Annotated in this window: 41 protein-coding genes, 6 tRNA genes and 2 pseudogenes; 33 read left to right on the top strand and 16 right to left on the bottom strand. The window is 68.3% G+C overall.

Annotated elements, in window-relative coordinates; all coding sequences use genetic code 11:
* The first annotated feature begins 538 nt into the window (after window positions 1–538).
* From acnB to AC1DVI_RS27935, 3 genes are all read left to right on the top strand, one after another.
* Complete coding sequence (gene acnB, locus AC1DVI_RS27945) at window positions 539–3,124, top strand: bifunctional aconitate hydratase 2/2-methylisocitrate dehydratase (RefSeq protein ID WP_476960746.1); 2,586 nt, start codon at window positions 539–541, stop codon at window positions 3,122–3,124.
* A 103-nt stretch (window positions 3,125–3,227) separates the two neighbouring features.
* Window positions 3,228–3,467, top strand: coding sequence for a hypothetical protein (locus AC1DVI_RS27940; protein WP_476960745.1), 240 nt, complete (start codon window positions 3,228–3,230; stop codon window positions 3,465–3,467).
* On the top strand, window positions 3,448–3,777 hold the full coding sequence (locus AC1DVI_RS27935) for a type II toxin-antitoxin system PemK/MazF family toxin (RefSeq protein ID WP_476960744.1): 330 nt from the start codon (window positions 3,448–3,450) through the stop codon (window positions 3,775–3,777). Before AC1DVI_RS27940 ends, AC1DVI_RS27935 begins: the two co-directional genes overlap by 20 nt.
* A gap of 75 nt (window positions 3,778–3,852) precedes the next feature.
* Here the strand turns inward: AC1DVI_RS27935 and AC1DVI_RS27930 are convergent, their stop codons facing one another.
* Entirely contained in the window at window positions 3,853–4,629 is a 777-nt protein-coding gene (locus tag AC1DVI_RS27930; protein WP_476960743.1) for an AraC family transcriptional regulator, read from the bottom strand.
* 140 nt (window positions 4,630–4,769) lie between these two features.
* Here AC1DVI_RS27930 and AC1DVI_RS27925 point away from each other — a divergent pair, with 140 nt between their 5' ends.
* The 4 genes from AC1DVI_RS27925 (at window position 4,770) to AC1DVI_RS27910 (ending at window position 7,464) form a co-directional block, all read left to right on the top strand.
* Window positions 4,770–5,975: an MFS transporter gene (locus AC1DVI_RS27925; protein WP_476960742.1), complete on the top strand. Its 1,206-nt coding sequence runs from the start codon at window positions 4,770–4,772 to the stop codon at window positions 5,973–5,975.
* Between the two features lie 182 nt (window positions 5,976–6,157).
* Complete coding sequence (gene fldA, locus AC1DVI_RS27920; protein ID WP_476960741.1) at window positions 6,158–6,640, top strand: flavodoxin FldA; 483 nt, start codon at window positions 6,158–6,160, stop codon at window positions 6,638–6,640.
* The gene (locus tag AC1DVI_RS27915; protein ID WP_476960740.1) at window positions 6,619–7,050 is read left to right on the top strand and encodes a DUF2023 family protein; all 432 of its coding nucleotides are present in this window, start codon (window positions 6,619–6,621) and stop codon (window positions 7,048–7,050) included. Before fldA ends, AC1DVI_RS27915 begins: the two co-directional genes overlap by 22 nt.
* A gap of 123 nt (window positions 7,051–7,173) precedes the next feature.
* On the top strand, window positions 7,174–7,464 hold the full coding sequence (locus AC1DVI_RS27910) for a hypothetical protein (protein WP_476960739.1): 291 nt from the start codon (window positions 7,174–7,176) through the stop codon (window positions 7,462–7,464).
* A 78-nt stretch (window positions 7,465–7,542) separates the two neighbouring features.
* Here AC1DVI_RS27910 and rraA read toward each other — a convergent pair whose 3' ends face one another.
* Window positions 7,543–8,040 (bottom strand): ribonuclease E activity regulator RraA, encoded by a 498-nt coding sequence (gene rraA / locus AC1DVI_RS27905; RefSeq protein WP_476960738.1) that lies wholly within the window; start codon window positions 8,038–8,040, stop codon window positions 7,543–7,545.
* Window positions 8,041–8,112: 72 nt separating this feature from the next.
* Complete coding sequence (locus AC1DVI_RS27900) at window positions 8,113–9,159, bottom strand: NUDIX hydrolase (RefSeq protein WP_476960737.1); 1,047 nt, start codon at window positions 9,157–9,159, stop codon at window positions 8,113–8,115.
* A gap of 238 nt (window positions 9,160–9,397) precedes the next feature.
* Between AC1DVI_RS27900 and AC1DVI_RS27895 the strand changes: the two genes are divergently transcribed.
* Window positions 9,398–10,051 carry a DUF47 domain-containing protein gene (locus AC1DVI_RS27895; protein WP_200527247.1) on the top strand — a complete coding sequence of 218 codons (654 nt, stop codon included), beginning with the start codon at window positions 9,398–9,400 and terminating at the stop codon, window positions 10,049–10,051.
* Window positions 9,996–10,859: pseudogene (locus tag AC1DVI_RS27890) on the top strand (inorganic phosphate transporter); the annotation flags it as partial. The gene AC1DVI_RS27895 and the pseudogene AC1DVI_RS27890, both read left to right, overlap by 56 nt.
* A gap of 167 nt (window positions 10,860–11,026) precedes the next feature.
* On the opposite strand, the gene AC1DVI_RS27885 reads toward AC1DVI_RS27890, so the two are convergent.
* Window positions 11,027–11,101: transfer RNA gene (locus AC1DVI_RS27885), tRNA-Gly, on the bottom strand.
* Window positions 11,102–11,477: 376 nt separating this feature from the next.
* On the opposite strand from AC1DVI_RS27885, the gene AC1DVI_RS27880 reads away from it, so the two are divergent.
* Window positions 11,478–14,531 carry an ATP-binding protein gene (locus tag AC1DVI_RS27880; protein WP_476960736.1) on the top strand — a complete coding sequence of 1,018 codons (3,054 nt, stop codon included), beginning with the start codon at window positions 11,478–11,480 and terminating at the stop codon, window positions 14,529–14,531.
* Between the two features lie 16 nt (window positions 14,532–14,547).
* Here the strand turns inward: AC1DVI_RS27880 and AC1DVI_RS27875 are convergent, their stop codons facing one another.
* Window positions 14,548–14,856: a ribbon-helix-helix domain-containing protein gene (locus tag AC1DVI_RS27875; protein ID WP_476960735.1), complete on the bottom strand. Its 309-nt coding sequence runs from the start codon at window positions 14,854–14,856 to the stop codon at window positions 14,548–14,550.
* Between the two features lie 231 nt (window positions 14,857–15,087).
* Here AC1DVI_RS27875 and AC1DVI_RS27870 point away from each other — a divergent pair, with 231 nt between their 5' ends.
* The 8 genes from AC1DVI_RS27870 (at window position 15,088) to AC1DVI_RS27835 (ending at window position 22,726) form a co-directional block, all read left to right on the top strand.
* Window positions 15,088–15,282, top strand: a complete 195-nt coding sequence (locus AC1DVI_RS27870; protein ID WP_149167556.1) for a hypothetical protein — start codon at window positions 15,088–15,090, stop codon at window positions 15,280–15,282.
* Between the two features lie 178 nt (window positions 15,283–15,460).
* Window positions 15,461–16,735, top strand: coding sequence for a YcaO-like family protein (locus tag AC1DVI_RS27865; RefSeq protein WP_476960734.1), 1,275 nt, complete (start codon window positions 15,461–15,463; stop codon window positions 16,733–16,735).
* A gap of 28 nt (window positions 16,736–16,763) precedes the next feature.
* Window positions 16,764–17,531: a TfuA-like protein gene (locus AC1DVI_RS27860; protein WP_476960733.1), complete on the top strand. Its 768-nt coding sequence runs from the start codon at window positions 16,764–16,766 to the stop codon at window positions 17,529–17,531.
* 56 nt (window positions 17,532–17,587) lie between these two features.
* A complete protein-coding gene (locus AC1DVI_RS27855) occupies window positions 17,588–18,298 on the top strand; it encodes a Crp/Fnr family transcriptional regulator (protein WP_149167559.1) in 711 nt (236 codons plus the stop codon).
* A gap of 104 nt (window positions 18,299–18,402) precedes the next feature.
* Window positions 18,403–18,789, top strand: a complete 387-nt coding sequence (locus tag AC1DVI_RS27850; RefSeq protein ID WP_476960732.1) for a ribbon-helix-helix domain-containing protein — start codon at window positions 18,403–18,405, stop codon at window positions 18,787–18,789.
* A 215-nt stretch (window positions 18,790–19,004) separates the two neighbouring features.
* Complete coding sequence (locus AC1DVI_RS27845) at window positions 19,005–21,047, top strand: MASE3 domain-containing protein (protein ID WP_476960731.1); 2,043 nt, start codon at window positions 19,005–19,007, stop codon at window positions 21,045–21,047.
* On the top strand, window positions 21,025–21,420 hold the full coding sequence (locus AC1DVI_RS27840; RefSeq protein WP_476960730.1) for a response regulator: 396 nt from the start codon (window positions 21,025–21,027) through the stop codon (window positions 21,418–21,420). Before AC1DVI_RS27845 ends, AC1DVI_RS27840 begins: the two co-directional genes overlap by 23 nt.
* Window positions 21,421–21,778: 358 nt before the next feature.
* Complete coding sequence (locus AC1DVI_RS27835; protein ID WP_476960729.1) at window positions 21,779–22,726, top strand: NAD-dependent epimerase/dehydratase family protein; 948 nt, start codon at window positions 21,779–21,781, stop codon at window positions 22,724–22,726.
* A 16-nt stretch (window positions 22,727–22,742) separates the two neighbouring features.
* Here the strand turns inward: AC1DVI_RS27835 and AC1DVI_RS27830 are convergent, their stop codons facing one another.
* Window positions 22,743–24,401 (bottom strand): Na/Pi cotransporter family protein, encoded by a 1,659-nt coding sequence (locus AC1DVI_RS27830; RefSeq protein ID WP_476960747.1) that lies wholly within the window; start codon window positions 24,399–24,401, stop codon window positions 22,743–22,745.
* 181 nt (window positions 24,402–24,582) lie between these two features.
* Entirely contained in the window at window positions 24,583–25,482 is a 900-nt protein-coding gene (locus AC1DVI_RS27825; protein ID WP_476960728.1) for a DMT family transporter, read from the bottom strand.
* Window positions 25,483–25,586: 104 nt separating this feature from the next.
* Here AC1DVI_RS27825 and AC1DVI_RS27820 point away from each other — a divergent pair, with 104 nt between their 5' ends.
* The 4 genes from AC1DVI_RS27820 to AC1DVI_RS27805 all read left to right on the top strand — a co-directional run bounded on the left by AC1DVI_RS27820 (window position 25,587) and on the right by AC1DVI_RS27805 (window position 29,614).
* Entirely contained in the window at window positions 25,587–26,462 is an 876-nt protein-coding gene (locus AC1DVI_RS27820; RefSeq protein WP_476960727.1) for a LysR substrate-binding domain-containing protein, read from the top strand.
* Window positions 26,463–26,581: 119 nt separating this feature from the next.
* Window positions 26,582–27,367, top strand: coding sequence for an HNH endonuclease family protein (locus AC1DVI_RS27815; protein ID WP_476960726.1), 786 nt, complete (start codon window positions 26,582–26,584; stop codon window positions 27,365–27,367).
* A 144-nt stretch (window positions 27,368–27,511) separates the two neighbouring features.
* Window positions 27,512–29,197, top strand: a complete 1,686-nt coding sequence (locus AC1DVI_RS27810) for a diguanylate cyclase domain-containing protein (protein WP_476960725.1) — start codon at window positions 27,512–27,514, stop codon at window positions 29,195–29,197.
* Window positions 29,198–29,353: 156 nt separating this feature from the next.
* A complete protein-coding gene (locus AC1DVI_RS27805; RefSeq protein ID WP_149167569.1) occupies window positions 29,354–29,614 on the top strand; it encodes a hypothetical protein in 261 nt (86 codons plus the stop codon).
* Window positions 29,615–29,631: 17 nt separating this feature from the next.
* Here the strand turns inward: AC1DVI_RS27805 and AC1DVI_RS27800 are convergent, their stop codons facing one another.
* The 3 genes from AC1DVI_RS27800 to AC1DVI_RS27790 all read right to left on the bottom strand — a co-directional run bounded on the left by AC1DVI_RS27800 (window position 29,632) and on the right by AC1DVI_RS27790 (window position 30,595).
* The gene (locus AC1DVI_RS27800; protein ID WP_476960724.1) at window positions 29,632–29,841 is read right to left on the bottom strand and encodes a SlyX family protein; all 210 of its coding nucleotides are present in this window, start codon (window positions 29,839–29,841) and stop codon (window positions 29,632–29,634) included.
* Window positions 29,842–29,915: 74 nt separating this feature from the next.
* Window positions 29,916–30,167: a hypothetical protein gene (locus AC1DVI_RS27795; RefSeq protein WP_149167571.1), complete on the bottom strand. Its 252-nt coding sequence runs from the start codon at window positions 30,165–30,167 to the stop codon at window positions 29,916–29,918.
* Window positions 30,167–30,595: a Fur family transcriptional regulator gene (locus AC1DVI_RS27790; protein ID WP_035677391.1), complete on the bottom strand. Its 429-nt coding sequence runs from the start codon at window positions 30,593–30,595 to the stop codon at window positions 30,167–30,169. Before AC1DVI_RS27790 ends, AC1DVI_RS27795 begins: the two co-directional genes overlap by 1 nt.
* A gap of 449 nt (window positions 30,596–31,044) precedes the next feature.
* Between AC1DVI_RS27790 and AC1DVI_RS27785 the strand changes: the two genes are divergently transcribed.
* From AC1DVI_RS27785 to AC1DVI_RS27770, 4 genes are all read left to right on the top strand, one after another.
* Entirely contained in the window at window positions 31,045–32,226 is a 1,182-nt protein-coding gene (locus tag AC1DVI_RS27785; RefSeq protein WP_476960723.1) for a GNAT family N-acetyltransferase, read from the top strand.
* Between the two features lie 47 nt (window positions 32,227–32,273).
* Window positions 32,274–33,482, top strand: a complete 1,209-nt coding sequence (locus tag AC1DVI_RS27780; RefSeq protein ID WP_476960722.1) for a carboxylate--amine ligase — start codon at window positions 32,274–32,276, stop codon at window positions 33,480–33,482.
* Between the two features lie 13 nt (window positions 33,483–33,495).
* On the top strand, window positions 33,496–34,317 hold the full coding sequence (locus tag AC1DVI_RS27775; RefSeq protein ID WP_476960721.1) for a metallophosphoesterase family protein: 822 nt from the start codon (window positions 33,496–33,498) through the stop codon (window positions 34,315–34,317).
* A gap of 336 nt (window positions 34,318–34,653) precedes the next feature.
* Window positions 34,654–36,357 (top strand): methyl-accepting chemotaxis protein, encoded by a 1,704-nt coding sequence (locus AC1DVI_RS27770; protein ID WP_476960720.1) that lies wholly within the window; start codon window positions 34,654–34,656, stop codon window positions 36,355–36,357.
* 142 nt (window positions 36,358–36,499) lie between these two features.
* On the opposite strand, the gene AC1DVI_RS27765 is transcribed toward AC1DVI_RS27770, so the two are convergent.
* Together AC1DVI_RS27765 and AC1DVI_RS27760 are read right to left on the bottom strand one after the other, a co-directional pair.
* Window positions 36,500–36,676: a YqaE/Pmp3 family membrane protein gene (locus tag AC1DVI_RS27765; protein WP_040134614.1), complete on the bottom strand. Its 177-nt coding sequence runs from the start codon at window positions 36,674–36,676 to the stop codon at window positions 36,500–36,502.
* Window positions 36,677–36,729: 53 nt separating this feature from the next.
* Window positions 36,730–39,534 (bottom strand): carbohydrate-binding domain-containing protein, encoded by a 2,805-nt coding sequence (locus AC1DVI_RS27760; protein WP_476960719.1) that lies wholly within the window; start codon window positions 39,532–39,534, stop codon window positions 36,730–36,732.
* A 236-nt stretch (window positions 39,535–39,770) separates the two neighbouring features.
* Between AC1DVI_RS27760 and AC1DVI_RS27755 the strand changes: the two genes are divergently transcribed.
* Window positions 39,771–40,244 (top strand): RT0821/Lpp0805 family surface protein, encoded by a 474-nt coding sequence (locus AC1DVI_RS27755; RefSeq protein ID WP_149167578.1) that lies wholly within the window; start codon window positions 39,771–39,773, stop codon window positions 40,242–40,244.
* Window positions 40,245–40,321: 77 nt separating this feature from the next.
* Here AC1DVI_RS27755 and AC1DVI_RS27750 read toward each other — a convergent pair whose 3' ends face one another.
* Window positions 40,322–41,419, bottom strand: coding sequence for a class I SAM-dependent methyltransferase (locus AC1DVI_RS27750; RefSeq protein WP_476960718.1), 1,098 nt, complete (start codon window positions 41,417–41,419; stop codon window positions 40,322–40,324).
* Between the two features lie 344 nt (window positions 41,420–41,763).
* Between AC1DVI_RS27750 and AC1DVI_RS27745 the strand changes: the two genes are divergently transcribed.
* From AC1DVI_RS27745 to AC1DVI_RS27720, 6 genes are all read left to right on the top strand, one after another.
* Window positions 41,764–41,838, top strand: a tRNA-Thr gene (locus AC1DVI_RS27745).
* A gap of 1 nt (window position 41,839) precedes the next feature.
* A tRNA-Ala gene (locus AC1DVI_RS27740) sits at window positions 41,840–41,915 on the top strand.
* 99 nt (window positions 41,916–42,014) lie between these two features.
* Window positions 42,015–42,091: transfer RNA gene (locus AC1DVI_RS27735), tRNA-Asp, on the top strand.
* A gap of 36 nt (window positions 42,092–42,127) precedes the next feature.
* A tRNA-Val gene (locus AC1DVI_RS27730) sits at window positions 42,128–42,202 on the top strand.
* Between the two features lies 1 nt (window position 42,203).
* Window positions 42,204–42,277: transfer RNA gene (locus AC1DVI_RS27725), tRNA-Gln, on the top strand.
* Window positions 42,278–42,552: 275 nt separating this feature from the next.
* Window positions 42,553–42,855, top strand: a complete 303-nt coding sequence (locus AC1DVI_RS27720) for a hypothetical protein (RefSeq protein WP_476960717.1) — start codon at window positions 42,553–42,555, stop codon at window positions 42,853–42,855.
* A gap of 65 nt (window positions 42,856–42,920) precedes the next feature.
* Here the strand turns inward: AC1DVI_RS27720 and AC1DVI_RS27715 are convergent, their stop codons facing one another.
* The 3 genes and pseudogenes from AC1DVI_RS27715 to AC1DVI_RS27705 all read right to left on the bottom strand — a co-directional run.
* Window positions 42,921–44,882 carry a hybrid sensor histidine kinase/response regulator gene (locus AC1DVI_RS27715; protein ID WP_476960716.1) on the bottom strand — a complete coding sequence of 654 codons (1,962 nt, stop codon included), beginning with the start codon at window positions 44,880–44,882 and terminating at the stop codon, window positions 42,921–42,923.
* Between the two features lie 287 nt (window positions 44,883–45,169).
* On the bottom strand, window positions 45,170–47,326 hold the full coding sequence (locus AC1DVI_RS27710) for an acetate--CoA ligase family protein (protein ID WP_476960715.1): 2,157 nt from the start codon (window positions 47,324–47,326) through the stop codon (window positions 45,170–45,172).
* A 149-nt stretch (window positions 47,327–47,475) separates the two neighbouring features.
* Window positions 47,476–47,661, bottom strand: a pseudogene (locus AC1DVI_RS27705) (formyl-CoA transferase); the annotation flags it as partial.

Here is a 47,661-nt window from a genome sequence, read left to right as displayed (position 1 = left end):
GCACCGCCGCGGGGGCGGCGGCGGGCAGCGGTTGCAGCGGCGCCAGCGCCAGAAGGACGCTGAGGAACCGGGCGGTGATCCGGTGTCGAAGGGACATGGAGCCTGAGGGCATGGAGCCTGCGCGGTGCCGTGGATGCCGGCCAGAACACCCTACATGCCCAATTGTTCACCATCAACCTCTTCGCCGGCGGGTTTGACATGGTGATGCGGCGGCCTGCGCAGAAACCCCACCGGGGCGTTCATTGCAAAAACCATGAGGAATTCAGGAAATCGCCACCCCTCCACAGGGCCGGCGGGAGCAAGTTGTAATACCACTTCTATGGCCGGGGCCTGAAAACGTGTCGCAGGCGGAGCGTTGACTTGACGACTCCCAAGGCGACGACGTAAGACATCTCCGTTCCGCGGAAGTTCCTTCCGGAATGGAAGGACCGGCGGCGTGGGAAGACGCCGCAAGGGCAAAAGCCGGGCCCGCGAGCGCGCCCCCCGGGGTCGGGGAATCGGACGACTGTTGAGCAACCTTGGATGAGAGGACCGCACCGTGCTTGAAGCTTACCGCCAGCATGTCGCTGAGCGTGCCGCGCTCGGAATTCCCGCCCTGCCGCTTTCGGCCAAGCAGACCGAGGAGCTGGTCGACCTTCTCCTGAACCCGCCGCAGGGCGAGGAAGCCTTCCTGGTCGATCTCATCACGCACCGCGTTCCGGCGGGCGTCGACGACGCCGCCAAGGTCAAGGCCGCCTTCCTGGCCTCGCTCGCCAAGGGCAACGAGACCTCGCCGCTGATCTCCAAGGTCAAGGCGACGGAGCTGCTGGGCACCATGCTCGGCGGCTTCAACATCAAGCCGCTGATCGACCTGCTGGGCGACGCCGAGTGCGGCGAGGCCGCCGCCGCCGGCCTGAAGACCACGCTGCTGATGTTCGACTACTTCCACGACGTCAAGGAGCTGGCCGACAAGGGCAACGCCAACGCCAAGGCGGTGATCCAGTCCTGGGCCGACGCGGAGTGGTTCACCAGCCGCCCGGCCGTCCCGGAAAGCCTGACGCTGACCATCTTCAAGGTGTCGGGCGAGACCAACACCGACGACCTGTCGCCGGCCCCGGACGCCTGGTCGCGCCCGGACATCCCGCTGCACGCCCTGGCCATGCTGAAGAACCCGCGCCCCGGCATCGTGCCGGAGGAAGCTGGCGTTCGCGGCCCGATCAAGCAGCTTGAGGATCTGAAGGCCAAGGGCAACCTGGTCGCCTATGTCGGCGACGTGGTCGGCACCGGCTCCTCGCGCAAGTCGGCCACCAACTCGGTGCTGTGGTGGACGGGCGAGGACATCCCCTACGTCCCGAACAAGCGTTTCGGCGGCGTCTGCCTGGGCTCCAAGATCGCCCCGATCTTCTACAACACGATGGAAGACGCCGGCGCCCTGCCGATCGAACTCGACGTCTCGCAGATGGAGACGGGCGACACGGTCGAGCTGCGCCCCTACGAGGGCAAGGCCCTGAAGAACGGCGCGGTGATCGCCGAGTTCACCGTCAAGTCCGACGTGATCTTCGACGAGGTCCGTGCCGGCGGCCGCATCCCGCTGATCATCGGCCGCGGCCTGACCGCCCGTGCGCGTGAGGCGCTGGGCCTCGCCCCGTCGACCCTGTTCCGTCTGCCGTCCTCCCCGGTGGACAGCGGCAAGGGCTTCACGCTCGCCCAGAAGATGGTCGGCCGCGCGGTCGGCTTGGCCGAGGGCCAGGGCGTACGTCCGGGCACCTATTGCGAACCGAAGATGACCACGGTCGGCTCGCAGGACACCACCGGCCCGATGACCCGCGACGAGCTGAAGGATCTGGCCTGCCTCGGCTTCTCCGCCGATCTGGTGATGCAGTCCTTCTGCCACACCGCGGCCTATCCGAAGCTGGTGGACGTCAAGACCCACCGCGAGCTGCCGACCTTCATCTCGACCCGCGGCGGCGTCGCCCTGCGTCCGGGCGACGGCGTGATCCATTCCTGGCTGAACCGCCTGCTGATGCCCGACACCGTCGGCACCGGCGGCGACAGCCACACCCGCTTCCCCATCGGCATCAGCTTCCCCGCCGGCTCGGGCCTCGTCGCCTTCGCCGCGGCCACCGGCGTCATGCCGCTGGACATGCCGGAATCGGTGCTGGTCCGCTTCAAGGGCACGCTGCAGCCGGGCGTCACGCTGCGTGACCTCGTCAACGCGATCCCGCTCTACGCCATCCGCCAGGGCCTGCTGACGGTGGAGAAGAAGGGCAAGAAGAACATCTTCTCCGGCCGCATCCTGGAGATCGAGGGTCTGCCCGAGTTGAAGGTGGAGCAGGCGTTCGAACTGTCCGACGCCTCGGCCGAGCGCTCCGCCGCCGCCTGCACCGTCCGGCTCAACAAGGAGCCGATCATCGAGTACATGCGCTCCAACATCACCCTGATGAAGTGGATGATCGCCAACGGGTACGAGGATGCCCGGACGCTCGGCCGCCGCATCAAGGCGATGGAGGATTGGATCGCCAACCCGTCGCTGCTGGAGCCGGACGCCGACGCAGAGTACGCAGCGGTGATCGAGATCGATCTGGCCGACATCAAGGAGCCGATCGTCGCCTGCCCGAACGACCCGGACGACGTGAAGCTGCTGTCCGAGGTTGCCGGCGACAAGATCGACGAGGTCTTCATCGGCTCCTGCATGACCAACATCGGCCACTTCCGCGCCGCCGGCAAGATCCTGGACGGGAAGACCGACATCCCGACCCGCCTGTGGATCGCCCCGCCGACCAAGATGGACGCCCAGATCCTGACCGAGGAAGGCTATTACGGCGTTCTCGGCAAGTCGGGCGCCCGCATGGAGATGCCCGGCTGTTCGCTCTGCATGGGCAACCAGGCGCAGATCCGCAAGGGCTCGACGGCCATCTCGACCTCGACCCGCAACTTCCCGAACCGCCTGGGCATCGACACCCGCGTCTATCTCGGCTCCGCCGAGCTGTCGGCCGTCGCCGCCCTGCTGGGCAAGCTGCCGACCCCGGCCGAGTATCTGGAGCAGGTGAGCGTCATCAACCAGAAGGCCGGCGACATCTACCGCTACATGAACTTCGACCAGATCAAGGAGTTCCAGGACGTGGCCGACACGGTCGCCGCCTGATTTGCCTGCACCCTTTCCCCTCCCCTCGCGCAAGCGGGGGGAGGCCGGGAGGGGATATCCACAAACGGTAGCCGGCCGGCGATCCCTGCGGTAGACTGACTCCATGAGAGCCACCATCGACCGCATTGAAGCCGGCCGCCTGCTTCCTCCGGACGACCTCAAGCGCCTCGGCCTGTCTCCGCGGCGTCTGCTGCGTGTTGTCCTTGAGACCGTCGACGATGAGGACGACATCTCGATCACCGAGATGAACGCGAAGGGCGGCGCCTTCAACTATCTTGCCGACGAACCCGACCTCTACTCCGACGCTGATCTCATTGAACGCAATGAAGATTTCGTTCGGTGACGTGCTGCTTGCACGCTTTCCTTACACCGACTTGACCGGCGACAAGCGTCGCCCGGTTCTGGTGCTCTCCGCCAACAACGACGGAGAAGACATTGTTGTCTGTGCCATCACGTCACGCCCACACGCCGGTCCCTACGACATCCCGGTTGCCCCGACCGCTGACAATGGCCTCAAAAGCCTGTCGCGCGTTCAATTCGACAAGGTTGCGACGCTCGAACGCAGCATTGTCGCCGGCCGCCTCGGCAGGCTTCCGGAAGCGTTCATGAACGACCACAAGCCCCTTTTCTTCACGCTGTTCGGCTTCCGATAAGGGTAAGCACCCTTCCGGTGCGGCATGGCCTCGGCCAAAAGCCCACTCTTTCCAAACGCAACCGCTCTTTCCCAGTCAGCCAGCCCCCGCCAGATACGCCCTCGGCGACGCCCCCAGCGTCCGCTTGAACATCGTCGTGAAGGCCGCCGGGTTGTCGTAGCCGAGGTCCAGCGCGACCGTCGTCACCGGCACCCCCGCGACCAGTCGCGGCAGGGCGGACACCAGGCAGGCCTGCTGGCGCCATTCCACGAAGCTCAGCCCCGTCTCGCGCCGGAACAGCCGCGTGAAGTTGCGGCGGCTCATGCCCAGCCCGTCGCTCCACGCCTCGATCGTCGCCTGGATCGTCGGCTCCTGCAGGAATCGCCGGCAGCGCTCCGCCAGGGCGGCGTGGGCGGGAAAGGGCAGCGACAGCGGTTCCACCGGAAGCCGCCGCATCTCGTGCAGAAGCAACGCCATCACCGCGCCGTCGTGGCTGTCCGGATCGTAGTCCACCGGCACGTCGATCGCCCGCGCGATCAAGCTGCGGAAGAAGGGCGACAGCGCCACCACCTCGCAGCGGTCCGGCATGGTGTCGGCCAGCGCGGGGGCCAGATAGAGGCTCTGCGTTTTCACCATCCCGATCATGCGGACCTCGTGCGGAACGCCCGGCGGAATCCACAGCCCGCAATGGGGCGGCATCACCCAGCGCCCCTGGGCGGTGGACAGCAGCAGCGTCCCCGTCGCCCCGGACAGCAACTGGCCACGCCGGTGCGCGTGGGGCGCCAGCCGGGTGCCGTCCGCGTGATCCTGCCCCAGAGCGATCAGCGGGCTGGGCGACTCCTCGACCGTGTCGATGCGCAGGTTCCGGACCATGGCCCAGTCTCGTAAGAAATCGGCCTGACCGCGGTGGCAGGCCGTCGCGGCTCACCATAGGCTGTTGCCCCACACCAAGCAACGCGCGGCCCGCCGGCCAAGCGCCAAACCCGGCCAAGCGCCAAAAAAGGCTTCCTTCCGTGACCGACACCACCCTGTCCCGGCCCAAGGCCGGCGGGACGGCCCTGCCCGTCCTGGGGACGATCAGCGTCTGCCATCTGCTGAACGACCTGATCCAGTCCCTGCTGCCCGCGATCTACCCGATCCTGAAGGGCGGATTCGACCTCAGCTTCGCGCAGATCGGCCTGCTCACCCTGACCTACCAGATCACCGCCTCGCTGCTTCAGCCGATCATCGGGCTCGCCACCGACCGGCGGCCGGCGCCCTATTCGCTGACCATCGGCATGGGGGCCTCGCTGGTCGGACTGGTCACGCTGGCCTTCGCGCCGAATTACGCGGCGCTGCTGGTCGGGGCGACCCTGCTGGGCTTCGGCTCCTCGGTCTTCCACCCCGAGGCGTCGCGGATCGCCCGTCTGGCGTCCGGCGGAGCGCACGGGCTGGCGCAGTCGCTGTTCCAGGTGGGCGGCAACGCCGGGTCGGCGCTGGGGCCGCTGCTGGCCGCCTACATCATCCTGCCGCGCGGGCAGGAGAGCCTGTCCTGGTTCGCGCTCGCCGCTCTGGGCGGCATGGTGCTGCTGACCGGCATCGGGCGCTGGTACGCGCGCAGCGACCACGCCCGCCCGGTCCGCCGCGGCGCCGCGGTCCGTCACCCCGGCCTGTCCCGCGGGCAGGTCAACCGGGCGCTGGCTGTGCTGATGGTGCTGATCCTGTCCAAATACGTCTATCTGGCCTGCCTGACCAGCTACTACACCTTCTTCCTGATGGAGCGCTTCGCCATGGCGCCGGACTCGGCGCAGCTCTGCCTGTTCGTGTTCCTGGCGGCGGTGGCGGCGGGAACGATCATCGGCGGGCCGGTCGGCGACCGAATCGGGCGCAAGACGGTCATCTGGATCTCGATCCTCGGCATCCTGCCCTTCACGCTGCTGCTGCCCCATGTCGGGCTGACGGCGACGGTCGCGCTCAGCGCGGTGATCGGATTGGCCCTGGCCTCGGCTTTCCCGGCCATCATCGTCTACGCGCAGGAGTTGATGCCGGGCCGCGTCGGCATGGTCTCCGGCCTGTTCTTCGGTCTGGCCTTCGGGATCGGGGGCATGGCCGCCGCCGGGCTCGGCGTCCTGGCCGACTGGAAGGGCATCGGCTTTGTCTTCCAGGCCTGCTCGGTCGTTCCCCTGCTCGGCCTGTTCGCCGCGCTGCTGCCCAACGTGTCCCCGCACAAGGACTCCTGAAGCGCCCGAGAGCCGCGCCGCCCCCACGGCGCGGCCTCCCCTTCGCGACATTCCCACAAATCCGTCATGGTCATGTTGCAAATGCGAGTCATTCTTATTATCATTCTATGCAGGCCGGACGTTCTCGTCTTTGCTTGCCGGCCCTGATCCGATTGGCCCACAGGATTGCCCAGAGAGAGACCATGAACGTCACGATCATCTATGGCTCCGACGGCGGCGCGACCAAGTCGGTCGCCTCGCGCATCGCAAAGAAGATTCAGGGAAGGACCGTCGACATCGCCCGTGCCTCCGCTGCGGATTTCGAGAATTGCGACCTGCTGATCCTCGGCGCGCCGACCTATGGCGTGGGCGATCTGCAATGCGACTGGGAGGCCAACTTCGGCACGCTGAAGGCGGCCAACCTCAACGGCAAGAAGGTCGCCCTGTTCGGCACAGGCGATCAGGTAACCTACCCGGAGTCCTTCGTGGACGCCATGGGCACGCTCTACGATCAGGTGGTGGCGCAGGGCGGGATCGTCGTCGGCTTCACCGACACCGCCGGTTACGAGCATTCGGGCTCCACCGCCGAGCGCGACGGGCGGTTCGTCGGACTGGCGCTCGATCCGGACAACCAGTCCTCCCAAACCGACAAACGGATCACCGCATGGATCAGCCAGCTGGCGTGATGCCCCATGATGGGTTGGCCCATGATGGGTTGGCCATGCCCGTCCACCTGCTCGGTCACCATCTGTACGAGTACAGCAAGGGCGTCCGGCCCATGGTCATGATGACGCTCAGCACGCGGGACGCCGACACGGTGACCCGCAAGCTGGCGGAGCGGTTCGTCGACTACCACGTCCAGACGGTGACCGAGGCCAAGGTCAACGTCTTCTTCGGCAACCCGTCCTGCGTCGCGATGGTGCGCAGCGTGGTGCGCAAGCCGCTGAACCAATTGACCCCGGAGGAGGACTTCATCCTCGGCACGCTGCTCGGCTACGACCGCGAACAGCAGTGCCGGCGCTTTCTGGCCATGGCCCAGGCCGGAAAGGTGGGGGCCGGAAGGAAGGGGGCCGGGCGGGACGGGGCGGTGTCCTGATCCATCCGTCAGGGCACCGCCTCCACCATCCGGAAAAAGGTCGTTTCGGCCTCGACAGGCCGGGCCGCCGTCGTCCAGACTGCCTCCCCAAATAGAATGGAAAACAACCAAAGGGAGGCAGGGATGGCGGCGGCTCCGTCCGGGATGGTGTTCGAGAATCCCACGAACGGCCAGCGGGAGGCGGTGACCAACCGCGAGATCCTCTGGGCCTTTCTGCTCGGCCCGGTCTATTTCGCGAAAAAGGCGGAATGGCTGCACGCCGCGATTCATGCGGCGCTGATCCTCATCTCCATCCCGTTGTGGCCGACCGGCGTTCTGATGACTTTGGGCGTCTGGGTCGGCTACGCCTGCGCGGCGCCGACGATCCTGGAATACCGGTACCAGAAGATGGGGTGGGAGAAGGTCGCGGGCTGAGGTGTGAGGGGGCGCCGTCGTTGGCACCCCCACCCAACCCTCCCCCGCGTGGCGGGGGAGGGCTTTAGAACGGCCGGGTCAGGCGGTCGCGCCGAACTCCTCGGGCGTCAGCACCAGCACGCCGTCCTCGTCGGCGAAGACCAGATCGCCGGGGTTGATGCGGATGCCGGCCAAGGTCACCGGCAGATCCTTCTGGCCCTCGCCGTTGCGGACGGTCTTGCGCGGGATCGCCGCCAGCGCCTTGATGCCCAGGTCCAGCGTGGCGAGCACGGCGGCGTCGCGGACGCAGCCGTGGATGACCACGCCCTCCCAACCGTTCTTCACCGCGTCCTTGGCGATCAGGTCGCCCATCAGGGCGGCGCGCAGGCCGCCGCCGCCGTCCACCACCAGCACCTTGCCCCGACCCGGCGTGCCCAGCGTCTCCTTGACGCGGGAATTGTCCTCGAAGCACTTTACGGTCACCGCCGCACCGCTGAATTTGCAACGCCCGCCGAAGTCGCGGAAGACAGGGTCGGCGACGCGGGCGGTCTTCTCGAACCGGTCGTAGAGGTCGCAGGTGCTGTCGAAGTCGGTCATGCGCGTTCGCTCCCCTTCATGGGCTTTGGTGGCCTTGGCTTTGACAGCAGGATACCCCCAGATCGGCGATGGTCAATCCTCCGGGGAGGCGATGGCGCCCGTGCTCGTGCGTTCCAGGATGGCGCTGCGGCGGAAGCGATAGAGTTCGGCGGGGCGCCCACCGGTCTGGCTCTCATACTGGCCGGTCGGCTCCACCAGCCCCCCGGAGATCATCAGGCGCCGGAAATTCTGCTTGTGCAGCCGCTCGCCGGACAGCGCCTCCACCACCTGCTGAAGCTGGTGCAGGGTGAAGGTCGGGGGCAACAGCTCGAACACGATGGGGCGGTATTTCAGCTTGCCACGCAGACGTTCCAGCGCCGTCGCCAGGACGCGGCGGCCGTCGCGGGCCATCGGGCGGCCCAGCGCGCGCGGCATCTCCAGCCGCACCGTCCGCTCCTCCACCCCCGCCCGGCGGGCCAAGTCGTGGTCGCGGAACGCCTCCACCACCAGCCCGGCCTCGTAGAGAAGCTCGTAGCGTTCCAGCACCCGTTCGGAATCCCAGTCTCCGCCGTCCAGGGCGAAGGCCATGCGGGCGCGCTCGCCGCGGCGGGCGCGGGCGGGCTCGTCCGGCGCCGCGGCGACCCAGCGGGCCAGCGCCGGACGGATCACCGAATCAAGCAGCGCCGGCGGCGAATCGCGCCAGTCCTCCCAGGGGAAGAACTCGTACAGGCCGCGCCATTCCGCGCCGTCGATGCGCAGCGGCGCCTCGCGCAGCAAGGCCAGATAGCCGACCACCAGCGAGCGCGGGCCGCCGAACAACTCGTGCGGGTCGCGGTAGCGGTCGCCGAAGCTGTAGAGCTGCTCCACATAGCGCAGGGTCAGCCCGGCCGCGTCCTCCGCCACCGCGCGCAGGCCGTCCTGAAGGGTGCGGAAGCGCTCGGGATCGAAGGGCGCGCCCGGCAGGGCGTCGCGGTGGGGCGGCGGCTCGTCGCCACGGCGGTGCGATTCGGGGATCTCGAAGCCGCTGCGCACGGTCACCACGCGCGGCTCGGCGCCGTTCGCCGAGGACACGCCCACCGAAACGATGGCCGCCGTCAGGCCGATCTGTGTTTCCGTGCCGATCTGCGTTTCCCCTGCCACGCGCCACCCGCCTCCCCGCTGCCGATCCGTCGGCGGCAGGATAAGCGGCCCGCCGCGGCAAATCACCGGTCTTTCCGCCGGGCACCCCCGTGAAATCTCGCCGCAAGCCGGTCCGGCATGACACTTTTGTGACTCCCCACAAGCGCCGGGGATGTTACACCAGCCGCGACGCTGAGGCTCGCGCGCGTCCGTGCGGGGTCCCCAGCGGTGCAGGCCGGCGTTAGTTGGAGAACCACGCATGCTGAATTTGTTCCGGGCCCTGATGCCGCGCGAAGAACGGTTTTTCGACCTGTTCGCCGACCATGCCCGGACCGTCGCCACGGGCGCCGAGGCGCTGCGGGCGATGATGGCCAGCGGCCAGGACCTGGAGGAGCGGTTCCAGACCATCCGCCGGGTCGAGAGCGAGGCCGACGCCATCGAGAAGGACATCCAGCTCGCCGTCCACCGCAGCTTCATCGTGCCCTTCGACCGTTCGGACATCCAGGAACTCGGCAAGCGGATGGACGACGTCCTCAACCTCATCGAGGAGACCGCGCGTCACCTCGTGGAGGCGGGCTTCACCGACTACACGCCGGAAATGCACGCCCAGGCCGATGCCATCGTGCGCTGCACCAATCGGCTGAGCGCGGGCATCCCCCTGCTCCGCGACATTCCCAAACACGTCGAGCAACTCCACGCGATGACCGCCGAGGTCTCACGGATCGAGAGCGAAGGCGACCGGCTCCTGCGCGAGGCCAATCACCGGCTGCGCGACGAGAGCGGCGGGCTCGACGCCCCCATCACCCATCGCCACGCCCTTCAACGCGAGATCATCGAGCTGCTGGAACGCGTGCTCGATGCCTGCGAGGACGTGGCCGACACCATCGACGGCATCATCGTCGAACAGGTCTGATCCCATGGAAGCCGCTACCCTCGCCCTGCCCATCCTCATCGGGCTGATCGGCGTCGCCCTCCTCTTCGATTTCCTCAACGGGCTGCACGACGCGGCCAACTCCATCGCAACGGTCGTCTCCACCCGCGTGCTGTCGCCGCGGACCGCCGTCGCCATGGCCGCCTTCTTCAACTTCATCGCCTTCCTGTTCTTCGGGCTGCATGTGGCGACCACCATCGGCACCGGCATCGTCGGGGCGGGGGTGGTGGACCCGCATGTCATCTTCGGCGCGCTGATGGGCGCCATCGTCTGGAACGTCTTCACCTGGTGGCTGGGCATCCCGTCCAGCTCCTCCCACGCGCTGATCGGCGGCCTCGTCGGGGCCGGCGTGGCGAAAGCGGGGCTGGACGCCGTGGTGGTGTCCGGTCTGGCCAAGACCGCCGCGGCCATCGTCGTCTCGCCGGTGGTCGGCTTCCTGCTGGCCAGCGTGATGATCGTGACGGTGTCCTGGCTGTTCCGGCGCACCACCCCCTTCGCGGTCGACCGGCTGTTCCGCCACCTGCAGATCGGCTCCGCCGCGCTCTACAGCCTGGGGCACGGCGGCAACGACGCGCAGAAGACCATGGGCATCATCGCCGTCCTGCTCTATTCGCAGGGCATGCTGGGGCCGACCTTCTATGTGCCCTTCTGGGTGGTCATCACCTGCCAGGCCGCGATGGGGCTGGGCACGCTGTTCGGCGGCTGGCGCATCGTCAAGACCATGGGGTCCAAGCTGACCGACCTGAAGCCGGTCCAGGGCTCCTGCGCGGAGACGGGCGGGGCGATCACCCTGTTCGTCGCGACGTGGCTCGGCGTGCCGGTCAGCACGACCCACACGATGGCCGGAACACGGCACGGCGGGCCGAACGGCCCGCCACCCGCCGGCCCGGCCGCAAACTCCGAAACGCGAAAAGGGCGGCCCGAGGCCGCCCTTTTTCGTACCCTCCGCGCTGAAAATGGAGCGGGCGAAGGGATTCGAACCCTCGACCCCAACCTTGGCAAGGTTGTGCTCTACCCCTGAGCTACGCCCGCGCCGCTCCAGCGGAGGAGCGCCCGTATACGCCCCGGCGACGGCCAAGGCAAGCCTTATTTTTCACAACCGCCTCAACCCGTGCGGCGACCCAGGGCAGGCACGGCAGGAATGCAGGCCGGGACACGCCGCCGCTTGCCGATTGCACGAGGAAACATACCAACATATGTTAGGCTGAGGCTGTCGGAGTGAAATTATCCATCTCTTGTTTTGAATGTCTGCGCATTCGAAATTGTTTCCTCTAACATGCCGATGACGCTCCGCAGGGGGGCTTCGATGGCCGGAACGGACATGGACTTGGGCGAATCGCAATCGATGCCCACGCCGTCACCTCGGGGGGCGCCTCAGGAGGCGCCTCAGGAGGCGTCGTGCCGACCCATGCCCGCCGCCGACCCACCGGATGGCGGACCGGCCCGGCGCAACAGCGCGGAACGCAAGGTCGTGAGCGTGCTGTTCGCCGACATCGTCGAATCCTCCAGCATGGTGTCGGGCCGCGACCCGGAGGAGGCCGACCAGACCCTTCTCACCATCCTGCAAATCCTGACCGATGCGGTGGAACGCTACGGCGGCACGGTGGCCCAGGTTCTGGGCGACGGCATCATGGCGGTGTTCGGCGCCCCCTCCGCTCAGGAGGACCACGCGCTGCGCGCCTGCCTCGCCGCGCAGGACATCGCCCGCTCGGCCATCGATTCGGACGAGTTCAAGATGCGGATCGGCATCAGCTCCGGCGAGGTGGTCGCCCAGATCATCGAGACCGGCGTCTGGACCGACTACCGCACGGTGGGCGAAACCGTGCATATCGCCGCCAAGCTGCAGCAACGGGCGCAACCCAACAGCGTGCTGCTGAGCCACGAGACGTTGGACCTCGTGCCGAAGGGCCTGACCGTTCGCCCGGCGGGAACGCTGCGCCTGTCCGCCACGGCGGAGCCGGTGACCGCCTTTGCCCTGGAGGCGGCGCGGGCGATGCGGCGCACGGCGATGGACCTGCTGTCCGCCGAAGGCACCCTGTTCGTGGGGCGGCAACCCGAACTGGCGGTGCTGACCGGCGCGCTGCGGCAGGCCGAGCGGGGACGCGGTGCCTGCGCCGTCCTGATCGGAGAGGCCGGCATCGGCAAATCCCGGCTGACCGGAGAGCTGATGCGCCGTCCGGAGGCGGCGGCCTTCACCATCTCCATCTGGCCGCAATTCCCGATCCGCCGCCTGGGCGACCCCGACGACCTGGAGGCGGCGGCCCGGTCCCTCGCCCTGTCGGTCTGTGGGGCCGTGGATGGCCCAACGCTGGATGGCCCAACGCTGGACGGCTCGGCGGTGGCGCGGCTGACCGCCGCCGCCGCGCGCAACGGTGGCGAATTGGCCGGCGAGGCGATGCGGGAATTGCTCGGCCAGCTTTCCGTCCACCCGCTGTGGCAGGGGCTCGACCCCGCCCAGAAGGCTGATTTCAGCGTCGAGGGGCTGGTCGCGGCGATCCGCGAGCTGTCCGTGGAGCGCCCGCTGCTGATCCTCGTCGAGGATGCGCACTGGACGCGCGGGCTGACCAACCGCCTGCTGGACGCCCTCGCCGAAGGGGTGGAGGACGCCCGCGTCCTCGTCCTGGTCACGTCACGGCCGGACACGCCGGGCGGCTGGACCGCGCCGGACTCGGTCCACGCCCTCGCGCTCGAACCGCTGGAGCCGCTGCAGGCCGACGAGTTCCTGGACCATTGGCTGGGCCACAGCCCGTCGCTGGCCGACCTGAAGGCGCGCGTCGCGGCGCAAAGCCAGGGCGTGCCGCTCTATCTGGAGGAATCGCTGCGCACGCTGGAGACGACCGGGGCCATCGTCGGCAGTCCGGGCCGCTACAGCCTGGGCAAGGCGGACGCAAGGATGGCCCTGCCGGCCACGGTGCACGGCTTGCTGGCCTCGCGGATCGACGCGCTGGAGCCCGGCCCGCGGCGGGTGCTGATGCACGCGGCGGTGATCGGCACCTCGGTCGATCTGGGCCTGCTGCGCGCGGTGTCTCCCATCTCCGCCGCCGAACTGCCGTCGGCTCTGGCCCGGCTGGAGCAGAGCGGCTTTTTCGCGCGCTCCCGCCTGCTGCCGAACCTGGAGCTGACCTTCCGCCATGCGCTGGTCCAGGAGGTCGCCTACGCCACCCTGACCAAGCGGGAGCGCCAGCCGCTGCACGGGCGCGTTTTGCATGCCCTGCGGCGGCGGTCCGACCGCAACCTGCCGAACCGGGCGGAGCTGATCGCCCATCACGCCTTCTACGCCGAGGATTGGCCGCTCGCCTGCGCCTATGGCCGCCGGGCCGGGCGCCGGGCGGAGATGCGCTGCAAGCATTTCGACGCCGGACGCTTCTACGAGCAAGCGTTGAAGGCTCTGGACCACATGCCCGACACCCGCCGCAACACCCAGCGGCGGATCGACCTGTGGGTCGGTATTCCCCTTGTCCTGCTGCCGCAGGGACGCCAGTTGGCCGGCGACCCGCTGGAGGAGGCGCGGGACATGGCGCTGGGCATCGACGACCGCATCCGCTACGCCCGCGCGACCTCGCTCAAGGCGTCCTTCCAGTGGGTCTACGGCGTGCTCGACGGAGCGATCGCGCTCAGCCGCAGCGCGCTCGACCATCTGGGCAACCAGGGGACGATGGAACTGCGCATCCAGGGGCTGATGCGGCTGGGCGGCATGCTGGTGGACAAGGGGCATTTCCCGGAAGCCCAGGAGAAGCTGGAGCAGGCACGCACCCTGGCGCTGGCCCATGCCCCGCGCGCGCGCTTCGGCCTGACCGCGGTGGCGGTCGCCATCACCGCCGCCTACCAGGGCCGCTGCCTCGCCGAACTGGGGCGCGACGACGAGGCCGTCCGGGTGATGCACCACGCGCTCGACATCGCGGAAGAGGTCGGGCACGCCTTCTCCGTGTCGTCGGTGAAGGTCCATCTGGCGCTGGTCCACATCATCGGCGAGCGCTTCGCCGAGGCCCTGCCTCTGCTGAAGGACGCCGTGACGATCACCGAGGCGACGCGCCTGCACATCTTCCAGCCGATCACGCTGGGCGCGCTGGGCTACGCCATCGCCCGCACCGGCGGTGCCGCGGAGGGTGCACGGCTGCTGAACGCCAGCCTGGAGCAGGCGCACATTCTGAATCACTCGCTGCCCAGGCCGCGGATTCTGAACTGGATGTCCGATCTGGCTCTGGAAACGGCACAGCACGACACCGCGATCGGCTGCGCCGCCAACGCGCTGGGCATCGCGACGGATGCCGGACAACTGTCCGAGCAGGGCTGGTCGCACTTCGCGCTGGCCCAGGCCTTCACCGCCACCGGCCAGCACCGCGAAGCCATGGAACATCTGGCGGCTGCCGAGACAATGAGCCGCCAACTGTCCATGTTGCCGCTCGCCGACCGCTGCCGGGCCTTCCGCCGCTGCCTCGCCGCGTCCGACCTGAACCGGTGAACGCCCCGCCGGAGCGTCAGGCGACCAGCGTGGTGCTGCCCGCGGCGGTGCGGCGGAAATGGTCCAGCACATAGACCCGGACGCTGGTGGCGAAGGGAATTCCCTCCGTCCGGCCGTCGTGGATGTCGGCGCACAGCGCCTCCAGCGACTTGCCCTGGGACTTGGCGATGTCCTTCAGCCCGTCCCAGATCGTCGCCTCCAGCCGCAGGCTGGCGCGGCGCCCCCCGATCGTCAGCGAGCGAGTCACCACGGCGGGCGGGGCTGCGAGCGAGCTGAGGTCGGCCATCTCGTCAAGGCTGCGGGGAATGCGGCGGTCCAACTTCATCGGTACGCTCCTGTCTCGGCTGGCCGGTTCTCGGCTTGGCGAATTTTTCCCGGGTCACCGGAATTTTTCCGGGACTAAACATACGCGTGTGCGTGTGTAAGCGATTTTTACCCGGGCACGGGGCGTCCGGCATGTGAAGTTCTTCACAGTCCGGACGGGGCGTTCCAGCCAAGGTTTCGACATACCGCAGTATTCGCGGTTTTTCGAAACCCACGCCCAGGAGCTGTTCCCATGACCGCCATCATCGACCAGACCGCCCTCATCCGTGGTGCCGACGGCCGTCTCTTCGCCGTGACCGCCCAGGGCGTGACCGAGGTTGCCGAGCAGACCACCGCACTGACCGCCGCCGCCCGCATCGGCGACCGCCGCGCCTTCAACAGCGACGACCACGAGGCCGCCCGCCACGCGATCACCCCGGGCCTCTGATCGGCGGGGCGAACCTGCAGGGCCCGCTGATCGGGCCTGTTCTACGGGCCGTGGCGGCCGGCGTTTTCCTTGGCCGGCCTGCCACGGTCCCCGCCCGCTCCTTCGTCCTTCGCCGGTTTTCCGTCCGGCTCAACCACGGGCATACCAAGTCGGCATCCTACGGCGGAGACCCTCTTCCATGCCCCTCGATTTCGTCCGCGGCATCGCCCGGGACCCGGCCATGTCCGACCAGCCGCTCAAGGTCCACACCACCGGAACCCACCGGATCGCCACGCCGGACCAGACCCTGGCCCGCGTCACCCCCTTCCTTCCCGTCATGGGCATCACGCGGGTGGCGAACGTCACGGGGCTGGACAGCGTGGGCATCCCGGTCGTGATGGTGACCCGGCCGAATTCCCGCTCCATCTCCGTCGCCCAGGGCAAGGGCGTGACGCTGGCCGCCGCCAAGGCGTCGGGCGTCATGGAGTCGATCGAGAGCTACCACGCCGAACGCATCACCCTGCCCCTGAAATTCGCCAGCTACGACGAGCTGCGCTGGACCCATCGTGTGGTCGATGTCGCCCGCTTGCCGCGGCTGTCGACCAGCGCCTTCACCCCCCACACGCCGATGCTGTGGATCGAGGGCGACGACCTGCTGGGCGGCGGACGGAGGTGGGTGCCGTTCGAGACGGTGCATCTGAACTTCACGCTGCCGATGCCGCCGGGGTCCGGCTGCTTCCTCGCCGGGTCGAACGGGCTGGCCTCGGGCAACAGCCTCGCCGAGGCGACCGCGCACGCCATGACCGAACTGGTCGAGCGCGACGCCGCCACCCTGTGGCGCCTCTCCTCTCCGGAGGCCCAGGCCGCGACCCGCATCGATCCGGACAGCGTCGCCGACCCGGTCTGCCGCTCGCTGCTCGACCGCTTCGACGACGCGGGAGTCGCGGTCGGCCTGTGGGACATCACCAGCGACATCGGCCTGCCGGCCATCCTCTGCCGCATCGCGACGCGGGAGGACGCGCCGCAGCACAGCATCCGTCCGGCCATGGGCATGGGCTGCCACGCCGCGCGGGAGGTCGCTCTGTCCCGCGCCCTGACCGAAGCGGCGCAGAGCCGGCTGACCTTCATCGCCGGGGCGCGCGACGACATGCCCCGCTCCGAATACGAACGCCACCTCGACCCGGCGCAGCACGCGCGCTGGACGGCGCTGATCACCGAGGACACCGGGCGCCGTGACTTCGCTACCATCCCCAGCCTCGCCGGGCGCACCGTCGAGGAGGATCTGGCCTGCCAGCTCGCCCGGCTGCGCGCCGCCGGCATCGAGGAGGCCGTGGCGGTGGACCTGACCAAGCCGGAGTTCGGCATCGCCGTGGTCCGTCTGGTCATTCCCGGCCTGGAGGGGCTGGACTCCTCCCCGGACTACGCGATGGGCGCAAGGGCGCGCGCCGCGGCCGGCGTCTGGGATCGGGCATAGTGTCGTGAGTGCGAAGGCGGAGATTCCCATGCAGACGCCGGACGGCCTTTACGTCTTCCTCGGCCCCACCCTGCCCCGCGCCGGCGCGTCCCGGATTTTGGACGCCACCTATCTGCCGCCGGTCGCCCAGGGCGACATCATCCGGCTGTGCGAGCGCAGGCCGCGGGCGATCGGCATCGTGGACGGCTATTTCGAGAACATCCCGTCCGTCTGGCACAAGGAGATTCTGCACGCCATCCACCTGGGGGTGGCGGTGTTCGGGTCCTCCAGCATGGGCGCCCTGCGCGCCGCGGAGTTGCATCCCTTCGGCATGATCGGCGTCGGCGCGGTCTTCGAAGCCTTCCGCGACGGGCGGCTAGAGGACGACGACGAGGTGGCGGTGATCCACGGCCCAGCGGAACTCGGTTACCCCGGCCTGTCCGAAGCCATGGTGAACATCCGCCGCACCCTGGCCGACGCCGCGCAGGAGGGCGTCGTCCCCGCCGCCACGGCGCGGCGGCTGGAGGCCATCGCCAAGGCCCTGCCCTATCGGGAGCGCGGCTATGGCCGGGTGCTCCGCCTCGCCGCCGCCGAGGGGCTGCCGGAGGAGGAGCTCGCCGATTTCCGCCATTGGCTGCCCAACGGACGGATCGACCAGAAGCGGGAGGACGCGCTGGACCTGCTCCAGACCATGCGCCGCTGGGCCGCGGGCGGCGGGCGGGCGCCCGAGGCGCGGTTCCATTTCGAGCACACCGTCCTGTGGGACCGCGCCCTGCGCGACGGCGCGCCTCTCCAGGCGGCGAATCCGCTGGACTGATCGTCCGCCGGGTGCCATCAACGGTCCGACGGCACTCAACCGGGACCGCGAACGCCATGGCCTTACTGAAGGACGTCGCCGGCATCCTGCGGCGCAACCGAATGTTGGGGGTTCTCGACGACGCCCGGATGCAGGAGCTGGTCGCGCTGGGCCGGGTGTCACGGTTCAGCGAAAACCAGACCGTCTTCAGCAAGGGCGATCCCGGTGATTGCCTGTACGCCATCATGAAGGGGCAGATCGCCGTCTCGACCTCGTCCGAGGACGGCAAGACGATGCTGCTCAACATCCTGAACCCCGGCGACGTGCTGGGGGAGATCGCGCTGATCGACGGGAAGGACCGCACCGCCGGGGCGACCGCGCTGCGCCCGGCGGAACTGTTCCGCATCGACCGTCCGGAATTCATCTCCTTCCTGGAACGGCACCCCTCCCTGTGCATCCGGATGATGGGCGTGCTGTGCGAACGGTTGCGCTGGGTGTCGGAGAACATCGAGGATGCGGTCTTTCACGACGTGCCGCGCCGGCTGGCCCGGCGTATCCTGTTGCTCTGCGATACTTATGGGCAGAAGACGCCCGCCGGCTTGCGGATCAACCAGCCCGTGTCACAAGAAGCCCTGGCGGCAATGCTGGGTGTCACCCGGGAGATGGTGAACAAAAGTCTGCGTGCACTGCGCAACTCCGAGGCTATTACCTATAACAAAGGTTTTATCGTCGTCACCAATCTGTACATGCTGAAGGACATGGCGGGAGAGTCGGGTGACGTGCCGTAAGGCTGCCCTGCACGTCTGAGGAGTTTTATCGTCGCAAATTTTTTCAATCGCGCTATATTGGCTCGTGGCTTCAAACACGGCTGACATTCAAGGAATACAGGGCTATGTCGGGTCAGGATTCGCAGGCGTCCAACGCTCCATCGCCGCTGAGCGCCATCCCGCTGGTGGCGCGCACCGTCAAGCTGTTCGGGCGTCCGACGCAGCTTCGTCTGGAACCCTCCTATTGGGAAGCGTTGGACGACATCTGCCACCGGGAAGACCTGACCGTGGACGAGCTGTGCAGCGACCTCAAGGATCGCCTCGATTCGCAGTCCCGGCGGTCGCGCGGGGTTGCCGTGTCGCTCGCCAACGCGGTCCGTGTGTTCATCGTCGGCTATTACCGCAAGGCGGCGACCGAGAAAGGTCACGACCGCGCCGGCCATGGCCGCGGCGATCCCTTCGTCAGCACGCCCTTCGACCTGCCTCCGGCCCGGCCCGCCAAGGAAGGCTGAGCCCCCGGCGGCATTCCGCTGAACCGCGCGCATGCCGACAACAGGACGGTCTTCGCTCCTCGTCTGTGAGGAATTGCCGCGTCCGATTGAACGACGCAACGTCCGGCTTGCTCCGCGACGGGATTTGGTGTGTTGATCGGTCCAGCGGCATAGCCACGGTCGGCTGACCGGGGCCCCTAGGCCGCCCCTCCCGTCCACCGCGGAGCCGACCGTTCATGAGCGGGATCCAGCCGTCCGCCATCAGACCGACCCTCGCCCGCTGGCTCCGGGACCGTCCCTTCCTGTCCGGCCTTGCCGCCCTTCTGATCCTCATGGCGGTTCTGGGCACGGTGATGCTCTACAACTACCTGCTGTTCCACCTCTGCGCTGAGCTGTTCGCCGTCGCCATCTCCATGACGATCTTCACGATTGCCTGGAACACGCGCGACACCAACCAATCGCCCTTCCTCGCCTTCGTCGGCCTGTCCATGCCCGGCATCGCGTTGCTGGACCTGCTGCACGCCATTGCCTTTCCCGGCATGAACGTCATCGGCGAGGCCAATTCCAATCAGTCCACCCAGCTCTGGATTGCCGCCCGCGGCCTTCAGGCCATGGTTTTCCTGGCCGCGCCGTTGCTGATCGAGAGGCGGCTGCGCGCGGGCGACGTGCTGCTGATCCAGGCCGCGGCCGTGGCCTGCGCCCTGCTGTCGATCTTCACCTTCGCAATCATGCCGGACGGCTTCGTTCCGGGCGTTGGGCTGACCTCCTTCAAGGTGGGCGCCGAATACACGTTCAGCGCCGCGGCGGTCGTCGCCTGCCTGCTGCTGGGCCGCAAGCGTCGGCAGTTCGAGCCCAGGGTGTTCGGCCTGACCTTCGCCGGCATTGCTCTGCTGGCCCCGCAGGAGCTGATCTTCACGCTCTACACCGACCCCCACGGGGCGATGAACGCGCTGGGTCATTTCATCAAGATCCTGTCCTTCTACCTGCTGTACCGGGCGATCATCGTCACCGCCCTGCAAAACCCCTACGACCTCGCCTTCTACCGGATGCGCCGCAGCGAGGAGGCCCTGCGCGATCATCTGAGCGGGCTCGAATCGCTGATCGCCACCCGCACCGCCGAGTTGCGCGAGAGCGAGGCGCGTTGGCGGGCGCTTCTGGAATGCTCCAACGACTGGTTCTGGGAAACCGACGAGCGCGGGCGCTTCACCGCCCTGTCGCCGCGGGCACAGGAATCCACCGGGCGCGGCGGGGCGGAGCTCCTGGGCTTCACCCACGCGGATCTTCTGGACCGCAACCGTCCGGAAGAGGATTTCCCCGCCCTGGCCGAGGCCTTGCACCGAAGGGAGCCCTTCCGCCGCCTGTCTTTCCCGCTGGCCTCGCCGGGGGGAAGCGCGCGCTGGGTGATGGTCAGCGGCACGCCGCGCTATGACGGCAACGGCACCTTCCTCGGCTACCGCGGCACCACCAGCGACATCAGCGCGCGGCGCCAGTCGGCAGAAGCGGCGCGGCAGAAGCAGACCATGGCGGCGCTCGGCAGCCTCGTTGGCGGCCTTGCCCACGAGATCAACAACCTGTTGCAACCGGTCATCAGCTTGTCCGAGTTGGCCCGCGGCCGGGTCGGGGAGGACCGCAAGCTCCACGCCTATCTGAACGCCATCCACGACAGCGGGGTGAAAGCACGCACAATCATGCGCGACGTTCTCCAGTTCGCCCGCGTCGAGGTGGCCGAGTCGCCGCCGGGCAACCTGGAGGAGGCCGTGCATTCCGCCTTGGAACTCGCCGCCCCCTCGATGCCGGTGTCCGTCGAGGCACGCACGCGGCTGGAGCCCGACCTGAAGGCGGTGACGATCACCGCGACCGAACTGACCCAGATCCTTCTCAACCTGATCCAGAACGCCCGCGATGCCATGCCGCAGGGCGGCACCCTGACGATCGGCGCCCATTCCCTGAGCCTGAGGGAACGGGAGGCGTCCCGTCGCCAGCTCGGCGAAGGCGACTACGTGCGGCTGACCGTCGCCGACACCGGGACCGGGATGGACGAGGCGACGCGCCAGCGCGTGTTCGACCCCTTCTTCACCACCAAACCGGTCGGGAAAGGGACGGGGCTTGGGCTTTCGGTGGTATATGGTATCGTTAGGAACGGGGGCGGCGACATTCTGGTCGAAAGCGCTCCCGGACGCGGAACGTCCTTCATCATCGACCTGCCCACCGCCCCGACCGGCGGACCGGGCCAAACGACACATGGGATGCTGGTTCATGGCGAAGGTGCTGGTCGTTGAGGATTCGGCCGCCGTGCGGCTGGCGGTCACCGAAGTGATCGAACAGGCCGGCCACGAGGTCGTCGAGGCGGAAAACGGACGCGTCGCCATCGGTCTGCTGGACGGCGGCGCGGTCTTCGACCTGATCGTCACCGATGTGCTGATGCCCGAGGCCGACGGGGTGGAGGTCATCAAGGCCGCGCGCACCCGCAACCCCGGCGGCAAGGTGCTCGCCATGTCCGGAGGGGCGCCGAACCTGCCCGCCGGTTACGCCCTGAAGATGGCCGAGATGTTCGCGGCGGACGCCGTGCTCTACAAGCCCTTCCTGAACGAGGAGCTGCGCAAGGCCGTGGCCCGCCTGCTGTCCACGACGGGGGAGTCGGAGGCCAGCTGAAAAGGGGGCCGGCTAAAAAGGAGGCCGGTTGCCAGCGGAGCCATGTCCTCACGCTGTTGCTCCGGACACACGGCAGCACCTCCACCGCTCTCCGGCGGCCATCGGTCCCCTTGACCGAAGTTATCCACAAAATGGTGCATAAGATGGTGGATAAGGCTGTTGAACCTTCGGTCCCGCCTGCCCGCCGCAGGGGTGCCGGGAAAAGCCCTTGAATCGGCGCCGATTCGGGAGGCGCCACCCCGAACGGCCAGGAACGGCGCACCCCTTGCACCCTCCACTACCCCTAAGATGGGCTGGTTCGCTCCGCCCCCCCTCGCCACTATGAGACCATGCATTGCGATGGTGGAAAGGACGGCGGATGGCCCATTTTCTCGTGACCGGCGGCTGCGGATTCATCGGATCGCATCTGGCCGACCGGCTGATCGGCGACGGGCACCGGGTCACCATCCTGGACGACATGAGCACCGGCCGGCTGGAGAACAAGCCGCTTCTGGCGAAGCTGGTGGTCGGCGACGTCGCCGATCCGGACGCGGTCCATCAGGCGATTCAGGGGGTGGACGGCGTGTTCCACTTGGCCGCCGTCGCCTCCGTCCAGCGCTCGCGCGAATTGTGGGCGGAAACCCACCGCACCAACCTGTCGGGCACCGTCACCGTCTTCGAGGCGGCGCGCAGCGCCCGCAACGGCAACCCGGTGCCGGTGGTCTACGCCTCCTCCGCCGCGGTCTATGGCGACAACACGGCCACCCCGTTGCGCGAGGACGCCGCGACGCGCCCGCTGTCCGCCTATGGCGTGGACAAGCTGGGCTGCGAACTGCACGCCAACGTCGCTTGGGCCATCCATGGGGTGCCGACAACGGGCTTCCGCTTCTTCAACGTCTACGGGCCGCGGCAGGACCCGTCCTCCCCCTATTCCGGGGTGATCTCGATCTTCGCCCGTCGTGTGGCGCAGGGCGAGGATGTGACGATCTTCGGCGACGGCGAGCAGGTGCGCGACTTCGTGTTCGTCGGCGACGTCGTGCGCTTCCTCGTAAATGCGATGGAGATCAAGGCGATGGAGCGCCAATCCCGGGGGGCAGAGGTCTTCAACCTGTGCACCGGCCGGCCGACCTCGCTCCTGATGCTGCTTGAGGTCTTGCAGGAGCTGTGCGCCAGCCGGGTGCGCCGCCTGCATCAGCCGGCGCGGGCGGGCGACATCCGCGTGTCGATCGGCGACCCGGCCCGGCTGCGCGCCACCTTCGGCGAGGGTTGCCGGTTCGGCCTGCTGCAAGGGCTGAGCGCCACCCTGACCGGGGAGATGCCGCGGTAAACCCGCAGCCCTCTCCTTAGACGTCCCGGCTTTCCAGCCGGGGCAGCCCGACGACCTTCAGGCGGCTTTCGCGGAGTTCCCCCACCTGATCGAGGATCGGCAAGGCGACCGCGGCGACATGGGCGTTGATGCGTTTCAGGTCGCGCAGGATGTCCAGCACCAGGGCACTGGTTTCGATGCTGGCGGCGTCGCCGCGGCGCACGCGGTCGAGGTGGCGGGCGGTGGCGGTGCGCTCCAGCGCCCGCACCGCGTCCTTGCCGGCGACGAGTTGCCGGGCCAGCCGCCGGTCCTCGCCGATCAGGATGCCGAGTGCCGTGCGCAGGTTCTCCACCGTGCGGCGGTGCAGCTCCTCCACCTCCCGGAAATCCTCCGGCGCGAAATGCAGGTGGTGGCGGATCCGCTTGGCGGCGAGTTCCATCAGGCTCTTGTCGATGATGTCGCCGATGTGCTCCAGGTTGATGGCGAAGGCCATGAGGTCGTCGACCCGCCGGGTCTCCTCGGCGTCGAGATGGCGGCGCCCCAGCTTGGCGAGGTAGAGCTTGATGGCGGTGTGCAGCCGGTCCACCCGGTCGTCGGCGCGGCTGACCTCGGCGATCGGGCGCTCGTCGTTCTGGCGCAGGGCGGTCAGGCTGCGGCACAGCATGTCCTCCACCAGATCGCCCAGCCGCAAGGTCTCACGCACCGCACCGGCGATGGCGACGGTGGGCGTTTCCAACGCCGATTCATCGAGATGCCGGGGCGTCGCCGCGTCCTCGCCCGCATCCTCCGGTTCGGGCAGCAACCGTTCGGTCAGCCGGGCGAGCGGCGTCACCAGCGGCAGGAAGAGCAGGGCCAGCGCCGCGTTGAAGGCGACATGCGCGCTGACCACCGCCGTCAGCGGGGCCATCCCGGCCAGGAACGACGACGCCATCGGCACCAGCGGCAGAGCCAAAAGCGACCCGCACACCCGGACCAGCAGGTTGCCCAGCGGCACCCGCCGCGCCGCCGCCCCGTCCGCCGACGTGGCCAGCACCGCCGGGACGGCGCCGCCCAGATTGGCGCCCAGGACCAGCGCCGCCGCCGTCTCGGTCCCGATCACCCCCGCCCCGGCCAGGGACCCCGCCAGCATCACCGTGGCGAGGCTGGAATGCACCGCCGCGGTCAGCGCCGCCGCGACGATCAGGGCGAACAGCGGTTCGCCGCCCAACGCCTCCAACATCGCCTGGACCAGCGCCGATTCCCGGATCGGCAGGGTGGCCGCACCGAGCAGCTTCAGGGCCAGCAGCATCAGCCCGATGCCGACCAGGATGCGGGCCAGCGCCCGCCGCCCGCGATGCTCGCCGCCCAGCGCGTGCAGCGCCCCGCCCATCAGCAGCAGGCTGGGCGACAGCCAGTGCAGGTCGATGGCGAGCAGCCGGGCGACGAGGCTCGTCCCGACGTCGGCGCCCAGCATCACCGCCAGCGCCATGGACGTGGTCATGAACCCTTGCCCGGCCATCGAGGCGGTCATCAGGGCCGTCGCCGTGCTGCTCTGCACCGCGATGGTGGCGGCGACGCCGGCCAGGAAGGCGGCCAGCCGGTTGCGCGTGCCATAGCCGACCCAGCGGCGAACCGCCGCCCCGCCCCACCGGAAGACGCCCGTCCGCACCAGCCGCAGCGCCCACAGCAGCAGCGCCACGGCGCCGAGGATGTCGATCAGGACCAGGGTGGGCGAGACGGCGGCAATTGAGCCGGCAGCGGTCGTGATGGCGGGCCTCCCGGCGTGTGGGCCTCAACAACAGGACGATGGAGAGTGGGACGTCATGAAAACGTAACAATCGCAGGGCGCAACCTGATCCCCCGCGAAAGGCGTATCCCTTTTTGCCAGGACGCGGCCCTCACCCCCGCGTCACCAGCCAAATGCCCAGCGCCACCGGCAGGATGCCGAGCAGGTCCCAGGGCTGCACCGTCTCGCCCAGCAGCGCCCAGCCGAACAGCATGCCCAGAGGCGGCATCAGGAAGTGATAGGCGCTGGCCTCCGTGGCGCTCGTCCGCTGCAGCAGGCGGAACCACAGCAGGTAGCCGCCGATCGACACCACCAGCGCCTGATAGACCAGCGACCCGGCGAAGCTGGCGGTCAGCCGGATCGACCCGGCGTCCTCCATCAGCAGCCCGATGGGCAGCAGCGCCAGCCCCGCCGCCAGCACCTGCACCCCGGTGCCGGCGAGCAGCCCCGTCCGCGGCGCCAGCCGCTTGAACAGCAGCGTCCCCGCCGACAGCGCCACCAGCGCGCCGACCGCCAGCGCCATGCCCAGCGGCGCGTCCGTCCCGCTGCCCAGCCGCCCGCGGACCACCAGCGCCACCCCGGCCACCCCCAGCGCCAGCCCCAGCGCCTTGCGCCGGTTCATCGCCTCGCCGAGCAGCAGGGCGGCCAGCGCCGCGGTCAGCACCGGGTTCGCACTGACGATCAGCGCCGTCAGGCCGGAGGACACGTAGGTCATGCCGCTGTAGCTCAAGCCCAGATAGAGCGCGTGGTTGAGCAGGCCGAGCAGCGCCAGCAAGCCGAGGGTCCGTCCGGCCATTCCCCGATACTCGCCCCGCCACGCCGCGACGGCGGCCAACAGCGCCCCGGCGATCAGGAAGCGGAAGGCCAGCAGCAGCAGCGGCGGGCAGTCGGCCAGCCCGATCTTGCCGGCGGCGAAGGCCGAACTCCAGGCGAGGCAGAAGGGCACGACCAGGGCGAGCGGCGCCGCCCGGGGGTCGGTCAGGGGCAAGGAATGCGTAGCGGCGTGCGTCATGGCCGGTCCTCTCCCATGCGGAAGGCTGTGCGTTGGAGAAAGGATGGCGCGGGGCCTTTCCATTTGGAAATTGGATGATATCATCCATTGCATTCGAAATCTGAATGGTCAGTCCGATGCGCGAGATGGATCTGGGCCTGCTGCGCACCTTCGTCTCCGTGGTGGACGCCGGCGGCTTCACCCGGGCCGGCGAGCGGGTGCACAAGACGCAATCGACGGTCAGCCAGCAGATCCGCCGGCTGGAGGAGCAGGTCGGGCTGCCGCTCCTCGACCGCAACAGCCGCGCCGTCGCGCTGACCGACGACGGCGAGCGGCTGCTCGGCTACGCCCGCCGCCTCCTGGCGCTGAACGACGAGGCGAACGCCGTGCTGTCCGGGCACTCGGCGGCGGAGGTGGTGCGGCTGGGTGTGCCGGAGGATTACGCGGTGGAGCGGCTGCCCCGCCTGCTCGCCGACTTCGCGCGGGCGAACCGGCGGCTGCGTCTGGACGTGCGCTGCGACCTGTCGGTGCGGCTGCGCGCCGACGTGGAGTGCGGCGACCTCGACATCGCCCTGGTCAAGCAGGAACCTGGCCGCCCCGGCGCGCTGCGCGCCTGGCGGGAGCCGCTCTGTTGGGTCGGGCCGGTGGCGGAGGACCTGCACCGCGAAGACCCGCTGCCACTGGTGTTGTTCCCGCAGGGCTGCGTCTACCGCAACCGCGCGGTGCATGAACTGGAGCGCGCCGGGCGGCGCTGGCGGGTGGCCTATTCCAGCCCCAACCACGCCGGGGTGCGCGCCGCAGTGTCCGGCGGGCTGGGCGTCAGCGTGCTTCCCCACAGCGCCCTGCCAACCGGCGCCCGCTTCCTCGGCGTGGCGGACGGCTTGCCCGCGCTGCCGGAAACGGAACTGGCGCTGCTGACCGGAAGCACGGCGCGGGGTGCCGGGGTGGAGATGGTCACCGGCCTGCTGATGGAGAGCCTTCCGGAGCCGGTGTGGGCGTGACGGGGCTGCCCGACACAACCACTCCTCTCGCACCGTTGCACCACATCCCCAAAGCGCCATAGAACAGCCCAGGAACCATATCCAGGTATGGCGAAGAACAGGGTTGAGGGACCGAGGGCATGGCGCGACGGAGAAGCGGAGCACCGCGGGGCGGCCGGAAGGGCCGCCCGCTGACGCTGGGCGGGCTGATCGCCGTTCTGCTGGTGCTGGCCGCGGTCTATGCGGCGGAGCGCTTCCACCTCGTCCCGCCCGGCACGCTGGATTCCATCTTCGGGGGGGAGGAGACCCAGCGCCAACGGCCTATCCCCCGCCCTGTTCCGGACGCCAGCATCGACTACGCCGCGGTCGCCGCCCAGCTCGACCGCATCCGGGTGGAGGAGGAGCGCCGCCGCGGCTATGTGCGGGACGAGTGGCCGCACTGGCTGACCCTCGACGCCAAGTGCCTGAACACGCGCGAACAGGTGCTGATCCGTGATTCCGCGAAGCCGGCGAAGCTGTCCGCCAACGGCTGCTCCGTGCAGTCCGGCGTGTGGAACGACCCCTACACCGGCGAGACTTTCACCGAGCCGAAGCAGGTGGACATCGACCACCGCGTGCCGCTGGAGGAAGCCTACGCCAGCGGCGGCTACGACTGGCCGCGCGAGAAGCGCGCCGCCTACGCCAACGACCTGAGCGACCCGCTGACCCTCGTCACCGTCTCGGCGGCGGCCAACCGCGCCAAGGGGTCGAAGGGGCCGGAGGACTGGCTGCCGCCGCGCGAGGAATACATCTGCGCCTATGTGGCGGGCTGGATCGCCGTGAAGGCGCGCTGGGAGCTGACCATGGACGAGCGGGAGCGTGTCACCGTCGGCAACATCCTGTCCGACTGCCGCCGCACCGCCGTTGGGAGCCGGCCGGCCCGCTGACCGCCCTTCCCACAAATTCATACGCTGGTATGCCTCGTCCGCAGCCAATGTCACTTTTGAAACCTGGCCGAACTTGATAGAACTTTCGTATGCGGTCTTCCTGGAGGAACGGCGGCGGGGTGTTGAAGGGAGTGGCCGGACGTCATGGCGAGGGAACGCGGTCTGCGGACGACGGTGGCTCTGACCGGCGCCGTTCTGGTCCTTGGCGTCTCCGTCGTGCTGGCGGCACTGACCGGCCTGCGTTCCCGCGAGCGGATCGAGAGCGAGATCGGACACTCGCTCGCGGAGGCCGCCCACAACATGGCCGACCGGCTGGACCGCTCCATGTGGTCGCGCGCCAGCGAGATCGGCATGCTGGCCAAGCTCGGCATCACCCCCGCCATCGACGATCCGGCCCGGCTGCGCTGGCTGCTGGAGCAGTTCCAGGAGTTCTTCCCGACCGTCTCCTGGATGGGCGTGACCGACACCAAGGGCAAGGTCCTGGCCGCGACCGGCGGCTTGCTGGACGGCGTGGACATTTCCAAGCGCCCGGTCTTCCAGAATGGACAGAAAACGCAGTTCGTCGGCGACGTGCACGACGCGGTGATGCTGGCCTTCCTGCTGCCGAACCCGACGGGCGAGGCCATGAAGTTCGTCGACATCTCCACCCCCGTGCACAACGGGCAGGGCGAGGTCGTCGGCGTGCTGGCCACGCATCTGAGCTGGGAATGGACGCGCGAGATCCGCCGCTCCCTGATGGACACCATGCGGGGCCGCGCGGAGCTGGAACTGATCGTGGTCGCGGCGGACCGCACGGTGCTGCTCGGCCCCCGCGAGCTGCTCGGCACTCCCCTCGACATCGAGGCGGTGCGGAGCGCGCAGAAGAACGAGAGCGGCTGGATCGTCGAACGCTGGCCGGACGGGCAGCGCTATTTGACCGGCTACGCCTACGGTGACGGCCACCTGAATTATCCGGGCCTGGGCTGGAGCGTGGTCGCCCGCCAACCGCTGAAGACCGCCTACGCTCCGGCCGCTGCCCAGATGGCGGAGACGGTGCTGGCCGGCGGGGCCATGGTGGTGCTGTTCAGCACGCTCGGCTGGCTGGCCGCCGGGCGGGTCACCCGGCCGCTGCGCCGCATCGCCCAGGCGGCGGAGCGCATCCGCAGCGGCGAACGTGGGGCGGAAATGCCCGTGCTGGGCGGCAGCGCCGAGATCACCTCGCTGTCGGCGACGCTGCGCGATCTGGTGGACGGGCTGACCCACCGCGACGCCGCCCTGGTGCGGCTGGAGGACATCGCCTATCAGGACCGGCTGACCGGCCTGCCGAATCGCCGCTACTTTGAACAGTATGTGGAGGCCACGACCGCCGGCAACGGCTCCGCAGCCTTCCTCTACATCGATCTGGACGGCTTCAAGCCGGTGAACGACCGGCTGGGCCACGATGCGGGCGACCTCGTGCTGAGTCAGGTGGGGGAACGCCTGGCCGCCTGCTTCCGGGGCGACGACGTGGTGGCCCGGCTGGGCGGCGACGAGTTCGCGGCGGTGCTGCCCCAGCGCGCCGGCGCCGAACCTCCGGACCTGGACGGGCTGGCCCGCCGCATCATCGAGGCGGTGAACGAACCCGTCAGCATCCAGGGCGAGGCGGTGCGGGTCGGCTGCTCCCTGGGCATCGCCCTGTGGCCGGAGGACTCGCCCGACGTGGCGGAAACCCTGCGCCGTGCCGACCAAGCGCTCTATCAGGCCAAGCGCGCGGGCCGCAACCGCGGCATCCGCTGGACGCCCGACCTGCCGCCCTCCCCCGCCGAGAGCCAGGGCATAGCCACCGAGGCGACGAAGACCTCGGCGTCCTAGGCCTCGCGGCCAAGCCCCTGCCAAGCGGGGAACCGCGTCCGGCGGGCCTCCGGCCAGCGGTGGGTAAGGCCGTTGCACGCTGGAGCCTTGGCCCGTTTCTGCCGTTTCATGTCCATCGGAGCACGACTCGGACGGCCATGGCGGGAGATTTGGAAGATGAGCCTCGACACCAAGGGACAGCGGGCCCGCATGCTGCGTCTGCTCGCCGTCGTCGAGCATTACGAGCGCAACAGCGCGGCCGGCGCGCAGTTGATGCGGGGCACGCGTTACGAACTGGCCGTGCAGGCCACCGACGTGAACGGCGACCGCTGCCGGTTTCCCGCCTGCAACTGCGCCCAGGCCGACTGCTCGCGCCAGCCGCCCGCCGGCCCGCAACTCAGCTGGTGCGGCCCGCGCGGCGGCTGGAAGATGCGCTGACGGTCCACACGGGATGATCAGTAGTGGGGAGGGGGCGGCTCGTCCTGCGGCGCGCGAGGCATTCCGGACTCCAGCTCCGCCACCCGATCGCGCAGACGGCGCATCTGCGCCGTCATGAGGTCGATGGTCCGCCCCTGCTCGAACAGGACGGCGGACATCTCCTCGGCCATGCGCTCGTGATGGGCGAGACGGGTTTCCAACTCGGTCAGGCGGTTTTCGGCGTCCATGAATGGCCCTGTGGATCGCGGAAGGAACAGACCTTTAGAACCGCTCCGCTCGCCAAGGCAAGTTCAATGCTGCATCAATGCAGCCGGTCCCCAGCGATCACCCAGCGTTCGACGATCTGAAGCGCCTGCGGCACGTCCAGTTCCGGATGGTGCCAGCGCAGAACCACCGTGGCGGCCTCCAGCGCATGCCGGTCGGGGCGCCCGCAATCGACCAGTTCGCGGTAGGCCCGCTCCACCACCGGGCGACAGCCGCAGACCGCCGCCTCGCAGGCGGCGAAACGCTCCGCCGGATCGTGGTCCGGCCCGGTTCTCCGCTCCGCCGCCATCAGGCCGTCTCCGGGCCTTTGCGTTGGATGCGGCGCCCGAAGATCTCCAGCCGCTGCCCGATCATGTCAAAGCCGAGATGGCGGGCGATGCGGGTGACGGCAGCCTCCAACTCCGGGTCCTGGAATTCCACCACCTCGCCGGTCTCTATGTCGATCAGGTGATGGTGGTGGTCGCCGCGCGCCTCCTCGTAGCGAGCTCGCCCATCGCCGAAATCGTGGCGCTGGATGATCCCGATTTCCTCAAACAGCCGCATCGAGCGATAGACGGTCGCCAAGCTGATCCCGGCGTCGATCGCCGCCGCGCGACGGTAGACCTCCTCCACATCAGGGTGATCGGCGGCTTCCGACAGGACGCGGGCGATGATCCGGCGCTGGCCGGTCATCTTCAACCCCCGCTCGGCGCAGGCGCGTTCCAGGCGCGACGGCAGGGCTTCTTCGGGCGTGGTCACGGGGCCGGTCCTTTCCGATGCCTAACCCATGGAATCAAGAGATGGAGAGGAAAGCCCAAAAGGACAACCGACATCCGCAAGACCTGGACGAATGGCCAGAACGAATGGACGGAACAAATGACCGACCCCCAGCCCATGGCATCGGGCGGAAGGGCTTCCAGGGGCAGACGGACATCCCCTTCTCGCAGCCGCATCACCGCCCGATACCCCGGATGACCCGGACGGGTTCCCCCACCGGGACGCAGCAACCCACCTTCCGCCACCGCGTTTTTCGTCACAGTCGTCCGTACATGATGCAGACGCCGGAGCACAGGATAGATCGGATGATATCAAAGTTTTCGAGATGTCGATCCAATCCTATTTTCTGCAGGTAGACATTCGAAGCCGCCCCTTCGTCAACATTCCCCGGGAAGACCGAGCCCATGGACATGAGGACTCTTGTTGAGGACGACGGCGACACCATCGACATCACCTTGCAGCCTCTGGAATATCCCAGAAAATTTGAGAAGATTTGGATTGATCTGGAGCGGCGGGCCGACGGATCCTTTTTCCTGAGCTGGCAGTGGATCGGCAACTGGCTGGCCTCCCTGCCCCATGGCACGCGGCCCCACGCCCTGGTGGCGCGGCGCGGCGGGCAGGTGGTCGGGCTGGCGCTCCTCTGCCCGCGGACGCAGTGGCGCTTCGGCCTGCTGCGCACGCGCTGCTGGCTGCTGCACGAGACCGGGGAGCGGACCTTCGACCGGCTGTTCGTGGAGTACAACGGCATCCTCGCGGACCGGAATTGCGCCGACGCGGTGCTGGCCGCCTGCTTCGACTGGCTGGGGCGCCGCCTGACCAACTGGGACGAGCTGGTGCTGGGCGGGCTGGAGCCTCAGGCGGAAGCGGCCGTGCGGCTGGCCGCGGCCCGACAGGGCCATGCGCTGCAGGTCCGGGTCGCCGACAGCTGCCAATGGGTCGACCTGGAGGGCGTGCGGCGGCAGGGCGCGGGCTACCTCGCCAGCCTCGGCAAGAACACCCGCGCCGCGGTGCGCCGGGCCATGCGGCTCTATGCCGAGCGCGGCCCTCTGACCTACCGCGTCGCCGCGACGGCGGACGAGGCGCTGGAGGACTTCCACGCCATGGAGATCCTGCATCAGGCGAGTTGGAACGCCCGCGGCCAGTCCGGCGCCTTCTCCAACCCGGCCTTCCGCCCCTTCCATGAGCGGCTGATCGCCGGCGGCGTGCCGGCGGGGACGGTCCGGCTGTGCCGGGTCAGCGCCGGGGACACGGTCATCGGCTATCTCTACAACTTCGTCCATCGCGGGCGGGTGATGAACTACCAGGGCGGTTTCGCCTACGAGGCCGACAACCGGCTGAAGCCCGGTCTGGTCGCCCACGTCCTGGCCATCGAGGACACGCTGGCCCGCGGCGAGGACTGCTACGACTTCATGTCCACCCCGGCGGGGCACAAGCCGCTGCTGTCCAACACCGAACAGCCGATGAACTGGATCGCGCTCGGCCCCGACCGGCTGAGCCGCCAGCTCGACACCCGCCTGCGCCGCGTCAAGGCGGGTTTGGCCGACCGGATGAGGCGGCTGATCCGCAGCCCGCTTCCCCTGATGAACCGCTGAAGACGCAACCGCAGGGCCGCCGACGGGGCGGTTGGAGGATGCCGAGAATGAAGAACACCCCCGCCGCCGCCAAAGCCGCCCCCGCCAACTCCGCCTTGGCCTGCGTGATGGGCGACATGGACATGGTGCGCCCGCTCGGGCTGGCCGGGCTGCGCTGCGCCGTGGTCACCCATCCCGGCGCCGCCGCCCTGCACTCCCGCTTCACCAGGGACGCCATCCTGTGGGACGACCCGGCGCACAACCCGGACGGGCTGGTCGAGGTGATGTTGGCCTTCGCCAAGGACCAGCCGGACAAGCCGGTCCTCTATTTCCAGGACGACACCCAGCTCCTGCTCGTCTCGCGCAACCGTGACCGGCTGGCCGAGGGGTTCCGCTTCGCCATCGCCGACGCCGAGTTGGTCGAGGATCTGGTGGACAAGGGCCGCTTCCAGGCGCTGGCCGAGCGGCTGAACCTGCCCGTCCCGGCGACCCGCCGCCTTTATCCGACCCGCGAGGCCGCGCCCGACGTGGTGGACCTGCGCTTTCCCCTGATCGTCAAGCCGCTGACCCGCCGCCGGGTGTGGGACGAGGCGGACGGCTTCGCCAAGGCCATCCAGGTCGATTCCGCGGACGAGCTGCGCGCCCTGTGGCCGCGGCTGGCGGCGGTCGGGCTGGACCTGCTGGTGCAGGAGATGATCCCCGGTCCGGAGACCCGGATCGAGAGCTACCACGTCTATGTCGACGAGCGCGGCGGCGTGGCCGGGGAGTTCACGGGGGCCAAGATCCGCACCTACCCGCTGGCCTACGGGCACAGCACCGCCCTGACCATCACCGACGCGCCGGACGTGGCGGCGCTGGGCCGCTCGCTGACCGAACGGCTGGGGCTGCGCGGCGTCGCCAAGTTCGACTTCAAGCGCGCCCCGGACGGTGCGCTGCACCTGCTGGAGGTCAACCCGCGCTTCAACCTGTGGCACCATCTGGGGGCGGTGGCCGGGGTGAACCTGCCGGCGCTGGTCCATGCCGACCAACTCGGCCTGCCGCGCCCGGCGGTGGGCAAGGCGCGGGCCGGGGCACGCTGGTGCCACATCACCAAGGACCGGCTGGCCGCCAAGGACAGCGGCCTGTCGATGGCCGCGTGGCTGCCCTGGGTGCTGGGCTGCGAGGCCAAGGCCATCGCGCTCGACGACCCCATGCCCTTCCTTCACAACCAGCTCGCCCGTTTCCTGCCGTCGCGCTCGCACCACGACGCGCCCGACGGCGCGATGAAGGCGCAATGAGGGTGCCGCGGCGATGAGGATCGGTATCCTGTCGGACATCCACGCCAACCGCGAGGCGCTGGAGGCCACGCTGGCCGACATGCGCGGCGCCGGGGTGGAGCGCGTCGTCTGCCTGGGCGACGTGGTGGGCTACAACACCGACCCGTCGCCCTGCATCAGGCTGCTGCGCGCGGCCGGGGCGGTCTGCGTCGCCGGCAACCACGACCGCGCGGTGACCCGCCAGATTCCCACCGATGGCTTCAGCGTCCGCGCCATCCGGGCCATCGCCTGGACGCGCAAGCGCCTGCCGCCGGAGGACGTCGCGTGGCTGTCCGCCCTGCCGCTGAAGACCAATGTCGGCGAGCATCTCGTCGCCGTCCATGGAGCGCTTCATGTGGACCGGGGCTGCGAACTGGTCCGGCTGAACAGCGAGGACCGGATGCGGCGCACGGCGCAGGCCCTGCTCGCCCACCCCTCCGGCGCGCGTGTCTGCGCCTATGGGCACACGCACCGGCTCGGCATCCACGAATACCGCAACGGTGAGTTGTGGGAGCACGATCCCGAGGGCGAGGTCGTCCTGCGCGGCGGCTCCTGCTATCTGCTCAACCCCGGCACGGTGGGGGAGCCGCGGAGCGAGGAGCGGCGGGCGACCTGGATGCTGTTCGACACCGGCCGCAGGACGGTGAGCGTGCGCCGGGTCGCCTACGACGACCGCGCGGCCTTCGACAAGACGCGCCGGGCGGGGATCGAGCCGCGGCGCCTGCTGTCCATTCCGGCGCCGTTGCGCTCCGCCCTTCAGGGCGGGCTGCGACGGATGGGGATCTACGAGATGGTGCGGCGGGTCATCAACTCGTGACCCGTTTCCTCATTGAACCGTCGCCAGCATCAGCAGCGACGCGCCGAGCGGCAACAGGGCGAGCAGCAGCTTGAGCACAGGTCCGGCCATCGGGGTCTCGCAAGGGGAGCTTCAAACGCGCGCGACTTTAGCCGGACGGCGGGCAATTATCTGTGACAAATCCTTCAACCCAGCCATCCCTTCCCGCGTCCTGAAAAATTTTCCTTTTGATCCAATCTCTCGGCAAATCCGTATCAACTCTTTGGTGCTATCGTCGGTTCCGCCGCAGGACGGGTTATCGGCAACCGGCGGCATCCAACGAGTCTTCGACGATACGGACCGGCGGGAGTGTGGACAATGAATTGGTTCCGAAACGCCAAGGTCGGCCTTCGGCTGATGCTGAGCTTCTCCAGCATCCTGGTGCTGATGATCGCCCTGGCGGCCATCGCCATCTACAAGGTCAACAGCATCAACGACAGCCTTTCCACCATCAACGACGTCAACAACGTCAAGCAGCGCTACGCCATCAACTTCCGCGGCAGCGTGCATGACCGGGCGATCAGCCTGCGCGACGTCACGCTCCTCTCCGACGACGCCGCGCTCAAGGCCGAACTCGCCACCATCGACCGTCTGGCCGCCGATTACGCGCGCTCGGCCGAGCAGCTGGACCGCATGTTCGCCGTCGGCACCCATGTCACCGCCAAGGAGCGCGAGATCCTCGCCTCCATCAAGCAGACCGAGGCCAAGACCCTGCCGCTGGCCCGCGGCGTCATCGAGGCGCGCCAGGCCGGCGACACCGACCGCGCCGTCAAGATCCTGGTCGAGCAGGCGCGCCCCGGCTTCACCGAGTGGCTGGCCCGCATCAACGCCTTCATCGACCTCCAGGAGGCCGAGAGCCAGGCGGTGGCGAAGCACGCCCGGACGGTGTCCGAGAGCTTCCAGGTGCTGATGATCTCGCTGTGCGCGGTGACCGTCCTGCTCGGCGCCGGGCTCGCCTGGTGGTCGATCCTGACGGTGCGGCCGCTGCGCCGCCTGACCGACACGACGCTGAAGCTGGCCGAGGGCGACCTGACCATCGAAGTGCCGCAGGCGACCAGCCGCGACGAGGTCGGCGAGATCATCCGCGCCGTGCAGGTCTTCAAGGACAACATGGTCCGTGCCCGCCGCATGGAATCGGAGAAGGAGGAGACGGAACGCCGCGCCGAGGCCGAGAAGCGCGAGGCGATGAACGGGCTGGCCGACCAGTTCGAGCGCAGCGTCGGCTCCATCGTCGAGCTGGTGTCCCACGCCGCCGCCGAGCTGGAGGGCGCCGCCCAGACGCTGAACGCCACCATGGAGCGCGCCAACGATCAGGCCGGCACCGTCGCCGCCGCGGCGACCCAGGCGACCGCCAACGTGGAATCGGTGGCCACCGCCTGCGGTGAACTCGCCGAATCGGTCAGCAGCATCGGCCAGCAGGTCCGCCAGTCGGCCGACATCGCCAACCGCGCCGTCCGCAACGCCGAGGATACCCAGGCGACCGCGGAAGGTCTGGTCAGCACGTCGCAGAAGATCGGCGAGGTGGTGCAGCTCATCAACTCGATCGCCCAGCAGACCAACCTGCTGGCGCTCAACGCGACCATCGAGGCCGCCCGCGCCGGCGAGGCCGGCAAGGGCTTCGCGGTGGTGGCGAGCGAGGTGAAGAACCTCGCCAACCAGACGGCCAAGGCGACCGAGGACATCACCGCCCAGATCGCCGGTGTCCAGGACGTCACCCTGCGCACCGTGCAGTCGATCCGGGAGATCGCCCAGGTCATCGGGGAAAGCAGCCAGATCGCCGACGACATCGCCCAGGCGGTCGAGCAGCAGGGCATCGCCACCCAGGAGATCGCCCGCAACGTCCAGCAGGCCTCGGCGGGCACCGCGGAGGTGTCGGGCGCCATCGTGCAGGTCAGCGGCGCCGCCTCGCAGGGCGGGACCGCGGCGGGCCGCGTGCTGGGCAGCGCACAGGAGTTGAGCCGGTCCTCCGCCCGCCTGCGGACGGAGGTCAGCGGCTTCCTGGCGAAGGTCCGCGCGGCCTAAGTTTGCCTTTATCCCCTCTCCCCTCTGGGGAGAGGGTTAGGGTGAGGGGGTTGCGCGTAGGCCGGACGCTCCGCCACGCAGACCCCCCTCACCGGCCCTTCGGGCCACCCTCTCCCCGGAGGGGAGAGGGCTATATCGGACCTCACGCCGGAGAGCGGTCCTTGTACTTCACGATGACGTACAGCGCGTGGATCATGCCCGGAATGTAGCCGAGCAGGGTCAGCAGCACGTTGATCCAGAATTGGGCGCCAAACCCCACCTGGAGGAAGACGCCGACGGGCGGCAGCAGAAGCGCCAGGATGATGCGTATGATGTCCATGCCGCGATAACGCTCCCGCCCCGCCCCCGGTTCCATCCGCCCTTCGGTGATCCTCAGCCCAGCAGGCCGATCTGGTCGAAGGGCAGGAGGTCGAACCCGTGCTGATACACCGCGGAGCCCGCCACCGGCGCGAAGTTGTCGTGTGCGGCGTCGGTAAACTGCGGGTCAAAGGTGAAGGACCCCTTGTCGTAGCCGGCGGCCTGCCACTGCGCCAGCGTTCCGGTGGCGCCGTTCGCCATCACCTGCGGCCAGGCCTGGAACAGCGCCTCGTTGGGGTCGAGGTCGGCGTAGAAGTTGCCGGTGAAGGTCCCCGCCGTCTTCGGCCCATCGAGGGCCACCGCCCGGCCGTCGCCGGCGTCCACGATGTTCTGGGTGATGGTGTTGTTCGCCATCGGCGAGCCCTTCCAGCCGCCCCAGCCGACGCTCTGCTGCAGGCCGATCTGGGTGCCCAGATTGTCGGCCAGGATGTTGTCGGTGACCGTGTTGTTCCAGCCGCCGTGCAGGAAGATCCCGCCGACGTTGTCGTGGACGACGTTGCCCTTCACCGTGGTGCCGCTGGTCCAGTCGTCCAGATAGATGCCCCAGCTCACCAGCTTCGTCGGGTCGAGGAAGGTGGGGGAGACCTTGCCGTCCCAGGTCACGTTGCCGAAGGCGGTGGTGCCCGACACCTCGTTGTAGGCCACCGTGTGCCCGGCCAGATCCTGCTGGCGGTTGATCAGGTAGATGCCGCCGCCGTCGCTGGTTTCCTGGTTGGCGCCGACGATCTTGTTGTGGGTGATCGTCGCCCGGTAGGTGGCGTCGCCCGAGGCCTGGACGGAGCCGACCGCGATGGCCTTGCCCGGCGTGTCCTCGATCTGGTTGTGGCTGATGGTGACGTCGTTGCTGCCGTTCACCCACAGCGCGTCGCCGCCGTGGTCGACGGCGCTGGCGTGCTGGATCAGGTTGTCCGACACCTTGGTGAAGTTGGACCCCGCCTTGACGTAGACGGCCTCGCGCCCGGTCTCGGCGAAATGGTTGCCGGAGACGGTGCTGTTGGCGCTGCCCTCCACCGTGATGCCGTAGCCGGTGTTGGTGACGGTGTTGTTCTTGAAGGTCAGCCCGGCGGCGTTGTTGGCGTAGACCGCGTGGCCGTCCGGCGTGCCGTCGGTCAGGGTCAGTCCCTCGATCGTCACGTTCTTCGCACCACCCAGCCCGACCAGCACGGGAAGCTGCGCCGCGACCACCTTGTGCCCGGCGACCGCCCCGCCCTCCGGCTTGAACAGCACCTGGTTGGACGCCTTGTCGAAGAACCACTCCCGCGGGGCGTCGAGCTGGTCCTTGCCGTTGAACAGGTAGAAGCGGCTGCCGGCGCCGAGCGCGTCGTAGGTGCTCTGGGCCAGCGTGATGGTGTTGCTGCCGTAGTCGATGCTCTTCACCGGCACGGTCATGTTGTCGTAGCCGTGCTGGCTGAAGACGCTGACCATCAGCCCGTCCGTGCTGGAATAGGTCGGGATCGCTCCCGCCTTGAAGCCGAACTGGGTGGAGGCGTTGGCCCCGGCCTTGGTGGCGATCAGCCAGCCGCCGTCGATGGGGTGGCTGGGGTCGGCGTTGGGCGTGCGGGCCACGGTCTGCCGGTCACCGTCCATCGACAGGTCGAGCACCGCCTTGGACCCGCCGGGAAGCTGCGCGCTGTAGAGGCCGTTGCCGCGCGACACCCAGTTCTCGACCAGCGAGCCGCCGTGGAAGACCGGCTTTTCGCTGCCGTAGGCGGCGAAGCGGACCCCGCTGTCCTGGCCGTCCAGCCAGAGCATGTCCTTCATGTAGTAGTCGCCGCCGCGGACGTAGGTTACGTCGATGTTCGGGTCGGCGCGCATGGCGTCGCGGGCGGCGGTCAGCGTCGCCTTCGGCCCGTCGGTGCCGTTGGCGTTGGGAGCGGCCAGCTTGCCCGACCATTTGTCGTTGCCGTTGGTCGCCACGAAGAAGGCCGGCCCGGTCGGGGCGGGAGACGGCGTGGGAGTCGGGGTCGGTGTGGGCGTCGGCGTCGGCGTCGGCGTGGCCGTGCCGGTGGCGAAGAAGCTCTTGTCGGCGTCGACCACCAGCGTGCCGTTCCACCACAGGCCGGACTGGCCCTTGACCACGTCCTTCCCGTCCAAGGCACCCTTGTCGTAGGTGACGATGCCGTCGGTGGCGGCGACGGACTTACCGTTGATGGTGACCTTGTTGACGATCAGCGAGCGGTCCTGCCCGTTCACCACGGCGTCGTTGTCATACTGGATCTGCACCTTGTGCGCCTGGTCCGGCGCCACGTTGGCGGTGAAGCTGTAGTCCTTGGCCGCGGTCCCGACCGTGCCCTCGCCGACCTTCTTGCCGTCGACCATCAAGTTGAAATGCGCGTTGGTGCCGCCCGCCGCGATGCCCTGCGCGTTCACCACGAAGGTCGAGGTTCCGGCGACCGGCGCCGCCGGGGCGGCGGGGAAGTCGGAGGCCGGGGTGTCCACCACCAGCGTGCCGTTCCACCACACCCCGGATTGGCCCTTGACCACGTCCTTGCCGTCGAGCGCGCCCTTGTCGTAGGTGACGTTGGCGTCGGTCGGCTTGTGGGTCTTGCCGTTGATGGAGACCCCGCTGACGATCAGCGAGCGGTCCTGGCCGTTCACCATGGCGTCGTTGTCGTATTGGATCTGCACCTTGTGCGCCTGCGCCGCGGTGACCGGCACCGTGAAGCTGTAGGCGGTCGGGCTGGTGGCGTTGACGGTTGCCTGGCCCACCTCGACGCCGTCGATCAACAGACGGAAATGCGGCCAGATGCCTCCGGCGGACTGCCCATAGGCACTCACGACAATCTTGGCGTCGGTCTTGCCCGTGGTGGTCGAAGCCATTGGATGGTTCCCTCGCTCTTATGCTCAACGGCGGCGAGCATGGCGGGGCCGGCCAGACATTTGTGCGCCATTTTGATAACAGGCGACGGACACCGCGTCCGTGCTTCTATCCGCCGCCGCCTATGACGGGAGAGGCGGTTGAACGGGAGTGATACGCACCAAAGCGCAGGCTCCCCCGGATTAAAGCGAAGCCTTACGTGTTGATGGCTTATACGGAACCAAGAGGCAGAGACCCCATGAAGAAGATCGCTGTTACCGCCTTTGTCGCCCTGTCGCTCGCCGCCTGCCAGAGCGGCGGCAGTGGCCTGGGGACCAAGCAGACGGTCGGCGCGCTTGGCGGCGCGGCGGCCGGCGGCGTGATCGGTTCGCAGTTCGGCGGCGGCACCGGCAAGCTGATCACCACCGGTGTGGGCACGCTGCTCGGCGCCTATCTCGGCAGCGAGCTTGGACAGTCGCTCGATCGCGCGGACGAGGGCTACGCTCAGCGCGCCGCCACCCAGGCCTATGCGGCGCCGATGGGCTCGACCATCCAGTGGAACAACCCGGAATCGGGCAACCGCGGCACCATCACCCCGATCCGCGACGGCCGCGACAACTCCGGCAACTATTGTCGCGAGTATCAGCAGACCGTCTATGTCGGCGGCAAGGCCGAGCGGGCCAACGGCACCGCCTGCCAGCAGCCGGACGGCAGCTGGCGCATCGTGTCCTAAACACCACCCGGCACGCCCCCTGCCCCGGCCGCCGTTCCCGCTCTCGCACGGAAACGACGGCCGGGGCGGGAGCCCCGTCACGACGCGGGAAGAGCGGTCAGCCGGATCGCCACCTGCTTGGTGTGAGGGCTGACGGCGATGATCTCCCAGGCCGCACCGGACTCGGCGGCGTATTCCATGAAGGCGCGGTACTCGTCCTCGCGCCACGTCCGGTTCCCGATGAACTCGTCGAAGACCAGCACCGTCCCCGCCCGGAAGCGGGGCGCCAGGGCGGTCAGCACCGTCCGCGCCGACGAGTAGATGTCGCTGTCCACATTGACGAAGCGCACCGCGCCGTCATGGGCCGCCAGGAAGGGCGGCAGCGTGTCTTCAAACCAGCCCGCGTGCAGCACCGCATTGTCGCGGACCGGCGGCAGGCTCTTCCCCGTGCTGAGCACGCCGCGCGGCGCGTTCACCCAGCCCTCCGGCAGCCCTTCGAACGAATCGAAGCCGTGCACGGTTTGCCCGGCCACCGCGGCAATCTGGTTCAGCGAGGTTCCGCGGCGCACGCCGAACTCCAGCACCAGGCCGGGCAGATCCGCCCGCTCCAGCGCGAACCGCAGCAGCTCCGCCCCCACGCCGAACAGCCGCATGTCCGGGGCGAGATGCGGGCGAATCGCCGTCACCGCCTCCACCAGGGCCAAGCGCTTCGGCTGACCGGTCAGCTTCTCGCCGTACAGCGCCTCGGCCTCCGCGTCGCGGCCCAGCAGCAGCAGGTAGGCGCACAGGAAGCCCCAATATTTTCCCGCCGCGCCCGGGCAGTCGGCGGCCCGGCGCAGGCGGCGCAGCGCGTCCTCCACCCCGTTCAGGCCCAGCGCTGCGGCGTGGCTGCCGAACCACGCGGCGGCATGTTCCGGATCGTCGGCCAGCCGCTCGTCGAAAACGGCCAACGCGCCCGCGGCGTCGCCGAGATGGGCGAGGCTGACCGCCCGCTCATAGAGGATGTCCGCCGACCGGTTCCCTGCGGCCAGCGCCTCTCCCGTCACCCGGAGCGCCTCCTCATAGAGGGCGTCACGGCGGTAGACGCCGGCCAGCGCCTCAGGGAGGCCGGGGAAGGCGGGGTCGGCCACAGCCACCCGCTCCAGCCAGCGCACCGCCTGCAAGCGGTCCCCGGCGGCCAGCACGGCCTGGGCCATATGATAGAGGGTTTCCGAGTGCCCCGGCTCGCACGCCAGGGCACGGCGAAGCGCGGCGGTGGCGGCCGCGGCGTCGCGCCGGCCGAGAGCCCCGCAGCAAGCGCACCGCCTGCCGGTAATGCCGCGCCGCGATCAGGCGGCGCGCCTCGCTCAGAACCTCATCCACGGGGAAAACCTGTCGGTCGGGCATGGTCGGAATGGGGCATGAGATGCCCTGCGAAAGCGGCGGGATGCAAGCGCCGCCTGCGGCCCTGGCCGGGGTGAAAAGAAAGAAATGCCCCCTTCGATATTTTTCCCTTTGACAGGGGGCCGCCTGGATTGCTATTCACCCGCTCCCGCCGGACGCTGCCGTAGCTCAGTGGTAGAGCACTCCCTTGGTAAGGGAGAGGTCGAGAGTTCAATCCTCTCTGGCAGCACCATGGGGCCGTAGCTCAGATGGGAGAGCGCCTCGTTCGCAATGAGGAGGTCAGGGGTTCGATCCCCCTCGGCTCCACCAACTTCTTCGGCGGTTGGTTGGTTGACTTGAGTAAGTTGGGTAAGGTTGAATTTAGTGCTTGCTTCGGCGGTCTTTGTTCTTTAGAAGGTCGCCTACGACGCGGGTGTAGCTCAGTTGGTTAGAGCGCCGGCCTGTCACGCCGGAGGCCGCGGGTTCAAGTCCCGTCACTCGCGCCACGTTTCTTGTGGTTAGGTTCAGGTATCTCGCGGTTTGGTCCTGTAGCTCAGCGGGAGAGCACTACGTTGACATCGTAGGGGTCACTGGTTCAATCCCAGTCGGGACCACCATTGGGGGATCGTCTAGCGGTAGGACTCCAGACTCTGACTCTGGCTACCTAGGTTCGAATCCTAGTCCCCCAACCACCTTCCTAATGCTTTCCTTTCATATCAGGCACTGACGGCGGCTTGCTCCGGGACATTCCCGGCGAGTCCATCAACCGTGCCCGCGGCCTGTGCCGTCACGCGTGTGCTGCGCTCCTCAAGATGGAGCCGCTCATGCCGCTTGCCCCTCACCTCCACCTCCGCGGTTCCGTCTGCTGGTGGCGCCGGATCCCGCCGGCATGCGGGGCCGCCCTCGCACGGCAGCAAGGGCGGCGTCTCACGTCGCCGATGCCGTGCTCAGGCTCCTGGGCGAGGTCATGCAGACCGGCATCATCGACACCAGCGCGCTCCGCGCCCTCCTCCAACCGATCCTGCTCGGCGCGTTGGAACGGGCCGAGGTGGCGCGTGCCCCGAGCGGGAAGCGCGGTTCGGAAGAGATCGCTCGACGGATCCAGGCCAAACTCGACACCGTCGGGCAGCCCGGCCTCCGCAACGGAGGTTCGGCCCGCCATGGTTGTCGAACCGACGGTTCCAATGCCAACAAACATGTCTGCCCAACATCCCCGCCCAACATCCCTGCGCTGACGGCGGTGCATTCGGAGACAGACCCGGCCGGATGAAGAGCGGACCAAGCCGACACCGTGCAATTGCCGCACGCCGTTGCCGGCGGCTTGCGATGGCGGCTTTAGCCATCGCGCAGCATCGTGTTCACTTGGGTGAGGAACTGGCCAATTGCGATGGGCTTGACCAGAAGCCGCGTGTGCGGTTCCAGAGGCCCCTTCATGACGACATCGTAGGCGTACCCGGTCAGGAACATCACTTTCAGGCCCGGCCGCAATGTCCGAGCCACTTCCGCGATCCGCTGTCCGCTGATCCCTGGCAAGCCGACATCCGTTACCAGCAGGTCGATCCCCTTCGGGGAGGCGAGGATGGTCAAGGCTTCGTTTCCATCCTCGGCCTCCAGGACCGTCGAACCCTGGTCCCGGAGCGCTTCCACGAGCAGCATGCGGACAATCGGTTCGTCCTCCACCACCAGCACGGTTCCCGGCACCGGCGGCTGCGGCTGCGGCTGACCCGGTGCCTTTGCAGGGGTGGAGCGGAGATTTTCCGCCTCGTGAGAGCGAGGCAGGTACAGCTTCACGGTGGTTCCATGTCCCACTTTGCTGTCGATGCGGACATCCCCACCCGACTGACGGGCAAAACCATAGATCTGGCTCAACCCCAGCCCTGTGCCCTGGCCAAGCGGCTTCGTGGTGAAGAATGGTTCGAAGGCGTGGTCGAGAACGTCCGGTGGCATACCGGTGCCGGTGTCGGCCACCTCCAGCAGTATGTAGTCGCCGGGCTGCACCCCGGTCTCCGAAGCCATCGCGGTCACATCCAGATGGATGTTGACGCCCCGAATGGTGAGTTGCCCGCCATCGGGCATCGCATCGCGGGCGTTGATGGCCAGGTTCAACAGCGCAGCCTCGACCTGATTGGCATCCGCCCAGATTGGCCACAACTCGGGAGCCATCTGGGTCTCGACCCGGATCGCTTCGCCAACCGAACGTTCGATCAGGTCCCGCAGTCCATCCACAAGCGTCTTCAGGTCGGTGCGCTCGGGTTGAAGCGGTTGCCGGCGGGAAAAGGCGAGCAGCCTCTGTGTCAGAGTCTTCGCCCGATCAATCGAGGTTCTGGCGGCGGTCACATACGCCTCGATGTCGCCTCGCCCGGTCGCGAGGCGACGTTCGATGATCTCCAGACTGCCGCCAATCGCCTGAAGCAAATTGTTGAAGTCGTGTGCGATCCCGCCGGTCAGTTGGCCCACCGCTTCCATCTTCTGCGCCTGGAAGAGTGCCGCACGGGTTTCTTCCAATGCTTCTTGCGCCAGCTTGCGTTCGGTGATGTCGCGGGTGACCTTGGCAAAGCCGACAAGGCGCCCGCTGTCATCCCGGATCGCATCAATGACGACGCTGGCCCAGAAGCGGGCGCCATCCTTGCGGAGCCGCCAGCCTTCGGTTTCGAATTTTCCGGTTTGCTCAGCGGTGCGCAACCCCTGCATCGGGACGCCGGTGGCCCGATCCTCGGCGGTGTAGAAGCGGGAGAAATGCTCTCCGATGATCTCCTCGGCAGCGTAGCCCTTCATTCGCTGCGCACCGGAATTCCAGTTGGTGACATGCCCGGTCGTATCGAGCATGAAGATCGCGTAGTCGATCACTCCCTGGACCAGCAGACGAAAGCGTGCCTCGCTCTGTTGCAGGGCCTCCTGCGCCTGCTTGCGCTCGGTGACGTCGCGCGTGACCTTGGCAAACCCGATCAGCTTCCCGGCGTCGTCACGGATGGGATCAATGATGACGTGCGCCCAAAAGCGCGTGCCGTCCTTGCGGACCCGCCAACCCTCCGCCTCGAATTTTCCTTCGATCGAGGCGATGGAGAGCGCCCGCTGCGGCACTCCGGCACGCTGATCGTCTTCGGTGTAGAAACGCGAGAAATGCTGACCGACGATTTCCGCGGCCGTGTATCCCTTGAACCGCTGGACACCCGGATTCCAGCTGGTCACGATCCCTTGTGGGTCGAGCATGTAGATGGCGTAATCGTGGACGCTGTTGACGAGCAGTTCGAATCGCCGCTCGCCCGACAGCGGCTCCCCGCCAACGCCGGTCGGCAACTCACTCTCCACTAGGATTCTCCGCAGCACGTCGAATGATGATGGGCATACTATCGCTGTTGCTGACGTCACTCAACGACGCCGCCCTTTGGGAAATACAGGGTTGCTTCCAACTCGCACCAAGCCGGCAAGAGCGCGCACCGCCTGGGCGTCGACCGGCTTGCGACGCCGGGCGGAGCCAGCCCATCCGCTCCGCCCGGCTCCGGTTTTTCGCATCGACGCCGTGAAGACAGCCGCCCGGCCAGGCCGGAACTCGGATCATGTCCCATGTCGGCGACCAGCCGGTATCAAACCAGCCCGGCCGCCCGAGCCCACTTGTACTTGGCGCCCAGCACCGCGACCGGCGTCTCGGTCGTGTAAGGGTAAGCCACGACGCCATGGTCATACAGGTGGCTCGCGGCTTCCTCCACCTGCACGTCGCCGGCCAGCGAAGCGACGATGGGCTTCTCGATGCCCTTCGCCTTCATCTCCTCCTTCACCTCGATGACGAGCTTGGCGAACACCATTGGCGGTGTGATGATCGTGTGCCAGTAGCCCAGGATCAACGCGTGGATGCGGTCATCCTCCAGGCCCAGCCGGATGGTGTTCTTGTAGGTCGACGGCGGCTCGCCACCCGTGATGTCCACCGGGTTGCCGGCGGCGCCGAAAGGCGGGATGAACTTGCGGAAGGCGGCGTCCAGGTCGGGCGGCATCGTCATCAGCGACAGGCCGTTGTCCACGCAGGCGTCCGACAACAGCACACCCGATCCGCCGGCGCCGGTGATGATGACGACGTTCTCGCCCTTCGGCGTCGGCAGCACCGGGATTCCACGGGCGAACTGCAGCAGGTCCTGCAGACTGCGCGCCCGGACCACGCCCGATTGCCGCAGCACGTCTTCGTAAATCCTGTCGTTGCCGGCGAGCGCTCCCGTGTGGGAGCTGGCCGCCCGCGCGCCGAGCGCCGTGCGCCCGGCCTTCAGCACGACCACCGGCTTCTTCTTCGAGACCTGCTTGGCGGCCTCCGCGAAGGAACGGCCGTCCTTCAGGTCCTCGCAGTGCATGGCGACGACCTGGGTGTTGTCGTCCTGCTCGAAGAAGTACAGCAGGTCGTCCTCGTCGATGTCCGACTTGTTGCCGAGCCCGACGATCGCCGACACGCCCATCTTGGCGGAGCGGCTGAAGCCGATGATCGCCATGCCGATGCCGCCGGACTGCGACGACAGCGCCGCCTTGCCCTTCACGTCGTACGGCGTGCAGAAGGTGGCGCACAGGTTCTTCGGCGTGTAGTAGAAGCCGTAGATGTTCGGCCCCATCAGCCGCACGTCGTGCTTGCGCGCGATGGCGACGATCTCCTCCTGCCCTTCGACGTTGCCGGTCTCGGCGAAGCCCGAGGGAATCAGCACGGCGCCGGGGATCCTCTTCTCGCCGACCTCGCCCAAGGCCTGTGCGACGAACTTGGCCGGAATGGCGAACACCGCCACATCGATGTCGCCCGGCACGTCCTTGACGCTTTTGTAGGCCTTGTAGCCCAGGATGTCGTCGGCCTTCGGGTGGATCGGATGGATGCGGCCCTTGTAGCCACCGTTGATGAGGTTCTTCATCACCGAGTTGCCGATCTTCCCATCCTCGGCCGAGGCGCCGATGACGGCCACCGCCTCGGGCTTCATAATCCGGTTCATCTGCCGGACGATCTCCTCCTGCGACGGGCGGTAGCGCGGCGTCCTGGCCGCGAAATCCAGGACCACGCGCACGTCGGCGGCGATGGCTCCGGTCTCGCGCGCGAAAACCGGGTTGAGGTCGAGTTCGACGATCTCCGGCACCTCGTCGACGAGTCGCGAGACGTTGACGATCACATCGGCGAGCGCCCCGTGGTCGACCGCCTTGCCGCCGCGCACGCCCTTCAGCATCTCCGCGGCCTGGATGCCGTCAAGCATCGACAGGGCTTCCTCGCGGGTGACCGGGGCGAGGCGGAAGGTGATGTCCTTCAGCACCTCGACCAGCACGCCACCGAGGCCGAAGGCCACCAGCTTGCCGAAACTCGGGTCGGTGATGGAACCGACGATGACCTCCACGCCGCCTTGCAGCATCTGCTGGACCTGCACACCGATCAACTCCGCCCTAGGGTCATGGGCGCGGGCGTTCTCCATGATGGTCCTGAAGCCTTGACGCACGGCGTCGGCGTTCCGGAGACCAACCAGAACGCCGCCGGCTTCCGTCTTGTGCAGGATCTGCGGCGACACGATTTTCATGACCACCGGGAAGCCCATGCCCTCGGCGAGGGTGACGGCGGCGTCGGCGCTCTTCGCCAAGCCCTCCTTCGGCACAGGAATGCCGTACAGATCGCAGAGTTGCTTGGCTTCCGGCGCGGTCAGCGCGTTGCGACCCTCGGCCTTGGCGGTGTCGAGAAGGCGGCGGACGACATCCGTTGGGCGCTCGGTGTGGAGCGGATCGATGACTGCGGTCATGGCCTTTCCTCCTTTGCAAACTCGTCGGCTCACGTCTTGGAGGTGAGCGCGGATGGATTTCCGGGGGCGGCAGCCTCGTGCAACGCGTCACCGGGATCGCGCCGACGGGCCATTGCTTTTTTCCTTTTCGGAGAGGACCGCCGCCTGTCCTATTCGGCGGTCAGCGGCCTGCGCGCGGCGCCGAGCGCGCCGCTGTCGCGGACCTCGGAGATGCGCCGCTCGTCGAAGCCGAGCACCTCGCGCAGGATCTCGTCGGTGTGCTCGCCCAGCAGCGGCGACCGCGTGACCTCGGTCGGGCTGTYCGACAGCTTGATCGGGTTGCCGACCGTCAGGTA

The sequence above is a fragment of the Azospirillum sp. P4_B5 genome (assembly GCF_056402275.1).
Note: the sequence above shows the minus strand (reverse complement) of the source record. Positions and strands in the feature narration are given on the sequence as shown.

Bases quoted from the DNA above. Each gene is read 5' to 3' on its own strand.
- AC1DVI_RS27935 (WP_476960744.1), top strand. From the start codon at position 3,448: ATGAAGATTTCGTTCGGTGACGTGCTGCTTGCACGCTTTCCTTACACC.
- AC1DVI_RS27855 (WP_149167559.1), top strand. From the start codon at position 17,588: ATGGCCTTACTGAAGGACGTCGCCGGCATCCTGCGGCGCAACCGAATG.
- AC1DVI_RS27825 (WP_476960728.1), bottom strand. From the start codon at position 25,482: ATGACGCACGCCGCTACGCATTCCTTGCCCCTGACCGACCCCCGGGCG.
- AC1DVI_RS27805 (WP_149167569.1), top strand. From the start codon at position 29,354: ATGAGCCTCGACACCAAGGGACAGCGGGCCCGCATGCTGCGTCTGCTC.
- AC1DVI_RS27865 (WP_476960734.1), top strand. From the start codon at position 15,461: ATGCCCCTCGATTTCGTCCGCGGCATCGCCCGGGACCCGGCCATGTCC.
- AC1DVI_RS27895 (WP_200527247.1), top strand. From the start codon at position 9,398: ATGCTGAATTTGTTCCGGGCCCTGATGCCGCGCGAAGAACGGTTTTTC.
- AC1DVI_RS27775 (WP_476960721.1), top strand. From the start codon at position 33,496: ATGAGGATCGGTATCCTGTCGGACATCCACGCCAACCGCGAGGCGCTG.
- AC1DVI_RS27765 (WP_040134614.1), bottom strand. From the start codon at position 36,676: ATGGACATCATACGCATCATCCTGGCGCTTCTGCTGCCGCCCGTCGGC.
- AC1DVI_RS27755 (WP_149167578.1), top strand. From the start codon at position 39,771: ATGAAGAAGATCGCTGTTACCGCCTTTGTCGCCCTGTCGCTCGCCGCC.
- AC1DVI_RS27770 (WP_476960720.1), top strand. From the start codon at position 34,654: ATGAATTGGTTCCGAAACGCCAAGGTCGGCCTTCGGCTGATGCTGAGC.
- fldA (WP_476960741.1), top strand. From the start codon at position 6,158: ATGAACGTCACGATCATCTATGGCTCCGACGGCGGCGCGACCAAGTCG.
- AC1DVI_RS27750 (WP_476960718.1), bottom strand. From the start codon at position 41,419: ATGGCCCAGGCCGTGCTGGCCGCCGGGGACCGCTTGCAGGCGGTGCGC.
- AC1DVI_RS27720 (WP_476960717.1), top strand. From the start codon at position 42,553: ATGCAGACCGGCATCATCGACACCAGCGCGCTCCGCGCCCTCCTCCAA.
- AC1DVI_RS27710 (WP_476960715.1), bottom strand. From the start codon at position 47,326: ATGACCGCAGTCATCGATCCGCTCCACACCGAGCGCCCAACGGATGTC.
- AC1DVI_RS27780 (WP_476960722.1), top strand. From the start codon at position 32,274: ATGAAGAACACCCCCGCCGCCGCCAAAGCCGCCCCCGCCAACTCCGCC.
- AC1DVI_RS27840 (WP_476960730.1), top strand. From the start codon at position 21,025: ATGGCGAAGGTGCTGGTCGTTGAGGATTCGGCCGCCGTGCGGCTGGCG.
- AC1DVI_RS27915 (WP_476960740.1), top strand. From the start codon at position 6,619: ATGGATCAGCCAGCTGGCGTGATGCCCCATGATGGGTTGGCCCATGAT.
- AC1DVI_RS27870 (WP_149167556.1), top strand. From the start codon at position 15,088: ATGACCGCCATCATCGACCAGACCGCCCTCATCCGTGGTGCCGACGGC.
- AC1DVI_RS27820 (WP_476960727.1), top strand. From the start codon at position 25,587: ATGGTCAGTCCGATGCGCGAGATGGATCTGGGCCTGCTGCGCACCTTC.
- AC1DVI_RS27860 (WP_476960733.1), top strand. From the start codon at position 16,764: ATGCAGACGCCGGACGGCCTTTACGTCTTCCTCGGCCCCACCCTGCCC.
- AC1DVI_RS27845 (WP_476960731.1), top strand. From the start codon at position 19,005: ATGAGCGGGATCCAGCCGTCCGCCATCAGACCGACCCTCGCCCGCTGG.
- AC1DVI_RS27835 (WP_476960729.1), top strand. From the start codon at position 21,779: ATGGCCCATTTTCTCGTGACCGGCGGCTGCGGATTCATCGGATCGCAT.
- AC1DVI_RS27940 (WP_476960745.1), top strand. From the start codon at position 3,228: ATGAGAGCCACCATCGACCGCATTGAAGCCGGCCGCCTGCTTCCTCCG.
- AC1DVI_RS27815 (WP_476960726.1), top strand. From the start codon at position 26,582: ATGGCGCGACGGAGAAGCGGAGCACCGCGGGGCGGCCGGAAGGGCCGC.
- AC1DVI_RS27800 (WP_476960724.1), bottom strand. From the start codon at position 29,841: ATGGACGCCGAAAACCGCCTGACCGAGTTGGAAACCCGTCTCGCCCAT.
- AC1DVI_RS27810 (WP_476960725.1), top strand. From the start codon at position 27,512: ATGGCGAGGGAACGCGGTCTGCGGACGACGGTGGCTCTGACCGGCGCC.
- AC1DVI_RS27795 (WP_149167571.1), bottom strand. From the start codon at position 30,167: ATGGCGGCGGAGCGGAGAACCGGGCCGGACCACGATCCGGCGGAGCGT.
- AC1DVI_RS27880 (WP_476960736.1), top strand. From the start codon at position 11,478: ATGCCCGCCGCCGACCCACCGGATGGCGGACCGGCCCGGCGCAACAGC.
- AC1DVI_RS27875 (WP_476960735.1), bottom strand. From the start codon at position 14,856: ATGAAGTTGGACCGCCGCATTCCCCGCAGCCTTGACGAGATGGCCGAC.
- AC1DVI_RS27850 (WP_476960732.1), top strand. From the start codon at position 18,403: ATGTCGGGTCAGGATTCGCAGGCGTCCAACGCTCCATCGCCGCTGAGC.
- AC1DVI_RS27760 (WP_476960719.1), bottom strand. From the start codon at position 39,534: ATGGCTTCGACCACCACGGGCAAGACCGACGCCAAGATTGTCGTGAGT.
- AC1DVI_RS27785 (WP_476960723.1), top strand. From the start codon at position 31,045: ATGAGGACTCTTGTTGAGGACGACGGCGACACCATCGACATCACCTTG.
- AC1DVI_RS27930 (WP_476960743.1), bottom strand. From the start codon at position 4,629: ATGGTCCGGAACCTGCGCATCGACACGGTCGAGGAGTCGCCCAGCCCG.
- AC1DVI_RS27910 (WP_476960739.1), top strand. From the start codon at position 7,174: ATGGCGGCGGCTCCGTCCGGGATGGTGTTCGAGAATCCCACGAACGGC.
- rraA (WP_476960738.1), bottom strand. From the start codon at position 8,040: ATGACCGACTTCGACAGCACCTGCGACCTCTACGACCGGTTCGAGAAG.